Annotated in this window: 45 protein-coding genes (1 of these 45 running past the window's edge); 12 read left to right on the top strand and 33 right to left on the bottom strand. The window is 60.6% G+C overall.

Annotated features, from left to right (window positions below; all coding sequences use genetic code 11):
- Positions 1 to 554 precede the first annotated feature (554 nt).
- Positions 555 to 1,997 carry a serine hydrolase domain-containing protein gene (locus ACZ9HU_RS18560; RefSeq protein ID WP_476107168.1) on the top strand — a complete coding sequence of 481 codons (1,443 nt, stop codon included), beginning with the start codon at positions 555 to 557 and terminating at the stop codon, positions 1,995 to 1,997.
- Here the strand turns inward: ACZ9HU_RS18560 and ada are convergent.
- From ada to ACZ9HU_RS18580, 4 genes are all read right to left on the bottom strand, one after another.
- Positions 1,964 to 3,085, bottom strand: a complete 1,122-nt coding sequence (gene ada / locus ACZ9HU_RS18565) for a bifunctional DNA-binding transcriptional regulator/O6-methylguanine-DNA methyltransferase Ada (RefSeq protein WP_476107170.1) — start codon at positions 3,083 to 3,085, stop codon at positions 1,964 to 1,966. The two genes, ACZ9HU_RS18560 and ada, sit on opposite strands and share 34 nt — an antisense overlap.
- A 115-nt stretch (positions 3,086 to 3,200) precedes the next feature.
- Positions 3,201 to 4,607, bottom strand: coding sequence for a carboxylesterase/lipase family protein (locus ACZ9HU_RS18570; protein ID WP_476107171.1), 1,407 nt, complete (start codon positions 4,605 to 4,607; stop codon positions 3,201 to 3,203).
- A 169-nt stretch (positions 4,608 to 4,776) separates the two neighbouring features.
- Positions 4,777 to 6,057 (bottom strand): sensor histidine kinase, encoded by a 1,281-nt coding sequence (locus ACZ9HU_RS18575; RefSeq protein ID WP_476107172.1) that lies wholly within the window; start codon positions 6,055 to 6,057, stop codon positions 4,777 to 4,779.
- The gene (locus tag ACZ9HU_RS18580; RefSeq protein ID WP_476107173.1) at positions 6,054 to 6,749 is read right to left on the bottom strand and encodes a response regulator transcription factor; all 696 of its coding nucleotides are present in this window, start codon (positions 6,747 to 6,749) and stop codon (positions 6,054 to 6,056) included. The genes ACZ9HU_RS18575 and ACZ9HU_RS18580 overlap by 4 nt, the downstream gene beginning before the upstream one ends.
- 116 nt (positions 6,750 to 6,865) lie before the next feature.
- Here ACZ9HU_RS18580 and ACZ9HU_RS18585 point away from each other — a divergent pair, with 116 nt between their 5' ends.
- Genes ACZ9HU_RS18585 through ACZ9HU_RS18595 form a run of 3 tightly spaced genes read left to right on the top strand, consistent with a single transcriptional unit; the run spans position 6,866 to position 12,508 of the window.
- Positions 6,866 to 8,302 (top strand): efflux transporter outer membrane subunit, encoded by a 1,437-nt coding sequence (locus ACZ9HU_RS18585; protein ID WP_476107174.1) that lies wholly within the window; start codon positions 6,866 to 6,868, stop codon positions 8,300 to 8,302.
- Positions 8,299 to 9,378: an efflux RND transporter periplasmic adaptor subunit gene (locus ACZ9HU_RS18590; protein WP_476107176.1), complete on the top strand. Its 1,080-nt coding sequence runs from the start codon at positions 8,299 to 8,301 to the stop codon at positions 9,376 to 9,378. Before ACZ9HU_RS18585 ends, ACZ9HU_RS18590 begins: the two co-directional genes overlap by 4 nt.
- Positions 9,379 to 9,382: 4 nt before the next feature.
- On the top strand, positions 9,383 to 12,508 hold the full coding sequence (locus ACZ9HU_RS18595) for an efflux RND transporter permease subunit (protein WP_476107178.1): 3,126 nt from the start codon (positions 9,383 to 9,385) through the stop codon (positions 12,506 to 12,508).
- Between the two features lie 75 nt (positions 12,509 to 12,583).
- On the opposite strand, the gene ACZ9HU_RS18600 is transcribed toward ACZ9HU_RS18595, so the two are convergent.
- The 8 genes from ACZ9HU_RS18600 to ACZ9HU_RS18635 all read right to left on the bottom strand — a co-directional run bounded on the left by ACZ9HU_RS18600 (position 12,584) and on the right by ACZ9HU_RS18635 (position 23,101).
- The gene (locus ACZ9HU_RS18600) at positions 12,584 to 13,534 is read right to left on the bottom strand and encodes a nucleoside hydrolase (RefSeq protein WP_476107180.1); all 951 of its coding nucleotides are present in this window, start codon (positions 13,532 to 13,534) and stop codon (positions 12,584 to 12,586) included.
- 252 nt (positions 13,535 to 13,786) lie between these two features.
- A complete protein-coding gene (locus ACZ9HU_RS18605) occupies positions 13,787 to 15,004 on the bottom strand; it encodes a phosphatidylinositol-specific phospholipase C1-like protein (RefSeq protein ID WP_476107182.1) in 1,218 nt (405 codons plus the stop codon).
- Between the two features lie 145 nt (positions 15,005 to 15,149).
- On the bottom strand, positions 15,150 to 16,367 hold the full coding sequence (locus ACZ9HU_RS18610) for a Ca2+-dependent phosphoinositide-specific phospholipase C (protein WP_476107183.1): 1,218 nt from the start codon (positions 16,365 to 16,367) through the stop codon (positions 15,150 to 15,152).
- Positions 16,368 to 16,393: 26 nt separating this feature from the next.
- Positions 16,394 to 18,802, bottom strand: a complete 2,409-nt coding sequence (locus tag ACZ9HU_RS18615; protein ID WP_476107184.1) for a TonB-dependent receptor — start codon at positions 18,800 to 18,802, stop codon at positions 16,394 to 16,396.
- 72 nt (positions 18,803 to 18,874) lie between these two features.
- Positions 18,875 to 20,215 (bottom strand): MFS transporter, encoded by a 1,341-nt coding sequence (locus tag ACZ9HU_RS18620; protein WP_476107185.1) that lies wholly within the window; start codon positions 20,213 to 20,215, stop codon positions 18,875 to 18,877.
- Between the two features lie 18 nt (positions 20,216 to 20,233).
- A complete protein-coding gene (locus ACZ9HU_RS18625) occupies positions 20,234 to 21,424 on the bottom strand; it encodes a TetR/AcrR family transcriptional regulator (protein ID WP_476107186.1) in 1,191 nt (396 codons plus the stop codon).
- Positions 21,425 to 21,502: 78 nt separating this feature from the next.
- Complete coding sequence (locus ACZ9HU_RS18630; RefSeq protein ID WP_476107271.1) at positions 21,503 to 22,708, bottom strand: SGNH/GDSL hydrolase family protein; 1,206 nt, start codon at positions 22,706 to 22,708, stop codon at positions 21,503 to 21,505.
- Positions 22,709 to 22,819: 111 nt separating this feature from the next.
- The gene (locus tag ACZ9HU_RS18635) at positions 22,820 to 23,101 is read right to left on the bottom strand and encodes a hypothetical protein (protein ID WP_476107280.1); all 282 of its coding nucleotides are present in this window, start codon (positions 23,099 to 23,101) and stop codon (positions 22,820 to 22,822) included.
- On the opposite strand from ACZ9HU_RS18635, the gene ACZ9HU_RS18640 reads away from it, so the two are divergent.
- On the top strand, positions 23,087 to 23,377 hold the full coding sequence (locus ACZ9HU_RS18640) for a substrate-binding domain-containing protein (RefSeq protein WP_476107187.1): 291 nt from the start codon (positions 23,087 to 23,089) through the stop codon (positions 23,375 to 23,377). The genes ACZ9HU_RS18635 and ACZ9HU_RS18640 overlap by 15 nt on opposite strands.
- On the opposite strand, the gene ACZ9HU_RS18645 is transcribed toward ACZ9HU_RS18640, so the two are convergent.
- From ACZ9HU_RS18645 to ACZ9HU_RS18675, 7 genes are all read right to left on the bottom strand, one after another.
- Positions 23,333 to 24,658: an NAD(P)/FAD-dependent oxidoreductase gene (locus ACZ9HU_RS18645; RefSeq protein ID WP_476107188.1), complete on the bottom strand. Its 1,326-nt coding sequence runs from the start codon at positions 24,656 to 24,658 to the stop codon at positions 23,333 to 23,335. The genes ACZ9HU_RS18640 and ACZ9HU_RS18645 overlap by 45 nt on opposite strands.
- A 27-nt stretch (positions 24,659 to 24,685) precedes the next feature.
- The gene (locus tag ACZ9HU_RS18650) at positions 24,686 to 26,149 is read right to left on the bottom strand and encodes an aldehyde dehydrogenase family protein (protein ID WP_476107189.1); all 1,464 of its coding nucleotides are present in this window, start codon (positions 26,147 to 26,149) and stop codon (positions 24,686 to 24,688) included.
- Positions 26,146 to 26,307 carry a hypothetical protein gene (locus tag ACZ9HU_RS18655; protein WP_476107190.1) on the bottom strand — a complete coding sequence of 54 codons (162 nt, stop codon included), beginning with the start codon at positions 26,305 to 26,307 and terminating at the stop codon, positions 26,146 to 26,148. The genes ACZ9HU_RS18650 and ACZ9HU_RS18655 overlap by 4 nt, the downstream gene beginning before the upstream one ends.
- Complete coding sequence (locus ACZ9HU_RS18660; protein WP_476107191.1) at positions 26,300 to 27,160, bottom strand: GNAT family N-acetyltransferase; 861 nt, start codon at positions 27,158 to 27,160, stop codon at positions 26,300 to 26,302. Before ACZ9HU_RS18660 ends, ACZ9HU_RS18655 begins: the two co-directional genes overlap by 8 nt.
- 46 nt (positions 27,161 to 27,206) lie before the next feature.
- Positions 27,207 to 28,409, bottom strand: coding sequence for an acetyltransferase domain-containing protein (locus ACZ9HU_RS18665; RefSeq protein WP_476107192.1), 1,203 nt, complete (start codon positions 28,407 to 28,409; stop codon positions 27,207 to 27,209).
- Between the two features lie 349 nt (positions 28,410 to 28,758).
- Entirely contained in the window at positions 28,759 to 29,454 is a 696-nt protein-coding gene (locus ACZ9HU_RS18670) for a cupin domain-containing protein (RefSeq protein ID WP_476107193.1), read from the bottom strand.
- 35 nt (positions 29,455 to 29,489) lie between these two features.
- The gene (locus ACZ9HU_RS18675; RefSeq protein WP_476107194.1) at positions 29,490 to 30,158 is read right to left on the bottom strand and encodes a haloacid dehalogenase type II; all 669 of its coding nucleotides are present in this window, start codon (positions 30,156 to 30,158) and stop codon (positions 29,490 to 29,492) included.
- A gap of 212 nt (positions 30,159 to 30,370) precedes the next feature.
- Here ACZ9HU_RS18675 and ACZ9HU_RS18680 point away from each other — a divergent pair, with 212 nt between their 5' ends.
- On the top strand, positions 30,371 to 31,228 hold the full coding sequence (locus ACZ9HU_RS18680) for a GNAT family N-acetyltransferase (protein WP_476107196.1): 858 nt from the start codon (positions 30,371 to 30,373) through the stop codon (positions 31,226 to 31,228).
- Between the two features lie 40 nt (positions 31,229 to 31,268).
- Here the strand turns inward: ACZ9HU_RS18680 and ACZ9HU_RS18685 are convergent, their stop codons facing one another.
- From ACZ9HU_RS18685 to ACZ9HU_RS18695, 3 genes are read right to left on the bottom strand one after another with little or no spacing between them, the layout of a single operon-like run.
- Positions 31,269 to 31,901 carry a 2-dehydro-3-deoxy-6-phosphogalactonate aldolase gene (locus ACZ9HU_RS18685; RefSeq protein WP_476107197.1) on the bottom strand — a complete coding sequence of 211 codons (633 nt, stop codon included), beginning with the start codon at positions 31,899 to 31,901 and terminating at the stop codon, positions 31,269 to 31,271.
- Entirely contained in the window at positions 31,898 to 32,767 is an 870-nt protein-coding gene (locus ACZ9HU_RS18690) for a 2-dehydro-3-deoxygalactonokinase (protein WP_476107198.1), read from the bottom strand. Before ACZ9HU_RS18690 ends, ACZ9HU_RS18685 begins: the two co-directional genes overlap by 4 nt.
- A gap of 1 nt (position 32,768) precedes the next feature.
- A complete protein-coding gene (locus ACZ9HU_RS18695) occupies positions 32,769 to 34,346 on the bottom strand; it encodes a sodium/sugar symporter (RefSeq protein ID WP_476107199.1) in 1,578 nt (525 codons plus the stop codon).
- Positions 34,347 to 34,432: 86 nt separating this feature from the next.
- Here ACZ9HU_RS18695 and ACZ9HU_RS18700 point away from each other — a divergent pair, with 86 nt between their 5' ends.
- Positions 34,433 to 35,155: a FadR/GntR family transcriptional regulator gene (locus tag ACZ9HU_RS18700; RefSeq protein WP_476107202.1), complete on the top strand. Its 723-nt coding sequence runs from the start codon at positions 34,433 to 34,435 to the stop codon at positions 35,153 to 35,155.
- A gap of 9 nt (positions 35,156 to 35,164) precedes the next feature.
- Here the strand turns inward: ACZ9HU_RS18700 and ACZ9HU_RS18705 are convergent, their stop codons facing one another.
- Both ACZ9HU_RS18705 and ACZ9HU_RS18710 read right to left on the bottom strand, forming a co-directional pair.
- Entirely contained in the window at positions 35,165 to 36,022 is an 858-nt protein-coding gene (locus ACZ9HU_RS18705) for an SMP-30/gluconolactonase/LRE family protein (protein ID WP_476107204.1), read from the bottom strand.
- 13 nt (positions 36,023 to 36,035) lie between these two features.
- Complete coding sequence (locus tag ACZ9HU_RS18710) at positions 36,036 to 37,832, bottom strand: IlvD/Edd family dehydratase (RefSeq protein WP_476107206.1); 1,797 nt, start codon at positions 37,830 to 37,832, stop codon at positions 36,036 to 36,038.
- A 117-nt stretch (positions 37,833 to 37,949) separates the two neighbouring features.
- Between ACZ9HU_RS18710 and ACZ9HU_RS18715 the strand changes: the two genes are divergently transcribed.
- Genes ACZ9HU_RS18715 through ACZ9HU_RS18725 form a run of 3 tightly spaced genes read left to right on the top strand, consistent with a single transcriptional unit; the run spans position 37,950 to position 42,468 of the window.
- A complete protein-coding gene (locus ACZ9HU_RS18715; protein ID WP_476107208.1) occupies positions 37,950 to 38,873 on the top strand; it encodes a Gfo/Idh/MocA family protein in 924 nt (307 codons plus the stop codon).
- A gap of 4 nt (positions 38,874 to 38,877) precedes the next feature.
- Positions 38,878 to 41,373 carry a beta-galactosidase GalA gene (gene galA / locus ACZ9HU_RS18720; RefSeq protein WP_476107209.1) on the top strand — a complete coding sequence of 832 codons (2,496 nt, stop codon included), beginning with the start codon at positions 38,878 to 38,880 and terminating at the stop codon, positions 41,371 to 41,373.
- Between the two features lie 12 nt (positions 41,374 to 41,385).
- Entirely contained in the window at positions 41,386 to 42,468 is a 1,083-nt protein-coding gene (locus tag ACZ9HU_RS18725; RefSeq protein ID WP_476107211.1) for a glycoside hydrolase family 53 protein, read from the top strand.
- Between the two features lie 108 nt (positions 42,469 to 42,576).
- Here the strand turns inward: ACZ9HU_RS18725 and ACZ9HU_RS18730 are convergent, their stop codons facing one another.
- From ACZ9HU_RS18730 to alr, 4 genes are all read right to left on the bottom strand, one after another.
- Complete coding sequence (locus ACZ9HU_RS18730; RefSeq protein WP_476107213.1) at positions 42,577 to 45,165, bottom strand: TonB-dependent receptor; 2,589 nt, start codon at positions 45,163 to 45,165, stop codon at positions 42,577 to 42,579.
- Positions 45,166 to 45,465: 300 nt separating this feature from the next.
- Positions 45,466 to 45,810, bottom strand: a complete 345-nt coding sequence (locus tag ACZ9HU_RS18735; protein WP_476107214.1) for a RidA family protein — start codon at positions 45,808 to 45,810, stop codon at positions 45,466 to 45,468.
- Between the two features lie 13 nt (positions 45,811 to 45,823).
- Positions 45,824 to 47,074 (bottom strand): D-amino acid dehydrogenase, encoded by a 1,251-nt coding sequence (locus ACZ9HU_RS18740; protein ID WP_476107215.1) that lies wholly within the window; start codon positions 47,072 to 47,074, stop codon positions 45,824 to 45,826.
- Positions 47,071 to 48,183, bottom strand: coding sequence for an alanine racemase (gene alr, locus ACZ9HU_RS18745; protein ID WP_476107217.1), 1,113 nt, complete (start codon positions 48,181 to 48,183; stop codon positions 47,071 to 47,073). The genes ACZ9HU_RS18740 and alr overlap by 4 nt, the downstream gene beginning before the upstream one ends.
- Before the next feature lie 127 nt (positions 48,184 to 48,310).
- On the opposite strand from alr, the gene ACZ9HU_RS18750 reads away from it, so the two are divergent.
- Complete coding sequence (locus ACZ9HU_RS18750) at positions 48,311 to 48,787, top strand: Lrp/AsnC family transcriptional regulator (RefSeq protein WP_476107219.1); 477 nt, start codon at positions 48,311 to 48,313, stop codon at positions 48,785 to 48,787.
- A gap of 28 nt (positions 48,788 to 48,815) precedes the next feature.
- Here ACZ9HU_RS18750 and ACZ9HU_RS18755 read toward each other — a convergent pair whose 3' ends face one another.
- The 5 genes from ACZ9HU_RS18755 to ACZ9HU_RS18775 all read right to left on the bottom strand — a co-directional run bounded on the left by ACZ9HU_RS18755 (position 48,816) and on the right by ACZ9HU_RS18775 (position 56,069).
- Complete coding sequence (locus ACZ9HU_RS18755) at positions 48,816 to 49,931, bottom strand: MFS transporter (protein WP_476107273.1); 1,116 nt, start codon at positions 49,929 to 49,931, stop codon at positions 48,816 to 48,818.
- Positions 49,932 to 50,254: 323 nt separating this feature from the next.
- On the bottom strand, positions 50,255 to 51,988 hold the full coding sequence (locus ACZ9HU_RS18760; protein WP_476107222.1) for a putative bifunctional diguanylate cyclase/phosphodiesterase: 1,734 nt from the start codon (positions 51,986 to 51,988) through the stop codon (positions 50,255 to 50,257).
- A gap of 140 nt (positions 51,989 to 52,128) precedes the next feature.
- On the bottom strand, positions 52,129 to 53,067 hold the full coding sequence (locus ACZ9HU_RS18765; RefSeq protein ID WP_476107225.1) for a magnesium transporter CorA family protein: 939 nt from the start codon (positions 53,065 to 53,067) through the stop codon (positions 52,129 to 52,131).
- A gap of 97 nt (positions 53,068 to 53,164) precedes the next feature.
- Positions 53,165 to 54,661, bottom strand: a complete 1,497-nt coding sequence (locus ACZ9HU_RS18770) for an alginate export family protein (protein ID WP_476107226.1) — start codon at positions 54,659 to 54,661, stop codon at positions 53,165 to 53,167.
- Positions 54,662 to 54,716: 55 nt separating this feature from the next.
- Positions 54,717 to 56,069 carry a dicarboxylate/amino acid:cation symporter gene (locus tag ACZ9HU_RS18775; RefSeq protein ID WP_476107229.1) on the bottom strand — a complete coding sequence of 451 codons (1,353 nt, stop codon included), beginning with the start codon at positions 56,067 to 56,069 and terminating at the stop codon, positions 54,717 to 54,719.
- Between the two features lie 241 nt (positions 56,070 to 56,310).
- Between ACZ9HU_RS18775 and ACZ9HU_RS18780 the strand changes: the two genes are divergently transcribed.
- A protein-coding gene (locus ACZ9HU_RS18780) for a sensor histidine kinase (protein WP_476107230.1) crosses the window boundary here: on the top strand, positions 56,311 to 57,671 show its 5' portion. It continues 349 nt past the right edge of the window; 1,361 of the gene's 1,710 nt are visible here — the first part of the coding sequence; the start codon lies at positions 56,311 to 56,313; its stop codon lies beyond the right edge, outside the window.

Here is a 57,671-nt window from a genome sequence, read left to right on the forward strand (position 1 = left end):
GGGCCGCCGCGGCGCGTGCCGCAATGCCCGCCATATCGCCTGCCTGCATCGCCACCGCCGAGGAGGCAACATCGCCCGTCATCGGGTTCAATCGTTGGAAATTCATATCTATTTCCCTGCATCGTTAGGTTCTGATTGTTGGCAAGGACCTATCTTGAGGGCCTGCCCACATCCAAAATTCCGGCGCAGAATTGGCGAATTTTTAAACACCTGTCCATCGAAAAAGAATAATATTCCGTCAGGTGGAACGGTACGAGGCGCGTAGCAAGGCTATACCCTGATTTTGACTGGCTTTGAGCACTATTGCTCTATGGTAAAAGGTGTTTAGCGGGGGCGAGTTGATCTTGGCCGACGTGCAATTTGCCGGTAATCGTTATTATGTAAATTGGCCAAGCGCTCAGCCACGGCAATTCCATCCAACTTGGCCACAGCGTAAAATGGCTGCGTTGACAGCCCATCTGGCGCGACCTAGCCTTTACTCAAAGCAATTATCCAAAGGGTTGGCCATGTCATTTCGCGCTTTTGCGGCTGGTTTCTGTTTGCTCCTGCGCGCAATGCCGGCTCAGGCTGCAACGCCCGACGCCGTCGCCTTGACCGAGGTCGACAAAATATTTGCCGATTGGCGCTTGTCGGCCCACGTTCCGGGATTGGTCTATGGCATCGTGGCGGATGGCAAGCTGGTCCATCTCAAATCCATGGGCGTCCAGGATACCGCCACCAACGCACCGGTTACCCCCGACAGTCTGTTCCGCATCGCCTCTATGTCCAAGGCTTTCACGGCGCTGGCCATTCTCAAGCTGCGCGATGAAGGCAAATTGTCGCTCGATACGCCCGCCGAACGCTATATCCCGCAACTGAAGGCATGGCGCTATCCCACCAGCGACAGCCCCCGGATAACGGTCCGCAACCTTTTGACCCACACTGCCGGTTTTGTGGAAGACAACCCATGGGGCGACCGCCAACAGGTGATGAGCGAGGCTGAATTTGACAAATTGCTGACCGCGGGCGTGGCCTTTGCGCGGCCTCCGGGCATGGCGATGGAATATTCCAATCTGGGCTATGCGCTGCTGGGCCGCATCATCACCAATATTTCCGGCAAGGCCTATCAGGACTATATTCGCGGCCAGATTATGCAACCTCTGGGCATGAATTCAACCACCTATGACATCTTCACCTCGCCGCAGGGACGTCGCGCGCTGGGCTATCGGTGGCAGGACAATCAGTGGGTTAAAGAACCCGACATGAAGGATGGCGTCTTTGGTGCAATGGGCGGGGTGGAAACCAGCGCCAATGATTATGCCCAATGGGTGACGTTCCTTTTGTCGGCATGGCCGCCGCGCGATGGCGTCGAAAGCGGCCCGGTTCGCCGCGCGACGGTGCGTGAAATCGCCACGGGGAACAATTTCGCCACCGGCGCTATGCGCGCCGCATCGGTGGGCGGATCGGCCTGTCGTCAGGCGGTGGCCTATGCGATGGCGTGGCGGGCGATCGACGATTGCGATCTGGGCACGATCCTGACGCATACAGGCGGCTATCCCGGCTATGGTTCGGTGGTGGCCCTGTTGCCCAACAGCGGCATCGGCATCTTTGCCTTTGCAAGCCGCACCTATGGCGCGCCCAGCCTGCCCGCGAACCGTGCGTTGATGGCGCTGCAAAAGGCGGGCGTTGTTAAGAATGTCAGCGTAACGTTGAATGCCGATCTTGCCTCGGCCTATGAAGCGGCCAAGGCGGTTTGGCGCACGGGCGACATTAACGCGGCCCCCTTGGCCAACAATATGTTGCTGGACCGCGACGCGGAACGTTGGCGCAAACAGGTCGAAGGGCTGAAGGCTGAAGTTGGCGCCTGCGCCGCGACCGAGGCATTGCAACCCATTTCCGCCATGGAAGGCCGCTTTGCGTGGACTTGTGAACATGGCCGCGTGGCGGGCCGCGTGCAAAGATCGCCCAAGGCGACCGTCGAAATTCAGGCGTTGAATTTCTCCGCCGCCGAACCGTGATTATCGCGACCCTGCGCCTCTCGCAGGAGCAAGGCCCGTTTGCGATCCACGCCCCAGCGATAGCCCGACAGCGTGCCATCATGGCGGATCACACGGTGGCATGGTATGGCGATGGCGATGGGATTGGCCGCACATGCCCCCGCCACCGCCCGCGTTGCATTGGGCGAACCGATGTTTTGCGCCACCTGCGCATAGGTCATGGTCTGGCCGGCGGGAATTTCGCGCAAGGCCTGCCATACCCTTTGTTGAAAGGCGGTGCCGCGGACGTCGAGGGGTAGATCCAGCCCCAGTCCCGGCGCCTCAACAAAACCCACGACTTTGGCCACCAACGCCTCATAGCCCGCGTCCGCCCCGACCAGTTCGGCTTTGGGAAAGCGATCCTGCAAATCGCGGACCAACGTGTCGGGATCATCGCCCATCAGGATGGCGGCCACGCCCTTCCCGCTCGATGCGATCAATAGGGCGCCCAGCGAGCATTGCGCCACGGCGAAATGCAGCACTTCATTGGCGCCCCCGGTCTTGAACCGCCCTGGCGTCATGCCCAGAATGGCCGATGATTGTGCATAAAACCGCCCATGTGAATTAAAACCGGCCTCATAAAGGGCGCTGGTGACGGTGGTGGCATGGGGCAAGGCATCGCGCAAACGGCGGTCCCGATGCGCTTGTGCATAGGCTTTGGGCGACAGGCCGGTATGCGCCTTGAACAGACGATGGAAATGACCTGGGCTCAACTCCACCGCTTGGGCCAGCGCGTCGAGCGATAGCGGTGCCGGGGCCTGCTCGATCAAACGACAGGCCTGTTCGACCAAAGCGGCATTTTGTGCATCCTGCGACAACCCTTCCGGATTGCACCTTTTACAGGGGCGGCATCCGGTCGCGCGCGCACTTTCCAACGTGTCATGCAGCGTCACATTGACGGGGTTGGCTGCGCGCGACGGACAGGACGGACGGCAATAAATGCCCGTTGTCGCCACCGAATACCACAAATGCCCATCGGCGCTTTTGTCCCGCGCAAGGATTTGCAGCCAGCGTGGATCATCGACAGTATCGGGGGCCTGATCGGCTTTATGGCTTTCAACTTTCGTCATGACGCCATGTTATCAGCACGCCTTTGGTGCCGCTCTCTGTTTCTTGCGATCAAATCCGAAATGGGCGGCGACCCTTTGCGCGTGAGCCACCGCCCATTGAACGGACCCCGTAGGTTTACTTGGCCGCGTCCAGTTCGGCGCCCCACGGATCCTTTTGCGGCTCGGCCTTGCCATTGGCGGCAAAGTCCATGATCTGATCGCTTGGCCGGGCATATTGCGGCCATTGCGGCAACCCGCCGCCATTGGGCGTGCCGGTCTTGGCAAAGTTCAGGATATAGCGGCTGATGGTCGCGCCCATTTCATTGTCGCGCGGCGTGGTGGCTCCTTCATATTTGAGCTTCTGTGTGTTGAAAAAGAAAGGAATATCTGTGGCATGGCCCGCGCCCGGCTTGCCGATGGAATCCGCGACATAGGAAAAGCGATATTCCCACACCGGCACACCCTGATCGGCCAAAGCGCCCGCCAGTTGACGCGCGCCCGCGACCATATAGCCGGTCTTGCCGCCAATATCCGCACTGGTTGCCCCGATCATCACAGGAACATGGGCGAACTGGCCTGCGGCAATCGCCTTGGCCGGTTCAACGGCCACTTTGCCATCGGGGAACGGGCTGGAAAATGTGCGCGGCCCCGGCGTGAACAGTTTCATCATGTTGAGCCCATCGGTCACCGTTTCGGCCGACAGGGCGCGCAATTTGGCCAGAGCCTGCGGGTCATCCGCCACCACGCCCTTGGAGGCGGCAAATTCCGCGCCGGTCTTTTCCGCCGTTTGCAACGTGGCGGGCATCAGGCTGGTGCCATTGCCGCCCGACATCACCACCGCCCGCGCAAACAGCCCCTTGGCCATGGGCGAGGTCAGCATCGTGTTGACCGACATGCCCCCCGCGCTTTCGCCGATCAGCGTGACATTGGCCGGATCACCACCGAATTTGGCGACATTGCGCTTGACCCAATTGAGCGCGGCCACCTGATCCATGAAACCGTAATTGCCCAAAAGGCCCTTGTCCGCATCCGCCTTGGTCAGCGCAGGGTGGGCAAAGGTTCCGAAGCGCCCTACGCGATAGTTGAAGCTGACGAAAACCACGCCTTCACGGGCCAGATTGGCCCCCGAATAGGTCGGCGGCGAGGCCCCGCCATTCACGAAACCCCCGCCATAAATCCACACGATCACGGGGAGTTTTGCCCCAACCGCCGCCGGGCGCCAGACGTTGGCATAAAGGCAGTCTTCGGCCGGCGGCGTGCCAAGCGGTGCGGCATCGCTGGGAAAAGGCACCTGCATGCAATCATGCCCATAGGCGACGGCATCGCGCACGCCCTTCCACACCTGGGCCGGTTGCGGCGCGCGCCAACGCAGCGCACCCACCGGCGCGGCGGCAAAGGGGATGCCCTTCCAACTGGCCACGCCATCGGCAACCACTCCGCGCAGCGCGCCGGTTTCAATCGTGACGGTGGCGGGCGTATCGGCGGCCATGGCCGGGATGGACAAGACGGATGCGCTTAAAGCCAGCAATTTCAGAAATTTCATTTAGGCAGCCCCTTTCCGGATCATTCTTATTATCAAAAACTTTTAGCCATCGAACGGTGATTGACCATTTCAACAACAGCCATGACAGCGGTGACAGATACATGCTGAACTGCCGAAAAATTGTCAAAGATTTTGAAGGGGTCTCTGCCCCTACCCCCTTCCAACGGGGTTAAGCCGATGCCTCTTCCCACCGGGCCGGTAAGCTGATGCAGACAGACAACCCGCCCTGCACCCGGTTGCGCGCTGAAATAAGCCCTTCATGAAGGATCACCGCCCGCTGCGCGATAGCAAGGCCCAGGCCAAAGCCGCCCGTCTCTCCTTCGCCGCGATGGAAAGGTTCGAACAAGCGTTCGGCCCGGTCGGGTGCGATGCCGGGCCCTTCATCCTCGATCTTGACCACGATATGTTCGGCGTCTTCGCTCAGATTCACCACAATCGTGCTGCCTTTGGGTGAAAAGCGTAAAGCGTTGCGCAGGACGTTTTCAAAGGCGCGGCGCAACAATTCGGCATCACCCGCGACATCGGCATGGAACCCCTCCGGCATCGAAGCCCCGCTGGTAAAAGCAATGCGAACCTCCTTCGCCTCGCTTTCAAACCGAACGTCCGACAAAATATCCTCGATCAGCGCACGGACATGGACGAAATGCTCTGGTCTTCCTTGGGCATTTTCCAGCCGGGAAAGCGTCAGCAGACTGGTGGCCATGGCGTCAAGCCGCCGCGCCTCCAATTCGATGCGATCAAGCGCCAAGACCGCGCCGTCCGGCTTTTGCCGCGCCAACGCAATCGCCAATTGCAACCGGGCCAAAGGCGAGCGCAATTCATGCGACATGTCATCAATCAATTGCCCGCGCGACAGCACCAATTGCTCGACCTTTTCGGCCATGCCGTCAAAATCATGCGCCAGATCGGCAATCTCGTCGCGCCGCCGCCCCATCCGTGACGCAAGCCGCACCCCCATGTCACCCTTGGCGAACCGATCCAGACCCTCTCTTAACGCCCGGATCGGCAGGGATAAGTAAAGGCCCAAAATGGCAGCAAAAATAAGACCGGACAAAATCCCGCTGACATAGAAAACCCCAGGGGGAGTTATGCGTGTATCCACAAAATTGCGGGGCAAGCGGTAGAATATCCGCCACCGACGCCCATCCGGTGCCGTCGCCTCCGCCGCAGTGGCGCGTGCCTCGGCGGGCGCGGGGGTGCCTACCGGCCGAATCATCAATGTGGGCATCGGCCCTTGGGTCAGCGTGGCCGGGATAGCCTCTGGCCCGATCCGCGAGATGATCACACCCGCCATTTGTTCCAAACGCGGCGCGGCGTAACGTTCCAGATTGTTGGCCCAATAGGGGTGGTTGCGCTCAAGAACGATGAACAGCGCCCACAAACCAGCCAATTGTGCGAAAAACACCAGACAAAAGGCGGTGAAAATCTTCCAGAACAAACGCCCCTTCACGACGCCAGCTCCAACCGCCATCCGATCCCGCGCAAGGTCGCGATGCGCAGGCGTTCGTGACTGACCCGCTCCAGCTTTTGCCGCAGGTTCGAGATATGGACATCGACCGAACGGTCATAGGATTCGCGCCGCCGCCCCAATAGGCGCAATGATAATTCATCCTTGGTCGACACCCTCTCCCCCGACCGCAGCAGGATTTCCAGCAAGTTGAATTCCGTGGCCGTCAATTCCAACGGCACGCCATCCCATCCGGCCCATCGCCGCGCCGCATCCAGCGTCAGAACACCCAGCCGCAAATGATCCCCGCTGGCCGCACGGCGCGCAGGGCGCCGCAGGACCGCCCGCAAACGCGCCACCAGTTCGGGCGGGAAATAGGGCTTGGCCACATAATCGTCCGCGCCCAGCTCCAGCCCGATCACCCGCTCGGTATCATTGCTTTTGGCCGTTAACATGATGACGGGAACGTCGCTGGTCGCCCGGATATTGCGCAACAGGTCGATGCCATTGCCGCCGGGCAGCATCACGTCCAGAATGATCGCGTCATATTGCCCGGACAGCGCCACCTCGCGCCCCTCGGCAATGGTATGAACCGCGCGGCAGGCAAAGCCCTCTCCCTCCAGATACTCGGCCAGCATTTGGGTAAGGGCGGCGTCATCATCGACCAGCAGGATGTTGAAGGCGGGCGTTTCCATGACGCCTTGTGACGTTTTGTAAGGCGATTGTCCCGCCCGATTTACACAATCCTTACACTTCACTTGCGAAGTCCTGACCCCCAAGCCCGCGCCGCGCTGGCATAAGCCGATCCATCATGCGACGCATTCCATCTTCCTTAACGCTGCCCGCCCTGCTGATGTTGGGTGCCTGCGCCACGCCTTCGGTGTCCCGGCCCGATCTCACGCTGCCCGCGCAATTTTCGACGCCGCAAAAGGCAGAGGCGAGCGCTGATCGCCTTGACCGCTGGTGGCTGATCTTTGCCGACCCGCAATTGACCGCGATGGAGGAGGAGGCCCTCTCCCACGCCCCCGATGCGCGCTCGGCGCTCGCCGTGCTGGACGAGGCGCGCGCGACCCGGTCCAAGGCCCTGCTGACCTATGACGTGCAAGGCAATGCGTCGGGATCGATCACGCGGGGCCAGACACGGATCGACGGCAACAACGCGTTCCAGATGACGCCCACCGGCGCCACCACCACCACCGCAGGCAGTTTTTCTCCCTCATGGGAACTGGACCTGTTCGGGCGGCGTGATGCGGCCCGGCAAGCGGCCGACGCCGATTTGACCGCCGCCACCTTTACCTATCACGCCGCGCTGCAAAGCCTGACGGCACAGGTGGCGACCAACCTGTTTCAGGCGCGCGGCCTTGCCCTCCAACTGGCCGAGGCGCGGGACAATCTGCGCGTCGCGCGCGAATTGGCCGATATTGGTCAACGTAAAGCCAAGGCGGGTATCGGATCTCTGGTCGATGCCGACAGTCTGATCGCGGACCGGGCCACGGCGCAGGCCAATGTTCTGCAACTCGAAGCGCAACTGGCCGTATCGCGGCAAACTTTGCTGGTTCTGCTGGGCCGCGCGGGTGCGGCGCCCGAAACGCTGGCGGTCGATGGCGCTCTTGGCACACCGCCCGAAGTGCCGGCCGTCACGCCCGCGACGCTGCTGGTCCGCCGCCCCGATGTGGTGCAGGCCGAGGCAAGATTGCGTTCGGCCATGGGGACGCTGCGGCTCAATTCGCTGGCCTTGCTGCCGAAATTCAATCTTCAGACCACCACCAGCATTAACTCCATTTCCGGGCCAGCAGGTTACACGACCACATTGTGGTCGATTGCCTCGGGCCTGACGATGCCGATTTTCGACCGCGCGCGCCTGCTGGGCGACAGACGGGCACAGCGCGCCCGCGCCGAACAGGCCGTCATCGCCTATGAAAAAACCGTCCAGACCGGCTTTGGCGAGGCGCAGAACCAATTGGCGACCTATGCCGCCGACCGTGCCCGCCTTTCCCTGCTGATCGAGGCGGAGGCGCGCGCGCATCACGCCTTTGATGGCCAGAATGCGGGCTATCGCGCCGGGGTCGTCGATCTGACCGCGCTGCTGACGGCGGAGCGGACATGGCGCAACAGCCGGACCTCGCTTTCGGCCCTGCGCGCGACGACGCTGGGCGACGCGGTCAATGTTTTCAAAGCGCTGGGTGGGGGATGGACCCCGCTCGACCCGAATAATCCTGTGACTTCTTTTCCGGATCAAAACCCATGAATAGCCGTCCCCTCGTCCTTGTCGCGCTGATGGCCATGCCCTTGGCGCTGGCCGCCTGCAGCAAATCGGAAGCGCCGCCGCCGGGCGCGGACACGCCCCGCGCCGTGCCCTTTGCCATGGTGACCCGCCAGCCTTTGAGCGCGGGCATCAATGTCAACGGCCGCCTTGTCGCCCGCGAAGAAGCCGCCGTTTCCAGCCAGCTTTCGGGCTATCTGGTCGCGCGGGTTCTGGTGGATCAGGACGCTCTGGTGCGTGCGGGACAACCGTTGGCCGAACTGGACGCCACGCTTTTGCGGGCCGACATTGCGCAAAGCCGCGCCGCATTGGCACAATCGCGGGTGGCCGCGGACAAGGCCGATCAGGAATCCTCACGCGTGACATCGCTGGACCATACCGGCGTCCTTTCGGACGAAGCCATCGCGCAGCGCCGCCTTGCCGCCCGCACGGCCCATGCGCAGGTGGATCAATCACAGGCGCAACTTTCGGCCCAACTGGTCAAGCAAGCGCTGATGGTGGTACGCGCACCCGTCGCGGGGCGCATCCTGTCGCGCAGCGTCCGACCCGGCGATGTCGCTTCGCCGTCCAGCGTCATGTTCACGATGGCACGCGACGACCGCGCCGAGCTGGACGCGGAAATTCCCGAAGAATTGCTGAGCGGCATCCATGCGGGCGACCATGCGCGGGTACGTTTGGCGTCGGGTCGCTGGGTCGATGGCACGGTGCGCCTTGTCGCGGCGCAGGTGGATGCCCAAACCCGCCTTGGCCGCGCGCGCATCCTCTTGCCCTTGGATCGCGAAATTCGCCCCGGCGGCTATGCCCGCGCCGAATTGGCCGGAAAGCCTGTGCCGGTGCTGGCGGTTCCCGAAGCGGCGGTTTCCTATGACGGCAATGGCGCTTCGGTGACGGTGATCGACGCGGGCGACAAGGTGCGCCGCGTGGCGGTGAAAACCGGCGCGCGCGCCAATGGCATGATCGAATTGACCCAAGGCCCGGCGGCGGGCGCCCGCGTGCTGACCGGATCGCAGGACTTTGTGCTGGACGGCGAAAAGGTTCAGCCCGTCCAGAAGGGGCGCTGATTCCATGAAGATTTCCGCATGGGCCATCCGCCACCCCATTCCCGTGGCCGTCATCATGATCGCGCTGACCCTGGCGGGCATTGCGTCCTATATGATGTTGCCGGTCAAACGCTTTCCCAACGTCGAATTTCCCGCGGTCACGGTGTCCGTCACCCAAAACGGCGCCGCGCCCAGCGAGATGGAGCAGCAGATCACGCGGCCTATCGAAGACGCGCTGACCGGCATTGCGGGGCTGCGTCATACGACATCGACCGTCCGGCTGGGCTCATCCTCCACCACCGCCGAATTTGAAATCGGCAGCGACATGCAAAAGGCGGTCGAAGATGTGCGCACCGCCGTCGAACGCACCCGCCCCGTCCTGCCCCAAGGCATTGATGCGCCCAGCGTTCAGCGATTGGATATGTCCTCCGCCCCGATCCTGACCTATGCGGTCAGCGCGCCGGGGATGAGCGCGGTGGATCTGTCGTGGTTTGTCGATGACACGATCGCCCGCGCGCTACAGGCACAGCGCGGCGTGGCACAGGTCAAGCGTATCGGCGGTGTCTCGCGTGAAATCAATGTCACGCTCGACCCGGACCGGATGGCGGCCCATGGCCTCACCGCTTCCTCGATCAGCACCGCTTTGGCCCAGTTCCACCGCGATGACAGCGGCGGCCGCGCCGAAGCGGGCGGGCGTGAGCAGACGATCCGCGTGCTGGGTTCATCGGCAACGGTTGATCGCCTGCGCGAATTGACCATTCCGATCAGCGCGACCCAATATGTCCGCCTTGGCGATCTGGCCACGGTCACCAACAGCCATGCCGAAGAGCGCGGTTTTGCCCGCCTTGACGGCCATCCCGCCATCGCGTTTCAGGTCAGCAAAACGACCGCCGCCAGCGACGTTTCGGTCGAGGACAATGTTGACCGCGCGATTGCCAAGCTGACCGCAGAGCGCAAAGACATTGTCATCACCAAGGTCGTTTCGACCGTGGCCGACACGCGCGCCTCTTATCAGGCGACGGTGCATGTTCTGATCGAAGGCATGGTTCTGGCGGCGCTGGTGGTGTTCCTGTTCCTGCGTGACTGGCGCGCGACGGTGATTGCGGCGCTGGCCATGCCTTTGTCGTTGGTGCCCACCTTTGGCGCGATGATCCTGTTCGGGTTCAGCCTGAATATCATCACACTGCTGGGGCTGACATTGGTGATCGGCATTCTGGTCGATGACGCCATTGTAGAAATCGAAAATATCCAGAAACGCATTGAGGGTGGGGCAACGCCCTATCGCGCCTCGCTGATCGGGGCCGATGCGATTGGTCTGGCGGTGGTGGCAACCACGGCGACGATCATCGTGGTCTTTGCCCCCGTTTCCTTCATGGGCGGGCAATCGGGCCAGTTTTTCCGTGAATTTGGTTTGACGGTGGCCGTCGCGGTGTTCTTCTCGCTGTTGGTCGCGCGTTTTGTCACGCCCTTGATGGCGGCCTACTTCCTCAAACCCAGCACCCACAGCGAACCGCCCCATCGCCTGCGTGGAATCTATCCCAAGGTGCTGGATTGGTCATTGGCCAATCCCAAATCGACGGTGGGCATTGGCATCGGGGTTTTTGTCGGCGCATTGCTGATTGCCGCCACAATCCCCATCGGTTTTCAGCCGACCAGCGATCAGGGCTATTTCTATCTTTCGATGCAGGGCACGTCGGGTTCGAACCATGACACGATGGACCGCGCGGTGCGGGATGTGACCGCGCGCCTGCGCAAACTGCCCGATGTCGAGCGCGTCTTTGCCCAGGTCGGTTCGACCAGCACCAGCGGGCCGGGCGGCGGCAGCAGCGGATCGGATCTTCAGACCGGGACGTTGACGGTCGTTCTGCGCCATGATCGTTCCATGACCACCGATGCATTTCAGCGATCAATCACCGGTCTGTTGCGACAGGTGCCCGAAGTGCGGCTGAACAATCAGGGCGGCTTTGGCGCGGCGGGGGTCGAGGTGGTTCTTGCCGGGCGCGACGGGGATGCTCTGGCGCGCGCTCAGGCGGCTCTCCTGCGCGAAATGCGGGGGATGAAGACGGTTCTGGACCCGCGTCCCGCGCCGCCGCCCTCGGCGCCTGAACTGATCATTCGCCCCCTGCCCGACGCGGCGGCGCGGCTTAATGTTTCGTCGCAGGCAATTGCGCAAGTGGCCCGGATTGCCACGATCGGCGATATTGACGCCAATGTGGCCAAATTCTCGACCCAACAGCAACGCCTGTCGATCCGGGTGCGTTTGCCCCATGATGCACGGGTCGATCTGGATCAGATCGGTAACCTTCAGGTCGCCACGCTGGACGGCAAGATGACGCCTTTGCGCACGGTGGCCGAATTGTCCATCGCGTCCGGTCCCGGCCAAATCCAGCGCTATGATCGCGAACGCCGGGTTTCGGTTCAGGCGGACCTGAACGGCACAACGATCGGTCAGGCTCTGAATGAAGTGGGGACCCTGCCGGCGATGAAACACCTGCCCGCGGGCGTGCATGAGGCCAAGACCGGCGACAGCGAGGCCATGGCCGATCTGTTCGGCGGCATTGTCGGGGCGATGGCTTCGGGCATCCTGATGATCTATTTCGTGCTGGTGATGCTGTTCCACAGCTTCTTCAAGCCCATCACCATTCTTTCGGCTCTGCCTTTGACCATGCTGGGCGCATTTGTGGCGTTGAAAGTGACCGGGATTCCCATCACCCTGCCGGTGTTGATCGGTATGTTGATGCTGCTTGGTCTGGCGGCGAAAAATTCGATCCTTCTGGTTGAATTCGCCATTGAGGACGAACGCGCAGGCCAGCCTCAGCGCGAGGCCATCATGAACGCCTGTCGCGAACGCGCACGTCCCATCGTGATGACCACCGTGGCCATGGCCGCGGGCATGCTGCCCACCGCGCTTGGCATCGGCGAGGGCTCGACGTTCCGCCAACCCATGGCCATTGCCGTGATCGGCGGTTTGATCAGCTCGACCATGTTGTCGCTGGTCATGGTTCCGGTGTTTTATGAATTGATCGACACGCTGGAAATGCGGCTTCGCCCGCGTCTGGCCAAATTGATCACGCCGCGCGCGCCGGGCGATGATGACCCCATCGATCCCGAACAGGTGACGGTGGCAAGCAAAACGCCCGATCTGGCCTAAATGGGCATAATAAATCCCCCTGCTGTTGCATCGGCAGGGGGATTTTTACGGAAAAATACTGAATTAAACGAAATATCAGATTCGACCTTTCGCATGCAGACGGATACGCGCCTGCATATCGTGAAACGTCAATCCGGTATCGATCTGGGTATAGACACGCATGAGCCGGCCCCCTTTACGCGGCGCATAATTGCCATCAGCCAGCAGGCGCGGTGTCGCCATCAACACGTGACGGCAAGACGTCGTATCGGGCTGCAACGGCGGCAGGAGTGTCGTCAATGTGACCAGAGGACTGTCCCCCAAAACATAGGCATCGGACAGCGCGGGCTGGCGAAGGCCTGGAATATGGGCGATCATTTCAGCCATCGCCTCCACCCGACCTTTCAGATAGGCCCCAAGCGGGCCCGTCGCGGCCAGTTCTTCCATCTCGGCCATCGAGAACAACATTTGGCTATAGGTCGATGATGGTACCTGCCAAATCTCGATATCGGATTCGTTGAAGATGATCTGGGCCGCCAAAGGGTCGATTGAAAAATTGAACTCTGGCTTGTCGGCTCCGGCCCCCGGATTGCGAAGATCCTGGGGCGACTTACCGCCGATCCAGATCAGCTTGATCCGCTTGCCAATCCTTGGCTCACGCAACCATGCCAGCGCCAGTTCCGTCAGCCCTGCGCCAGCGGCATAAATCAGCGGTTCTGTCGTATCGTCGCGCATGGCTTCGTGGATGATCGCATCGGTGGCCTTGCTCGGCCTCCACACCTGGCGCGATGTGATCGGCGTTTCTGAACCGGCGACCGGGTGATGGACCTTGTCCAGCCCCATGACCTTCAAGAGTTCCAGCGCACGATCGGCCGAATCCTGTGCTTCGTGCCCGTTCGAGAAGCCGGCGGGCAGATGCGAACCAATGATCAACGGAATGGAAACCGAGCGCGACAGAACGTGATGCGCCAATTGGAACAGGCCATCAGGGTCACCGGCGAAATCATTGTCCAGAATAACACGCCCAAGCAAGGGCTGTTTGCCCATCGCTGTTGTGCCCACAAGGCACCCGGCACCCATAATCGCCGCAGATTTTACGAATGCCCGACGGTTGATGGCCAATGGCACAATGCTCTCTCCCATAATTGTTTTCGAGTGGGGGCGTATACAGGAAAGGCCTATTCGATAAAATACTGAAATTTCTCATCACCATAGGTTTAGGCTGGCATCATCCTGAAACCTTGCGGTGATGGTCAGGCGGCCATTAAATGGAAATAATGGAGAGCCTCGCCGCCCTATTTACTTTGTAATAGTGGTCGGCATTCCGTCCGTTGCGCGACGATCGGGCCAGACTATCGGTGCCGCCTGCGCTTTGCGCCAATCGCTGTTGTCCACATATTCGACAGCCATGTTGCCGCACCGATCCCCCATACGGATAGGGTTGCACATGCTGGCCGCGCGCGAGGGTAATGAAACGGTATAGCCACCGGCAAAGCGCGGGTCGGCCCAGAGATAGTCGGTCGAAACAGCCTGCGCGCCGGAATGAAGCGCGATGTCACGGTGGGCAAGGTCATTGCCACGTGCCTGCCAAGTGCCTTCATCGGCGCGGGTGCGGACAAGGAAACCGGCGCGAACATCGCGTGCAATGCGTTCGCCATCCTCAACCGGGCGGTTGAGCGTCAGATAAGCGGCGGCGGGTGATTGCTCGTCGATGTTGATGAACATCACGCGCCCTTCCAAGGAAACGCGCGCGCCGCGATAGATCGCCACCTTTTCCGGCGTTTCATCCAGCGCAAAAAGGATCCGCCCCCGCGCCGCCTGCAATTTTGGCCAATTGTTGTGCAGGACCGCATCACGCAACGTGGGATAGCGCCCCTGAACATCATCAGGGGTCAGCAATTGCGAAGCGGTAAAAACCGACCGCACTTCGCCGTCGAGTGCGTCAAAAGCGGCCTCATCAAAAGACAGCAACGGGACGCCACCGGGGGCCGCCTTGCCATCCTTGGCATTGATCAGGATGGTGATGGGCGCATGTCGCGGATGCGCCCGCGACCAATCGCGCACAATGCCAAGGCAAAGCTTGAAGGTCACGCAACTGGACCGGAAATCGACATCGGGCACGTGCAACACCTTGAAACCGGGGCGTTCCATTGCCTTGCCCCACGCCGGGTCGAGTGTTGTCTGCGTCCTTGCCGGGATGAGGGGCCGACTGTAACGCCCCCCTTGCGGGTCATAGACGACATCAATTTCGATCTGACGCGCACCGGCATTCAACTGCGCGGTCAAATCCTTGTGGGCATAGTCGAGTTCCTGCGCCACCTTGGGGTTCATCGCATGGATCAATCGGTAATCAGCAGGCGGGATGGCACGCTTGTAACTGTTATGCGTGCCCACCGTCATCAGATCATTCACCCGCAAATTTTCGTCCATCCAGCGGGTTGCACAATGCTTGCCAGCGTGGCTGACATCGGGCGCGTTTAGATGACAGCCCCCGCCGCGTGCAGCTTCTCGCCCCATAGCCGTCCCCGACAACATCAGGGGCAGAAGAAGCAAGATTGCAGCCATGGGGCGACGCATAGGGTGTCCTTGGAGAAAGGAGATTGAAAAGAAAGCGAGGTCATCCGCGCATGTTACCGCCCGGATAGGCCCGAAATGCTGGCCATTAATGACAGGTCTTGGGCGCATTGACCGGATTGCAACGCATCGCGCCGCCGCCCGGTAATTGCACAAGGTAATCCGTGCCATAGGCATTGCCCGATTTATAGAAATCGGTCGAAACGATCTGCGCCCCGCTGGCCAAAGCCTGCCGGGCACGGCTGGGATCATTGACCTTGGCTTCCCATGTTTCGATATCGGCGCGGGCACGCACCAGATAGCCCTGCTTGACCAGTTCGGGAATTTCGCGCGCCCGCACCGTGGCATTGTCCATCAACAGAAAGGCGGCGTAATCCTGCCCCGGTCTGGATTCCAGAAAGGCCGCGCGTCCTTCCAGATTTGGGTGGCCATGCAGATAACCCGACAGGCCATCGGTATCCAACGCCGTCAACAACAGAAACACAAATTTGCCCCGCGCCTCTTTCAGCTTTGGCCAATGGCCTGCCTTCACCCCGGCCTCCAGCGTGGGATAGGTGCCTCGCACCAAATCGGGCGTGATAATCCGGTCGCGCCCAATCGTCTTGAACAGATCGGCGTCCATTTCATCAAACGCCTCTTTGGTAAATGACAGCGGCGGCTTCGATCCGGGGAAGATCGGCACCTGATCGCTCTTGGCCTCCAGCAGGATGAAGACAGGTTCGTGATCGGGATGCGCATCAGACCATCGGCGCAATTCGGCAAGGCATGCCGTGAAAAGGTTGCAACTGGAACGCACGTCAAAATCGACGATATGCATGACCTTCAGGCCCGGTTGGTCCAACCCGGCCTTGTCATGCGGCAATAGCTGAGCCTGCGCGATGCCCTTGGCCGCGGCCGCTTCATAGGCCGCAGGGTGCAGAAACCGCCCGCCCTCCGGATCACGATTGAGATCGAGTTCAAGGCTGCGCATCCCGGCATTCAGTTGATCGGTCAATGTGCCATAGCGATAGTTGAGCGCCTCGGTCATGCTGACTTCGTTCGGATGATATTCCTTGTAATGCGCGCGCGCCGCCGGCGTCATCTTGAGCGCCATTTGCGACATGCGCGGGCCAATGATGCCATCGGCCATGGCCATGATCTGTGGATCGACCCCTTGTGAATAGGAATTATGTGTGCCCAGAACCTGAATCTGATTGATTTTCAGATCATCCTTGGACTGCGGATTGGCATGCGCCACGATGGCGGCGATGGAAAGTGCCATGGACAGTGCCATGGCCGCGCCGCCGCGCAAAAGCTTGTTCTTCATCGCTTTATCCTTTGCGCTTTTGGGCTTTAGAACTTCACCTGGGCAAAGGCGCCCACCGTGCGATAAGCATCGGGCGAAGTGTAATGCAGCAGGCCCAAGGCGCCGTAGATCTGCCAACCTGTCGAAAAATACTGATTGAACAGATTGCGGGCATAGATACCGACCTCCACCCGATCATTGGCGCGGGCCAGCGTGATGCGCCCGTTTACCAGCCCATATCCGGGCACATAGGAATAGCTGGCGTTGGGTGTCTTTGTGCCATCCGCATTGGTCACGGCAGGGGCCGTAATGTCGCCCAGAATGGCGCCCGTCACCGTTTGCAGATCCGACCGATAGACATATTCCAGGTGGGCTTTCAGATCGGTCTTGTCATTGATCGGCGCGTTGTAATCGGCGGCAATCGTCGACATCCAGCGCGGCGCATTGGTCAAACGCGTGCCGGTGTAATTGGCGTTGCTGCTGGCCACGTAACTGGTGAATTTGGCATCCGTGAACGTCACCGCGCCGGACAGCGACAGGCTGTGCGTCGGCTTGAAGGCGACCTGCGCCTCAATGCCCCGGCTGCGCAGGCCCGGCGCATTGCCGATGGCCGATGCAAGGATAAAGCCGCCTACGCCTGTTGAAACCGGGGTCAGGATCGTCGCCTGAAAATTGGTGTATTTCGATGAAAAGACGTCGAAATTGACGCGCAGGCGGTGGTTGAAAAATTCGCCCTTTTCACCAATTTCCCAACTGCTGACCGATTCCGGGTTATAGGGATCGTATTTGTTACCCACAAACGCCACCCCGCCCGGCTTATACCCGGTGGAATAGGTGGCATAAAGCATAACGTCCTTGTTCAACTGAAACGTGGGCGCGATGCGATAGGTAAATCGGGTCGATGATTTGACGCCATAGCGATAATCGGCGGTCGGTGCGGTGCCCGTCGCGGTAAAGGTGATCGCCCGGCCCAGAATGGGGACGGGATCAATGGTGGGATAGCTGATCGTCTGATCGTTGCGATCATAATTATACCGCCCGCCCAGCGTCAGGCTGAAACGCGGCGTGGGGTTGAACTTGACCTGACCAAAGGCGGCCAGCGTTTCGTTATGGGCGTTGAATTGCACCGCATTGCCCAGCAATTTGCCCGTCACCGGATCATTGGCGCCGGTATTGGCGTAAAGATTGCTGATCACCTGACCATTGACGATCAACGGACTGGTGCCCAACGGCCCCCATTGCACCTGCGTCTGATTGGCGTGCAGGCGGTTATAGAAGCCCCCCACCAGATATTCGACGAAACCGCCGGCGGGCGATGCCAAGTGAACTTCCTCGCTGAATTTGTCCGTTTTCAACCGGCCCGAATTATACGAGATATAGGAATAGACATCATTGGGCAGCAAGTCGGCCGGGGTGTCATTGTTATACTTTGTCTCGCGATAGGCGGTGATTGATGTCAGCGTATGGTCGCCAAGCTTATAGGCGACATGCAGCGATCCGCCCTTGTTCACCGTCACGATCGAGCCGAGGAAACCATCGGCAGTATCGACATTACGCGGCCCTGGCGTCACGCCCAGCGCGATCTGGGCCGCCGTAACGGCTGCGCTGGGGGCAAAGCTGGTTCCGGCCGGGCCGCCGACGGCGGTGCGCACCGACGTATCATAATGATGGGTATATTCCCCCGCCAAAATGACTTCGAGATCATCGCTCGGTTGCCACAGCAATTTGCCCCGTACGCCATATTCATCGACCCGGCCCAGATTGCGGTTGAGCGTGACATAACGCCCCTTGCCATCCTGGCCGACGTCAAAGGCGCTGATGCGGAGCGCTGCCGTCTGGCCCAAAGGCACATTGATCGTACCATTCACGGTTCGGTCATTGCGCTCGCCATAGCTGGCGTAAACTTTGCCGGAAAAGTCGTTGAGCTTGGGCTTGACCGTCGTGATCGAAATCACGCCGGAGGTTGAATTCTTGCCAAACAGCGTGCCCTGCGGCCCCATCAGCACATCGACCCGCTCAATATCGACCAGTCCGGTGATGCCAAGGTCGCGCTGGGCGTCCATCACGACATCATCGACCACGACATTCACCGATTTCGCATTGGAAAAGTCGAAGGATGTCGACCCCACGCCGCGGATCTGAAAGGCTGCGCCCTGCGTCGGGTCATAGGTCAGGCCCGGCGTCGTATATTGCAGGTTGGTCAGCGATTGGTATCCGCTGTTCTGCAACGCGTCCCCGCTGAGCGAAATGATCGAGATGGGGACGTTCTGCATCTTTTCCTTGCGGCGCTCGGCCGTGACAAGGATCTGATCCAGCACAGGCTGGCCATCAGCACCCGTGGATGCAGAAGCGGGCGCGACTTCAGCGGCACGGGCAATCATGGGCAGACCCGCCAAGGCGGTGGCGGCAAGAAGTACGGCAGGCGCGACAAGGCCGTAGCGGCGGACATTGGTCATGATTCGAAACCCCAAGTTGACTTGAAGCCCGATTATGCGGCGCACATGACAATTCAGAGACGAATGTGCAGTTTAAATTCTGCTTATAGTCGTATAAAAAATACGATTGTTCAGCTTAAAACCTAATCCCGCGTGACCACCCTCCCTGCGACTGAAATGCCCCAAAACGAACGCACACGCCAAGGCCGCCACCATCAGGATCGTCGACAAAGCGCATGTCAACCACACCATAGCGCCCGACACCGACAAGGCCGCCAAATGGAACAAAAGTCCCGTCCCGATCATCGCCCCGATATTAAAAGGAAGATGGAATCCGGCGTAAAAAGCCGCCGCCGGCGCATCGCCATCACGCTCTCGATCACGGTCAAGCCTTTGCCCTAACAGCACACGCAGCAGCATGAAATCGACCGCCATCGTTCCCCCGCTGCCCAAAGCCCAAGCCATAAAGGGCCACACCCGCCCCTGTGGCAACAAAGGCAAAGCCAGCCCCAGCGCCAGATTGGCAGCAAAGACCGCAGTCAGCATCCGCAGTGGCGAAAATTTGTGCAGCAATCGGGGCGCCACACCGGTGGCGGCCATGGCCGCCACCGCCTGCATGACAATACCGGGTGTTCCCCAATCGGGCAGAGCGAGGCGATAGCGGGCGATGAAGAGAAAGCTGCTGCCGATCACAGCCATATGTGCGCCCACCATCAAAAACAGGCCCGCCAGTGATGCATCAGCCGGTGACGCCACACAGACCCGAAAGGGTTTGAGCATCACGGCCCAGTTCATGGGTTCCCTTGCACAGGAACCGCCCCGCTCCGGCACTCGCCAGATCAACAGGCCATGGACAAGAGGCGCCCCAACCATCGTCAGAACAAGCAGGGCATAGAAATCATTGCCTATTTTTGCACCATGACGGCTCCACAACAGGACGAAACCGAAAAGGATGGAACCGGCCATCCCCGCCTGTGCCCTTGCGCCAAAGATCCGGCCCCGCGCGACGATGCCGCTGGCCCGTTCCAACGCCCATGCGCCATGGGCCAGATTGGAAAGCACCCAACCGCTGGCCAAAGGCAACAGCCCCGTCATCCACAGCACAACCGAATGTCCTTGCGACGGCCCCAGTAACAGGATCAACCCGCCGACCCATTGCAGCAATGTCCCCGCCACGATCCAAAATCCGCGCCTGCGCCGGGGATCGGGCGAAAGGTCGCAAACCATGCCGAACAACACCTCGACCAGAATGATCCAGCCTGCCATGATGGTAAGGACCATCCCGCCGCGCCCCATCCCCAAACCCGCCCCATCAACCAGCAGAATGGGAAGATACGTCTTTCGGGCCAGTTCATAGCCGGAAAACACAAAACTGGGCAGCGACAGCGCCAGCATTTCGAGCCGGTCAGGCACGGCGTCCTGTTTCAGGCGCACAGGGCGCCGCCTTGCCGACTAACGGCAAACCTCGGCCAGTCGCGAAAAGGCCGCCAGCAACACTTTATGTTCATCCCGTCCACGCGCCATGGCCACCATGCGCATCCCGAACAAGGCAATCGATGCCACCTGCGACGTGCAACGATCCGCCGTGCGCCCTTTGGGCAGGCCCATTTCCCACAGCACCGTGGTGACAATATTTTCGCCCCGCCGACGCCGCATGTCGAGCGCATGATGCGCCAGCCCCGGATGGCGCGCGGCCGCAATGGCGATGATCGAGGTCGCCCTGACCAGATCTTGCGAGAAGTCATAATTGGCATGGAACGGTTGCGGCTGACCAAAGTTTTCGGCCAGATTATGCCGGAAATTCGTGACAACCGCGTGAAGCGCAGCCACCATCAATTCATCCCGCGTCCCAAAGTGATAGACGACCGTCGATGCCGGCGTCCCGGCCGCCGAGGCCGCCGAGCGATGGGTCAATGCCTCCAGACCTTGAGTGACAATCAGGCGACCCGCCGCCGATGCGATGGCACCGCGTTTGCTGCGGTCCGGCGTGTCGGGATAGGTTTGCGCAGGCTCGAGCGCGGCAATCCATTGTTCAAGGTCACGCCCCCGCCCCACCTCTTCATCAGGTTGGGGATAGATGCCGCCGGTAAATCGGTGAAGGCAAAGTGCGCGCACCATGCGATAGGCTGGATTGGCGTGGGCGAACAGAGAGAAGCCAGCCTCATCAAGAATATAGCCCAAAGACGCATCGGCCTGACGTGGATCGTCGAACAGGAGTTCGGCCCAAAATCCGCCCACCTGGTCAAGCCACGCATCCAGGATTTCGGGGCAATCGTGCTGACGTCCCGCCTCCTGCACCATATCGATCAGCAGGCAAGCGAGCGGGCGTTGCCCGACCACCCAATCGTCCAGAATAGTTTCCGCCAACAAAGCCCGCATGGACGGTCCGATTGGGACCATGCCCTTCACACGGTGCAACCACTCGGCGCGGAATTGATTATCCCGCTCCATCGCGCTGACCATGACCTGCGCCAAAAGCTGCTCCTTGGTCCCCATGGTTTGGGTCAGGGCATTGAGGCTCATCCCGACCTTTTCCGCCAAGGGGCGCAGGGTCAGTTCACTCAGCCCCTTTTCCGCGATCAGTTCAAGGGCCGCTGCGATGATCGGCTGGGCGGCATTCGCTTTGTCGTCGGCAAGGATCATCGGCTTCCCTGTTTATGCGGGAAAGCCTCCTCTAAGGCGTGAATGTGACAATGTCATCTTGCACATGACCTGTTGGCCCTATTTGAACAAAGACAGCGCAATGGCTTGCCCCATGGCACGATAGCCCGCGGGGCCGGGGTGCAAATGGTCACCCTTGTCATAGGCTGGCAACAGACGCTCTGGATGCGCAGGATCGCGGGTGATTGCGTCAAAATCGATAATCCCGTCAAAATTACCCTTGCCCCGGATCCATGCATTGACTTCCTGCCTGTCTGCCTCGTTCCGGGCGTCGGGGTGGTAATAGTCCGAACCCGTAAAGGGCATGATCGTAGCCCCAATGACTTTCACGCCGCGCGCATGGGCCCGCGTAATGATCTGGCGATAGGCGCCGATCATGCGCGCCACCAGACGATCGTGCTGCGCATCCGAAACCGGCGCGTCACGCGTCAAAGTGCCCAGATCATTGATGCCTTCCAGCACGATGATGTGGCTCAGTCCCGGCTGTCCCAGAACATCCCGTTCAAACCGCGCCAAGGCATTTGGCCCCAAGCCATCGTTAAGCAGTCGATTGCCGCCGATCCCCTGATTGATCACAGCGGTGTTGCGATAGCTGGGACTGGCCTGAAGCCGGGCGGAAAGGATGTCGGTCCAACGGTTATTGGCATTGGTCGTGGTGCCATGGCCATCGGTGATGGAATCGCCCAAGGCCACGATCACCCGAGCAGGGGCGCAACGCTCGACCTCCACCCCCGACAATTGAAACCAGTGATCGGTCATTGTCGCCCCCGGCATGTCGACGGCGTCGCGTTGATCGCCTGCCAGCAAATAGCTGGTCGCGCGTGATCCGGGATGGCTGGTCTGGGTGGCGGGCTCTGCGCCATAGGCAATGGACACCCCCAGATCGCCAAGCGCCGCAACCGGCAGATCAATCGGATCCGACCAATAGTCCGCACCCGCCGGAATAGTCACATCATCGCGCCCATCGAAGCGCACCGGGCGAACCGTCGCGGGGTTAATGGCCGCATGGGCCGGATCGCGCGCCAGAGCGACGCTGACACCCTTTAATGTCAATGGTTGGGCGTTTGCCAAATTGGAAAGGCGCAGGCGGATGCGGCGGCCATCGATGGATGCGCGCAAGATCTCGCGCAGGGTCTTGTCCGCAAAACTGCCCGTCGGGAGCGCATTGTTGGCATCAGGCTGAAACTGTGCCGAACCCCATGCGGCCACCCATTGCGCCTTGCATGTCGGGGCCGTTTTGGCTTGCGCCCCCTGATAGAAGGTCATGCTGGCCAGTGCTGCCGTCAACAACCATTTCATCTTGAACCCTCATCCCTTGCCGCAATGCGAAAGGGCCAGTCATGTGACCGGCCCTTCCATTCCTTTCCCCTATCGGGATCAGAAGCTACCCCGCAGACCGAACAGGATCTGACGACCCGGCCAGTAGATGGAATAGGTGGCATTATCATAGCCGAACGTCGTGCGGATGGGCTGATTGGTGATGTTCAGCACGTCGAGCGTCGCCTTCACCTTGCCATCGAACAGCGGCAGGGCATAGTTGGCCGACAGGTCAAGCTGACCGCGCGATACCGACTTAAGCGGAACGGCAATGTTGTTTTGCGGGCTGTTGGCGGCAATGGCCGCGTCGCCATCGCGATGGCCCATATGCGACGGCTGCATGTTCCGGGCGATTTAAGTGTATGTGGATGCGACGATACACCGTTGGCAACGACGATCTGGCCCGAATTGACCACGATCCGCCTGCCCATTCGGCAAATGGCAATGGGCGGCATCGACATGTTGGTTGAGGCAATTCGCGGGCGCAAGAAAACCCAAAAAATCACCCACAAATTGTTCGACCATCGTTTCATACGCCGCCAATGTGTTTTCCACTTCACACCCGCTCTTGATTTAGAATTCGGCCACGTCGATTTCCCCGCCCTTGGCAAAGCGTGACAGGCGATAGGGGCGGGGATCGACAATCGGATCGGCGCCGGTGGCGATATCGGCGATCAAATGGCCGGCGCCCGGCCCGATGCCAAAACCATGGCCGCTAAAGCCTGCGGCCAGAACAAGACCCGGAATCTGTGGGATCTCGCTGATCACCGGCACACCATCGGGCGTGCTGTCGACAAAGCCCGCCCATGAACCCACCGCCGGGGCATTGCCCAAAGAGGGGATCAGGGCCGATGCCTCCTTGCGGGCGCGGTTCAACATGCTTTTGTCCGCTTTGGGATCAAGGATGCGCATGGCCTCCATAGGCGTGGGTTCATCCAACCGCCAGCGCGAGAGCCCCTCATGCCCGGCCATCAGGCCTTCAAGGCCGCCCGGAGAAAGATTGCGCCAGCGCCGCATGAACATGGGCAAAAATTCGGGTGCAAAGCGCAGAAACTGGAGCGTGGGGTCAACACGCGCCCGGCCGCTGACCGTCAGTGTATGGCACCCTTCCCCGCGCTGGGTGATGGCCACCGATTTGCTGAAGAACGCTTTTGGAACCTCCAGCCCGGCGGTTGACACGGCCAGAATGGATTGGCGGACACTCGCCTGCGGAAATCGGATGCCCATTTGGTACATAAAGGACGAGGCCCATGCGCCGCCCGCCATAATGACGATCTTTGTCCGGATCGTGCCCTTTTCGGTCACCACCGCGCTGATCGCGCCGCCGCTGGTTTCGATGCCGCGCGCGGCGCATCCCTGATGAACCGTGCCGCCCAAAGCCATCACCGCCTTGGCCGCCGCCGGCGCGGCCAGTGTCGGATTGGCGATGCCATCGGTGGGCGACCAGACGCCGCCTTTCCACCTTTGCCCGGTAAAGCGCCCGCGACTGCTGGCTTCGTCGCTGTTCAGCATATAGGTTTCAACGCCCACGGTCTTGGCAAATTGGCCCCATTTGGCCCAGGTTTCCAATTCCTGATCATTGTTGCTGACATAAAACAGGCCGCAACGGGTAAAGCCGGTTTCCTCGCCCGTGTCCGCGCCAAATTGTTCCCAAAGGCCAAGGCTTTTGGTGGAAATAGGCAATTCGCGCGCATCGCGGTTCTGTTGACGGCACCAGCCCCAGTTGCGGCTGGATTGTTCGCCCCCCACCACGCCCTTTTCGACCAAAGCGACCTTTAGCCCGCGTTTGGCCAGATAATAGGCGGCAAAGCTGCCCACGATGCCCGCGCCGATGACCACGGCATCGGCCTCCAAAGGCAATTCGGATGTGGATTCGATAAAACGCAGTGGCGCGGGCATCTTACAGTTACTCCGTAATCCGAAAGGTCAGGCAAAGCCAAGGATGGCCTTGGTTTCAAGATATTCCTCGAAACCAAATTCGCCATATTCGCGGCCATTGCCCGATTGGCGATAGCCGCCAAAGGGGGCATGAGGGTCCCAAGCGGGCTGATTGAGGTGGATCTGTCCGGTGCGGATGCGCAAAGCCGCCGCGCGGCCCGCCTCGACATCCCCGCTTTGCACATGGCCGCCAAGGCCAAAGCGGGTATCATTGGCAATAGCAATGCCTTCGTCCAGATCATCATAGGCAAGGATGCAGAGCACCGGCCCGAAGATTTCTTCCTGCGCGACCTTCATCGACGTCGCCACATCGGTGAAAATGGTGGGGCGGACAAAGAAGCCGCGCTCCAATCCCTGGGCCAAGCCGTCAGGCTGTCCCAATCCGCCGCACAGCAATTTGGCCCCTTCGGCAATGCCTTCACCAATCATCGCCTGAACGCGGGCATATTGGGCGGCATTGGCAATCGGGCCCATGACGGTGGCTTCATCGGCCGGATCGCCCACCACGATGGCGTCAACCGTTGCCTTGGCGATGGCCTCGATCTGGGCCAGATTGGCGCGCGGCACGATCATCCGGGTTGGCGCGCTGCACGATTGGCCGACATTGCGCATCGCGGCCAAAACGCCCAGCGGCACAACCCGTTCAAAATCGGCATCGGCCAGCATCAAATTGGGCGATTTTCCGCCCAATTCCTGCGTCACCCGCTTGATCGTCGGTGCCGCGGCCTGTGCCACCAGAATGCCCGCGCGGTTCGATCCGGTGATCGAGATCATGTCAATGTCGGGATGTTCTGCCATCCCGGCGCCGATTTCCGGCCCCGTTCCGTTGACAAGGTTGAAGACGCCGGGCGGCGTTCCGGCATCATGCAGGATCTGGGTCAGCATGATCGCGCTGAGCGGCGACAATTCGCTGGGTTTGAGCACAATGGTACAGCCCGCCGTCAGCGCCGGGGCGACCTTGGCGGTGATCTGATAAAGCGGCCAGTTCCAGGGCGTAATCAGCCCGCAAACGCCGATAGGCTCGCGCACAATGGCGGTGCGGCCCTTCATACGGATGAAGGAATAATCGCGCAGCACCTCAATCGCTGTCTGAACATGGGCCAGAGCAAAGGGAACATGGGCGGCGCGGGCGTGGCTGATGGCCGCGCCCATTTCCTGCGACAGGGTTTGCGCCAGCTCCTCGGCGCGTTCCACCATCAGGGCGTGGATGCGTTCCAGCAAAGCCAACCGTTGGGCCACAGGCGTTGCCGCAAAGCCGGGGAATGCCGCCCGTGCGGCGACAACTGCGCGATCCAGATCCGACCGATCGCCCGCCACCACATAGGAAAAGGCGTCGCCCGTGGCCGGATTGACGACGGGCAATCGCTCGCTGCCCGACTGTTTTTGCCATTGGCCGTCGATATAGGCGCAATCGCGCGGGTCCAGACCGGATTGGGTCATTTCAGTCATCATTCCACCCCATCCAAATTACCAATCGCCCATACGCGGCCAGCCATGGCCGGAACATGGATCTGTTCGGGGCTATTCAACCTCGCGGATTGATCGGGGGGCAAGGTTTCGGTCATCTGGAATATTCCCACAAGAAAACGCATCGTCAGAACCTCAGCCAAGCGATTGGTTCGAAAGGGCAAACAGTCGCAAGGAGGCGCCTTGTTCCGGAGGCAGACCAAACGCCATGCACGTCACCGGCCCGACATCGGGCAGGCCGATGGATTCAAGCCAAGGCGACAATCCGCTGCTGCTGGTCACATCAATCCGGACGAATGCGCCCACATGATCCCCGGCCAAGGCGGCGAATAGCGCGCGAGCGTCGGTTTCTTCACGCCCGATAATGGGGCCAACCACCATTCCGCGGCCCCAGCGCCGAACGCAACCATAGCCGCAGATTGCGCCATTCCGTTCGATCACCTTGACCGTGCCCAGCGCGAACAAGGCATCAAGCAGAGCAGCCCGGACCATGCCGGTGGCCGCCTTGTCCAAGCCATGGATCACAGGCAAATCGGTTTGAGCCATGGCGCGGATCACGCCATCGGTTGCCACCACCGGCGCGTTGGTCAAAACGGCCTGATGCTGGTGCACCCTGCCGCCCGAAACAGAAAAGCCCTTGCCTTCATACAGCGCGCGCCCTTCCTCGGTCGAATTGAGGATCACCCTTCGCCCCGCCGTCTGTTCCAGAAGCGCGTCCATCAACATGCCGCCAATCCCCCTGCGCTGGGCAAAGGGGGCCACGATGATCATGCCCGCGGCGGCGAAATCATCGCCATAGGGCCACCAGATCGCCGTCCCCGCCAATTGACCGTCCAGTTCCGCGGCAAGGCCAACCCCCAGCGAAAGGGCAAAGGCCCAATCCTCGAACCGATACGGCCAATTCAGCGCCTGCGAGAGAGCCAGCGCCTGCGGCAAATGGTCGGCCGTCAGCGGCTTGATCGCCAAGTTCTGTTGATCTCTGGTCACGGCGTTCATCGACGGGTTCCTTTCGGGGCAAGGCGGCGGCCTGCCCCAATGCGAGTCAGAAATATTTGAGCCAGGCGATGTCGCGGCGACGTTTCTTGAGGCGCGAGAACCATACTGTGGGAATATAGAGCGGCACGATCATGGCCACATACCACACCAGCACCCAGCCATAGCTGTCCACACCATAGGTGCCATCATGATCGGCGCCCCAGATGGCCAGCGCCGAGTGATAGAGGATACGCAGAACGCTCAGGTGCAGCAGATAGAAGAACATCGGCGCCCCGCCAAAGACGGCCAGCATATCGATGATCCGCATCCCTTGCATCCGCTCAAACAGCGCCAGCAGCAACGCGCCAATACCCAGCGTAGGCAGCAAAAAGAGCAGCGAAGGCGGATATTTGGTCATCGAAATAAAGCTGAGGAAAGTGCGCAGTGGGCTGCCTTCGACCACCGACCACGGCTTGTCGCCATAGACGTTGAGCAGGCGCAAGGCGACAAAGGCCACCAGCAGGAAAGAGCCGAGCAGCAGCAGTCGACGCTGGCGCGTTTCGGGCGCGACATGGCCCAAAAACCACGGCCCGATACCATAGCCCAGACAGATCACGCCGACCCACGCCAGAATGGGATAGGTCGTCTTGACAATCAGACCGCCAGGCAATGTGAACATCGCGCGCTGGTGGATCTCAGCCCACAGCGGCAGCAGCGCATCACCCGCTTCAAAACGGATCGGGTCCAGCAGGTTATGACCGCATACAATCACCAGACCAATCGCCAGAATGGCCTTGTGCGGCAAGCGGATCAGCCCCGCCAGCACAATCATGCACACGCCAATGCACCAGATCACCTGAAGCCAGAGCGTGGGCGCGGTAATGCCCCAATACAGCGGCGAGAGGAAAAACACCTCAATCGCCATCAACAACAGGCCGCGCTTGAGCAGGAAGGATGTCGTTTCGGCCCGCGTATGCTTGCTGCTGAACAGGAACACGCCAAGGCCGGTCAGCGCGACAAAATTGGGCGCGCAAAGGCTGGCGGCAAATCGCGCGAAACCCAGCGCCGGAATGATCGTGCGTGCGTCCACTGGATCGGCAACCGGATAATAGACGAACCACGTCTCGCGCAGGTGGTCCAGCAACATCAGGATCATCACGAAGCCACGCAGGGCATCGATATTTTGCAATCGAAACCCGCTCGCCGCCTTAACCTTGGCGGTGACACCTGAACTGATGCTACTGGTTTGAACCGAGGCTGTCGCGCCCATGGGATGCTCCGTTCCTGCCGATTGAATATCGGTGTTGTTATTAAAGCGATCTGTGATGGCAGCATCTTTCAAATCGCGCGCTTTGGCCAATGCGCTATGCGGAACCTTGGCCGATCGCGGCAACATATGCCGCCATGCCTGTGAACATGGATTGTCGCGGATAAGACAAAAATTTGCCCGGATATGGGGCCAAATGGCCTATTTCCAGCCCGTCTATCAACAGGCCAGATGCCTTTTCCACCAGCAATCGCGGCATGGAGAACATTCGAATTCGGCACAGTATGCCGGAAGATTTATGCCAAAACAAAGGCGGCGCGGGACAATCACACGCCGCCCCTTTTCCGATAGATCACGCGACTGGACGCTGGGTTGCGTAAATTTTCTTTACATATTCCTCGCTGATCCACGCACAGCCATCGCCGCGCACAAACAGGCATACATCACCCGCGTGGAACGTCACCTTGCCATGGGCGTCGGCAAAGCTGACTGCGCCTTCAAGCAGATACATCAGCTCGACCTGCTTATAGGGCACCTGAATGCGGTGATAGGGGGTGGAGTCCCAGATACCGCACACAAACTCCTTATTGGCCGACCAGTAATCGCTGTGGTTGCGGCAAGAGGGCACAGGACCAATCAGGTTTTGTGCCGGAGGCGGGCTGGACGGTTCAAGCGGGGCGGTCTGATCCACCATTACCGGGAACCGAACCGTCCCGACCTCCGCCGTGGGCGCGGCATAGATAATGGCCAGCATGTCCTCGGACGCCCGCCAAACAAACCCCGTGCCCAGCGGCAGGACGCAGGCGGTCGCCGGATCGAGAACCAGCGTTCCGGCGACGCTTTCGATCTCCAGACGGCCCGAAAGCAGCAGAACGCATTCATCACTGGCCAAGGCCTCAACCTTGCCCTCGCCGCGCAGCGCAATGGCGGCCACATGCGCCGCATCATCGGCAAAGGCAGGCGCGGCACGCCCGGCGAACCAGTCACTCGAAGGCGTGGTGCCGGCAGCATAGGCCCGAATATCGATGACCGCTCCAACCTTGTTCATTTCATCCACTCCAATGCTCTTCATGTCCACGCCGCTCACAGGCCCACCAGCCCGGGCAGACCGCCGATGTCGGAAATTTCATTGACTTCGTAATAGCTGTTCATCGGTTCGTGGCCGCGATTGACGAAGGCCTTCATCCTGATGCCCAGATCATAGGCCGTCATCAGGTCATAACGAAAGCTGGACGAGACATGCAGCACGTCCTGCGGTCCGCAGCCCAGCTTGTCGAACATCATTTCAAAACCCTTGGCGCGCGGCTTGTACGACTGGGCTTCCTCGGCGGTATAGGCGGCATAGAAAGGCGCTTCGAGGCGTTCTACGCTATAGGGGATCAGGTCGATCATCGAATTGGACAGGATCACCAAAGGGATTTCCGGGGCGATCTTTTTCAACGGCTCGACCACATCGGGATGCGGGTTCCACGTGGGGATGGCGGCATAGAGCGCGGCGCCATCGCTGTCGCGATATTCCACCTTGTTGCGCTTGCACGCGCGCTGCAATGCTTCGGCCACCACCTCGGCATAGGGACGCCATGCGCCCAGCACACCATCCAGCCGGTAAAAGGAAAAGTCCCGGCAGAATTGTTCCAACGCCTCGCCCGACAGACGATCCGCATAGACCTGACGGGCAACCGGGGCCATCTCGAAATTGATCAGCGTGCCGTAACAGTCAAAAGTGATGAATTTGGGCTTGAGGTGGGCCATGAACGCCATCCTTGGGTTGATTCCTCGATGTGGGCTTCAGGCTAACGCAGTCAGACGGCATGAAATTGCAGATTGGCCGATACATCCGACGAATTTGACCGCCCTTTGTCCCAATCGCGGCATCGAATGCCAGAAAATCGGATATAGATCGCAACGACCGGACATTGCCGAAATACCGGCACATTATGCCGCCCGATGACAGGAGAATTTTGATGGCCACCTTGCCGGACAACCGACTCAAGCTTCGCGCGATGGAGCCGTCGGATGTGGCCGCCATTCACGCCATGTCGCAGGGTGAACAATGGCCCCACCGCAAGCAGGACATCACCGCCATGCTCAATCTTGGACAGGGCGTTGTCGCGGAAATGGGCGGCGAAATTATGGGTTCGGCCATGTGGTGGATCTATGGCGAAAAGGTCGCGACATTGGGCATGTTGCTGGTCGATCGCCGGTTTCGCGGCAATGGCATCGGGCGGTTGATCATGGAATCCGTGCTGGATCAGATCGGTGACCGCTCCATCCTTTCCATCGCATCGGACAGCGGCCTGTCTTTGCTGCGCAAACTGGGCTTTCGCGGCGTGTCGGAAATTCGCCAGCATCAGGGCACTGCCTTTACCGCGCCGCTGGTGCCGCTGAAACCGGGCGAACGTATCCGCCCGATGGGGGCCAATGACGTCACGGACGTATCGGCGCTGGTAGAGGCGGCAACCGGCCTCGTCCGGCCCAAGATGATGAAAGCCCTGCTGGGCAAGGGGCACGGCATTGTTCTGGTGCATGACGAGGAAATAATCGGCTTTGCCATCTTTCGCCGATTTGGCCGCGGCTATGTCGTCGGCCCGGTCATTGCGCCCGATATCGTCCGGGCCAAGGCGCTGATTTCACAATGGCTGGGTTCGCGCAGCGGCGAATTCATCCGTCTCGACATGATGGGCGAATGCGGCCTGCATGACTGGCTGGAACAATTGGGCCTCATCCACATCAACAGCTTTGTCGTGATGGTCCGGGGCGAGGAGCCTGTCCCCAGCCAACTGGGCCAATCCTTTGCCATCGTCAGCCAGGCGCTGTTCTGAAAAGTAAGGGCGCAGGCTCCCCCCGCGCCCTGCTTATTGCTTATGCCTTGGCCGCCGCCACAAAGGCGCGGGCGCGCTGGCCGACTTCGCCCGCGTCAAGGCCGGCCTTGTAAAGCGCCGAGCCAAGACCAGCGCCCTGCGCCCCGGCGGCCATCCATTCGCCCAGATTGTCCGGCGTCACGCCGCCCACCGCCAGCATCGGCAAATCCTTGGGCAACACCGCACGCTGCGCCTTGAGATAGGCCGGGCTTGCCCCTTCGGCCGGGAACAGCTTGAGGCCGGTGGCGCCCGCGTCAAGGGCGGCAAAGGCTTCGCTGGGCGTATAAAAACCGGGCAGCGAGATCATGCCCGCCGCCGCGCTGGCACGGATGACGTCAAGGTTTACATTCGGCGAGATGATCAGGCTGCCCCCGGCGTTGCGGACATTGGCGACGTCGGCGGTGGTCAAAACCGTACCCGCCCCGACCAGAACCTCCGGCCCGTAACGGCGCGCCAGCTTTTCGATCGACACCAGCGGATCGGGCGAATTCAATGGCACCTCGATCATCGAGAAACCCGCCTCTATGATCGCATCGCCAATGGCCTCCACCTCGTCCGGGCGTACCCCGCGCAGGATCGCCACCAAAGGGCAAATGGCAAGGGCGGCGTTCAGGGTTTCAACGGGATTACTCATGCTTGGCTCGCTTTCCATAGGCGCAGGATTCCGGCTACAAAGGCCGCGTGGCTATCGACAAGAACAGGTGCGCCGCCGGCAATCTCCACGGCGCGGGAATATAGGCGGCCCAGATGCGGATCGGCAAGGATATGCACCGCCTGCCCCGGTGTCAGACCTTCGCCGCCCACGTCATGGCCGATCATCAGGCCCGATGCAAAGGAGGCGCTGTCCTGCACGCTACGCCCGCCCAACAGCGCGGCGGCACGCACGCGGAACAGATGCGTCGTCAACCGGCCGTTCAACCCATCGCGAACCCCGGCGCAAAACGCGTCATTATCGCTGACATCTCCGCCCAGAAATTCGGACAACAGGCTTTGGCCCTTGAGCAGGGCAAAGATTTCGCCCGTCATGGCCGTGGCGAAAGAGGCGACCTTGCCGCCCTCCATCCGCGCCCATTTGCAATGGGTGCCCGGTTGGCACAGCAATGCATCATCCGGCGCAAGACCGGCAGCGACCGCGCCCAGCAATTGGACCTCTTCGCCGCGCATGACGTCACCCGCCGGATCACACAGGCCCGGCACGATGGCGGTGCGGCACGGTTCAACCCAATGAAACGCCTGCGCCAGATCGGCAAGACCCGCAGGACATGGCAGATAGGGCACATTCACCCACCCCCGCGCCGAACCCACCATGCCCGCCAGCAACACCGGCAAATCACCCAGCTTGGTCCGGATCGCCGCGATTTCATCGGCAAACCCGCCCGGCGGTACGGCCAACAGGCCCATCCCGTCACGCTCGGTCTGCAGCACCTGTCCTTCTGCGTCGATCAGATATGCGCGGCGGTTGGTCGTACCCCAATCCACCGCGATCATGTCACCCGTCATATCACCACCACACCGTGTAAAGCGCCACAAGGATCACCGCCACCAACGCCGAAGCAATGGCAAAGCCGCGCGACGTGGCAAAGGATACGCCCTCCATGATGCCCTTACCCTGCCGGACCGGGGCTTTGCCCAAGAGCGAGACGAGAACCGTGAGCGCCAGAGAGGCAAAGAACACCATCGCCATGCGATGCATGAAGGGGATCTCGGTCAAGGCCGCAACCCCGCCAAAGCGGAAGATCGCGGAAAGCACCACGCTGGCCAAAGCGCCCGAAAGCGCGCCCGCCTCGGTTGCGCGGGGCCAGAACAGGCCGGTCAGGAAGATCACCGTAATGCCCGGCGTGACGAAACCGGAAAACTCCTGAATATACTGAAACGCCTGATCCATGCCGCCCAGCAAGGGTCGCGCCGCGACAATACCGATGACCGTGGCGACACAGGCCGTGATCCGCCCTACGCGGACCAGTTGCGTCTCGCTGGCGCCGGGGTGGAATTTGCGGGCATAGAGATCAAGCGTGAAGATCGTCGCGATGGAATTGATCTTGCTGGCGGTGGACGCGATGATCGCCGCCGTCAGCGCGGCAAAGACCAGTCCCAGCAGACCATTGGGCAACAGATGCATCATCGCCGGATAGGCCTGATCAGGCTTTTCCAGATTGGGCGCCAGCAGCACCGCGGCAATACCGGGCAGCACGATGATGACCGGCATCAACAGCTTGAGAAAAGCGGCAAACACGATCCCGCGCTGCGCCTCGCCCAAAGATTTAGCGGCCAGCGTGCGCTGGATGATATATTGGTTGAACCCCCAATAGGACAGGTTGGCGATCCACAATCCGCCGATCAAAACGCCCAGACCCGGCAGGTCCTTGTAATGCGGGCTGTCGGGCGAAAGGATCATGTGGAAGTGATCCGGCACCGCCGACACCAGCCGCGCAAAGCCATGAGCCACGCCCGCGCCTTCGCCCAATTGCCCCAATGCAATGCCCGAAACCACAAGGCCGCCCATCACCAGCAATGCGACCTGCACGATGTCGGTCAATGCCACCGCCTTCAGACCACCTCGGATCTGATAGGCCAGCGCAAACACGCCCAAACCGGCCAGCGCCATATCCTGATCGACGCCCGCCACCTGCCGCACGGCAATCGAGCCAAGCCACAGGATCGAGGTCAGGTTTACAAAGACATAGAGCACCAGCCAGAAAACCGCCATCACCGTGCGGATCGTCGGGCCAAAGCGGGCCTCGAGAAATTCCGGCATGGTGGTGATGTTGTTCTTCAGGAACACAGGCAGGAAGAACTTGCCCACGATCAGCAGCGTGAGCGCGGCCATCCATTCATAAGAGGAGATCGCGAGGCCGATGGCATAGCCCGATCCGGCCATGCCCACGATCTGTTCGGCCGAAATATTGGCCGCGATCAAGGACGCGCCAATGGCCCACCAAGGCAAAGCCCGTGAGGCCAGAAAATAGCCCGCGCTGTCCTCCTGCGCATCGCCTTTGCGGCGGCTGACCCATTGGGCAAGGCCGAAGATGAAGATCGCATAGGCCACGACCATGGCCGTATCGATGGTTGAGAGCGTCATAGGATGGTCTTTCCTCCCAAATCCCTTGCCAAAGGGCGATTATGTCTATTTATATGATAAAAACATGCGCCAGAGGGGGCCACGCAATGACCGACAATGACGACGTATCCGGCGGCCTTGGGCGTAATCTGACCTATGGGCTGCTCGATCTTCTGGGGCGTCAAATCGTGACGGGCGTCTTTGAAAACAAAGCTTTCCCGACCGAAGCCGAGCTTTCCATCCAACATGGCGTCAGCCGTTCCGTCACGCGTGAGGCGGTCAAGATGCTCACCGCCAAGGGCCTGCTGACCGCGCGGCCGAGACAAGGCACCAGCATTCAGCCTGTCGCCAGCTGGAACCTGTTTGACGCGGATGTGCTGCGCTGGCTGCTCGAACGCAAATTTTCCATCGAACTGCTTTCGCAATTCAACCAGTTGCGCGCGGCCATCGAACCGGCGGCGGCGGCTTTGGCGGCTGGCTCTGCCGATGAACGCGGGATCGCGTTGATCGAAGCCGGTTTTGCCCGAATGGAGGCCGCCGAAAGGGGCGATGATGACGTTCTGGACGCCGATATCACCTTTCACCTGGCCATCCTGCGCGCCAGCGGCAACCCCTTCTTTGCCCAATTCCGCGACGTCGTGGCGACCGCCCTGCGCACGTCGATCCGCATGACCAACCGCATCGTTGGCCGCACAGCCGATCTGGCCGCGCATGGCGCGGTGCGCGACGCGATTGTCGCGCGCGATCCCGTTGCGGCCCAGAATGCCATGCGTGCCATCATCGGCGACGTCATGGATCTGATCGCCCGTCACAGCCATGCCGCGGAATAGGCCCATCGCCTAAGCGCCGAACCGGCGGGGCGGCAGGCCGTAAACCCCGGCCTCCACCTCGAACACCGCACCCGCCAACGGTTCCTCGACACCATCGCTGGCGCTGGTCAGGAACAGGCGGCTGTAATCGGCGCCCGCGAAACAGGGCCGCGTGATCTGGCTGGCGGGCAGGTTGATCCAGCGTTCGCGCCCGCCATCAGGGTCAAACCGGCTGACGCAACCCGCTCCCCAATGGGCAATCCAGATGCCGCCCTGCGCGTCCACCGTCATGCCATCAGGCGAACCCCATTCTTCGGGAAATTCAAGGAAGACCTCGCGCGGACCAAGGCTGCCATCGTCATGCAGGGCAAAGCGATAGACCAACCCCTTGGCGCTGTCCGTGTGATAGAGCGTGGCGCCATCCGGGCTGATGGCGGGGCCATTGGCGATGCGATAGGGCGCATCCATCCTATGCCACGACAGGTCCGGGTCGAGCCGGTAAAGCCCCCCCTCATCGCGGCTGCCGTCCATGCTCATCGTGCCCGCCCAGATGCGGCCTTGGGCATCGGCGCAGGCATCATTCATCCGGTTGAAGGGCAAATCCGGCTCGGGCGCGGCGATGGGTTCAAGCGCGAAGGGATCAAGGCTGAGATGATGGAACCCCGATTTCAGCCCCGCGACAAAGCCCCCGCCCGCGCTGCGCTCGATCAGCCAGCCCGTCATTTCGGGCATCGCCCATTCGCGATATTGCCCATCGGCCAGCCCGAAACGGTTCACCCGCTGGCCAATGATATCCACCCAATAGAGCGCATCCTCGCGCGCGACATAGGTGATCCCCTCACCCAGAATGTCACGGCGCGCCCGCTCGATGATCGTCCAATCACCCATGACACCTGCCTCCTTAGTGGCTGTCGCGGGGCAGACCCTTGGTCTGGGCGATGCGCTGATATTTGACCGCACTTTCGATCACCGCGCCGCCAGCGAATTGCCCCGTCTCGCGCCTGGCGATTTCGTGCCATGGCGTCTGGCTTTCCGGTCCGGAGAAGGGATTTGCGGCGTTTTCGGCGCGGCGGCGGTCCAGTTCCTCGTCGCTCACCAGCACATTGACGCTGCGGTTTTTCAAATCGATGCGCACGATATCACCCGTGCGCAGCAGCGCCAGACCGCCGCCCGCCGCCGCTTCCGGCGAAGCATTCAGGATGGAAGGCGAACCGCTGGTGCCCGACTGTCGCCCGTCGCCGATGCAAGGCAAGGCATCGATCCCGGCGCGGATCAGGGCGGCGGGAGGACGCATATTGACCACCTCGGCCCCGCCCGGATAGCCCACCGGCCCCGCGCCACGGATCACCAGAATCGAGCGATCCGTGATGCCGAGCGCGGGATCGTCGATACGCGCATGATAATCCTCCGGCCCGTCAAACACCACGACATTGCCCTCAAAGGCTTCCATATCATCCGGGTTGGCCAGATAGCGCGCACGGAAAGTGTCAGAAATCACGCTCTTCTTCATCACCGCCGCATCGAACAGATTGCCGGACAGCACGGTCAGCCCGGCAGCAGGCTTCAAAGGCGCGGAGAGCGGACGGATCACATCCTCATCCTCGATCACCGCATCGGCAATGTTTTGTGCCACCGTGCGGCCATTGACGGTCAGCGCCTCGCCATCCAATAGACCGGCGCGAAAGAGTTCGCCCATCACAGCGGGAACGCCGCCCGCGCGATAATAGTCCTCGCCCAGATATTCGCCCGCCGGTTGCAGATTGACCAGCAGCGGAATGTCGGCCCCATGGCTTTCCCAATCGGCCAGCGAGAGTTCAACGCCAATATGGCGCGCAATGGCGTTCAGGTGGATCGGCGCATTGGTGGACCCGCCGATGGCCGAATTGACACGGATGGCGTTGAGGAAGGCCGAGCGGGTCAGAACATCGGAAGGCTTGCGGTCGGCGCGCACCATTTCCACGATCTGACGCCCGGTGTGATAGGCGCTTTCCGCGCGATCACGATGTGGCGCAGGGATCGCCGCATTGCCCGGCAGGCTCATGCCCAAAGCTTCGGTCAGGCTGTTCATCGTGGTGGCCGTGCCCATCGTGTTGCAAAAACCGGTGCTGGGCGCCGACGAGGCCACCAGTTTGATGAAGCCCTTATAGTCGATCTCGCCCGCCGCCAGCATCTGGCGCGCTTTCCATACGATGGTGCCGCTGCCGGTGCGCTCGCCCTTGAAATTGCCGTTCAGCATCGGGCCGACCGACAGAGCGATGGCCGGAATATTCACCGTCGCCGCCGCCATCAGGCACGCCGGCGTCGTCTTGTCGCAACCAATGGTCAGCACCACGCCGTCGAGCGGATAGCCGAACAATGTCTCGACAAGGCTGAGATAGGCCAGATTGCGGTCCAGCCCCGCCGTGGGCCGCTTGCCGGTTTCCTGAATGGGGTGGCAGGGAAATTCGATGGGAATGCCGCCCGCCTCGCGGATGCCGTCGCGTACGCGTTCGGCCAGTACAATGTGGTGGCGGTTGCAGGGGGACAGGTCGCTGCCGGTCTGGGCAATGCCGATGATGGGGCGGTTGGACTGCAACTCCTCCATCGACAGGCCATAGTTGAGATAGCGTTCGAGATAGAGCGCCGTCATGTCGGGCGAAGCCGGATTGTCAAACCATGCGCGGCTGCGCAGGGTGGGCTTCTGATTTTGCTCGGACATGGCTCTATCTGTCTCCTTTTCACCGGCGCGTCCCGTGCGATTCCCTCGCCGCGCCAGCTGGGTGTTGACGTCTATAAGCATATATATCATACAAAAGTAAAGCGCGAGGATGCATAGATGAATAATTCACTGATTCGATTGGGTTTGGTTGGGCTGGGCAAAATCGCCCGCGATCAACACCTGCCCGCGATAGCCGCCAACCCGCGCTTTACCCTGACGGCGACAGCCGATCCGATGGGTGGTTTGGACGGGATTGCCTCCTATGCCAGCCTAGACGCCATGCTGGAGGCACGCCTTGCGCTGGACGCCATCGTCCTTTGCACGCCGCCAGGGGTTCGGGCCGGACTGGCGCACAAGGCGTTGCAGGGTGGGTTGCATGTGATGCTGGAAAAACCACCCGCCGCCGCGCTGTCACAAGTCGATGCCCTTGTCGCCGCCGGACAAGGACGCAGTATGCTGGCCACATGGCACAGCCGCGAAAGCGTAGCGGTCGATGCGGCAAAGGCGTGGCTCGCAACGCGGCGGGTGCTGTCCGCGCGCATTGACTGGCGCGAAGACGTGCGCGTGTGGCACCCCGGTCAGGACTGGCTGCTGGACGCGGGCGGCTTTGGCGTTTTCGACACAGCCATCAACGCTTTCTCGATCCTGACGCATATCATGCCCGAAGCCTTGACGCTGGAAAGCGCCGAACTTGGCATTCCCGCCAACCGTCAGGCGCCGATGACATCCACCATGGTCATGCGCCACGGCGGGGCCGAAGTGGCGTGCAACCTGTCCATCCTGCACCCCGGCCCGCCGCAATGGGATATCGCCATCGACACGGACGGCGGAAATTTGCGCCTGACGCAGGGCGGGCACCGGATGGAAATTGACGGCATCCTGCAAGACATCGCGCCTGATGCCGAATACCCCCGGCTCTATGCCCGCTTTGCCAGCCTTATCGATGCAGGCCTCAGCGATGTTGATGCCCGCCCCCTGACGCTGGTGGCCGATGCGATGATGCTGGGCCGCCACCATTCCCTCCCGTCTTTCGAGTTCTGAAACCATGGAAAACAGCCTCCCCCCGGTTGATCGTCGCCGAGTTCTGGCCGCGTCTTTGATGGCCGCTTCGGGCCTTGCCTGCACGGATCAGGTTTTGGCCAAGGCGGCGGCTAAAACTCTGACGCCCCCGCCCGCGCCTTCTCCCCGGCGCGAGGTGGTGCTGGGCGATGGCTGGCGCTTTCATCTGGGCCATGCGTCCGATCCGGCACGCGATTTCGGCTTTGGCAATTGGGGCCGCACCTATGCCAAGCCGGGCTTTGACGTGGCCGAAACGGTCAAGCCCGATTTCAATGACAGCGGTTGGGAACAGGTGCGCGTCCCCCACGATTGGGCCAGCGCCCTGCCCTATGCCCCGCCCGCAACGATGGAGAAGGGGCGCGAGGATTTTATCGCGGGCCACGGTTTCCGCGCCATCGGCCGCGATTTTCCGCAAAACAGCGTCGGCTGGTATCGTCGCACCCTGCCGGTGGGCGCCGCCGACAAGGGTCGCGCGGTCTGGCTGGAATTTGACGGCGTGTTCCGCAATGCGGTGGTGATCGTCAACGGCTATATCGCGCATGAGAATGCCAGCGGCTATGCCCCGTTCCGCGTCGATATCGCCGATTTCCTCAATTATGACGGCAAGCCAAACCTGTTGGTCGTGCGCGTCGATGCCAGCCTTGGCGAAGGATGGTTTTACGAAGGCGCTGGGATCTATCGCCATGTCCGGCTGGTTTCGGCAGCGCCATGCCATATCCCGCAATGGGGCGTTTGCGTGCGGGCCGAACCGCGCGGGCAAGGCGCATCCATTCAGGTTTCCACCGATGTCGTTAATCCGGGCGAGTCGGTTCAGCTTCGCTATCGGGTGATGGCTCCCGATGGTGGCGAGGTGGCGGCGGGGGATGGCCCCGTCGTCGCCGTTGCGGGCAAGGCAATGGTCGAGCAGGCCATCAACATTGGCAGCGCCCGTCTGTGGTCAGTCAAAGACCCTGCGCTTTATCGCCTGATCAGCGAGGTCGTGGTTGGGGGCGAGGTCGTGGATCGGGTCGAAACCCGCTTTGGCGTGCGGACTTTGCGTTTCGACGGGCGGACGGGGTTCTTCCTCAATGGCGCGCCGGTCAAATTGCTGGGCGTGTGCAACCATCAGGACCACGCGGGTGTCGGCACGGCGATCCCCGATGCGCTGCACCGCTGGCGCGTGGCCCAGATGCAGGACATGGGCGTCAACGCATGGCGCAGTGCACATAATCCGCCTTCGCAGGCCCTGCTCGATATTTGTGACGAGGCTGGGATGATGATGGTGGCCGAAACGCGCCTGAACAACACCAGCCCCGAGGCGCTGGACGAGTTGGAGCGGATGATCCTGTCGAGCCGCAACCATCCCTCGATCATCCTGTGGTCGGTGGGCAATGAGGAAGGGCATCAGGGCACCCCGCGCGGGCGCAATATTTCGGCGCGGCTGGCGGCGCGGTGCAAGGAACTGGACCCCACGCGCCAGACGACGCAGGCCATGGACAATGGCTGGTATGAGGATGGCGCTGCGCGTGCGGTCGATGTCGTGGGCTTCAACTATCGCACCGACAAGATCGCTGCTTTTAAGGCCAAATATCCCGACACGCCCGTAATCGGCACCGAAACCGCCAGCACCGTGGCCACGCGCGGCGAATATGCCAATGATACTGCGCGCCATATCGTGCGCGCCTATGACACCGAAGCGCCTTGGTGGGCCAGCACCGGCGAGGCATGGTGGAGCATCGCAGCCAAGGATCCGGGCATTGCAGGCGGTTTTATCTGGACCGGCTTTGACTATCGCGGAGAGCCGACCCCCTATGCGGCATGGCCCTCGGTCAGTTCCTATTTTGGGGTCGCCGACATTTGCGGGTTCCCCAAGGACAATTACTATTACTATCGCGCATGGTGGCGGTCCGAATTGCCGCAGGTACATCTGTTGCCCCACTGGAACTGGGCGGGGCGCGAGGGCCAGCCTATCGAGGTCTGGGCGCATGGCAATTGCGTGCAGGTCGAATTGCGGCTGAACGGGCGCAGCCTTGGCCGCAAGGATATGCCGCGCAACAGTCATCTGGTGTGGCAGGTGAATTATGCGCCCGGAACGTTGGAGGCCATCGGATATGACAAGGCCGGACGCATCGCCGCGCGCGACCGGCGGGTGACGGCGGGCGCGCCCGCAACCTTGCGCCTTTCCGCCAGCGCCACTCGCATCAAGGCCGATGGCAAGGATATGGCCATTATCCGGGCCGAAGTGTTCGACCTTGCGGGCAATCCTGTACCAACGGCTGCTGTGCCGCTCCGCTTTGCCCTGACTGGGCCGGGCCGGGTGCTGGGCACCGGCAATGGCGACCCCACCGACACCACCCCCGACCACAGCCTTGAGCGGCGCAGCTTTAACGGGCTGGCGCAGGTGTTGGTTCAGGCCGATGGGACGGCGGGGCAAATCACCCTTTCGGCCCAAGGCGAAGGGCTGGCCCCGGCCCACATCGACCTGTTTGCCCATACGATCTGAAAGCATTGAACCATGGCACTTGGACTTCTTGCCGCCGCGCTTCTGGCAACGGCCGCCTCGCCCGCTGCGCCCAAACTCTATCTGGGCGGCGACCTTTCCTTTACCAATGAAATGGAGGATTGCGGTGCGGTCTTTCGCGAGGGCGGCAAGGTGGTCGATCCCTTTGTCGTGATGAAGGCGCATGGCGGCAACATCATGCGCGTGCGCATCTGGAACGCGCCGGGCTGGACCAAATACAGTACCTATGAAGACGTGCTCAAAACCATCCGCCGCGCCCATGCGGCGGGGCTGGAGGTCCTGCTGGACTTCCACTATTCCGACGATTGGGCCGATGGTGAAAAACAGATCGCGCCGGCGGAATGGGCCAAACTGTCCACCGACGATCAGGTGAAAGCGCTGCATGACTACACGCGCGACATCCTCGACCGATTGGCCAAGGAAGGACAATTGCCGGCCTTTGTTCAGGTCGGCAATGAAACCAACCCGGAAATGCTGGGCGGGACCAAGGATGGCAAGATCAATTGGGAACGCAATGCCCGCCTGATCAACGCGGGCGTTGCCGCCGTGCGCGAGGCGGCCAAGGCCCATGCTCATCCGATGAAGGTGATGCTGCATATTGCCCAGCCAGAAAATGTACTTGGCTGGTTCGACGATGCGACCGTGGCCGGGGTGATGGATTATGACATCATCGGCATCAGCTATTATTCCAAATGGTCGAAATACGATCTGGCCGGTCTGGGCAAGGTGATCGCGGCGGCGCACAAGCGTTATGGCGCAGACGTGTGGGTGGTGGAAACGGCCTATCCTTTCACCAATGATTATGGCGACACCACGCCCAACCTGCTGGGTTCGGATTCGGCCCTGCCCGGATATCCCGTCACCCGCGAAGGTCAGGCCCGCTATATGGAGGATCTGACCAAGCTGGTCGTGGCCAATGGCGGCAATGGCGTGGTTTATTGGGCGCCCGACCGCGTTTCGACGGGGTGCAAGACACGCTGGGGCGTGGGGTCGGATTGGGAAAATGCCGCATGGTTCGACATCAAGAAGCATGAGGCCTTGCCGGTCATGCGGTTCATGGAAATGACGCGGAAATAAGGTCATCCGCCCAAACCGAAAAGGGCCGCGAGGAGCAATCCCCGCGGCCCTTTTGCTGTGAGAGAGGTTGGAAAACCCGCCGGTTTCTATCCCGGCGGCCTTTCGTCATCAGAACTTGACCGTCACGTCGGCCAGATAGCTGGGGCCATACTTTTCATAACGGGCGATCTGGTTCGGATCGTTGGCGAAATAGAAACGGGCCGCCTGATTGGTCAGGTTGTTGGCCTGAACACGCACAGAGATCGCCTTGGTGATCGCATAGGACACGCTGGCACCCACGATCGTTTCGCTTTCCATCCGGGTCAGGCGCGACGCGTCCCAGCCAAAGATCACGGTCTGCGGGCTGTGATGCTTGATGCCGATTCGCGCGTCCACGCCATGGCCCGAATACCACAGGTCGAACTGGCTGGTGAACTTGGCCAGACCGACGGCAGGCAGCGGATTATAGGTCGGCGTCATTTCCTTCAAGTTCGAATCCACCAACGCAACATTGGTATAGATCCCGAAATTCGACAGCGCCGGCACAAACCAGAAAGGCGTTGAAAGCGAAGCTTCGGCACCCGTGATATAGCCGCCCTTGCCATTGGCCGGACCGGTGATCAGATAGCCCAAGCCATTGATCGTGGTCGAATATTGCGTGTAACCGATGTTGCTGTCGACATTCTTGTAATAGCCCGCCAGCGCGATCACCGCATCCTTGTGGAAGTAATATTCAAGGCTGAGGTCACCCTGCGTCGCCATAAAGGGCTTGAGATTGGGATTGCCCGCGCTGCCCGTGTTTTGTGAAGGCGGATAATAGGACAGGTTCTGGCTGGCGCGCAATTCGTCGAGCGGCGGGCGGCTGAGCACCCGCGCAACGCCCGCGCGCAGCTTGAGCTTGTCCATCAGGTCAAAGTTGAGGTTCAGACTGGGCAGAACGCGGAAATAGTGGCTGGGCGCATAGACCGACTTGTAATCGGTGACATTGGCCGTGCCGTTCCACGAAGTCGTGCCCGAATAGGCGGTCGAACCCGTGGTGACATCCACCATGCGCACGCCGATATTGCCGTAATAGGGCACCGCGCCCAGATCGCCCGCCAATTCGGCCATCACATAGGCTTCGAAATCATCCTCGCGCACGCGCCAGTACTGGCCCTTGTCCTGCGTCGCATTGGCCAGATTGAGCGAGGAGATCGCATCATAATTGGCATAAAGGATGTTGGGGAAGCTGAAACCGCCGCCATTGATGTTGAAGGACGAGAAGTTCGGCGTGCCGGTCAGCGTCAGCGCTCCACCGGTCAGCGAGTTGAAGCTCTTGATGCGGTTGGAATAACGCAGGCCTGCATTCAGCGCGGTGATGACCCCGCCATGCAGCTTGTAATTGAAATCGACCGACATCGCACCCAGCGCGTCCACCAGCCTTTGCGGACCAGTCAGGCCCGTACCGGCATAGGATTGCGCCGAAGGATCGGTGACATTGGTAGCCGTCGAAATCGAAGGCGCCACGCCAGCGGCGGTGTTGAACGTCACGCTCTGGGGCCAGACGTTCCATTCCTGCGCGGCCCAGGTGTTGTTGCGGCGCGCCTGCGAATAGGACGCGTCGAACTTTACCGTCATGTCATCGGCGCGGTAACGGGCGTTGATGCCCGTCGCCAACAGGTTCTTGTCCTCGGTATATTTGGCGATCACATTGGTGACGGTGGTGCCCCAATTGTTGACCGTGGCGCCCACAATGCTGTTGCCCGCCAGCGTGAAATTGCCCGCGCTATAGGTCGAATCCGGCAAAGTGCCGCCCCAGTCGCCCCAACCGCCATACCATTGCTGGAACTGGTTTTCATTAATCTTTACATTGGAATAGAGGAAATCGGCGTTCACATCCCAGTGATCGTCAGGCTTCCACTGCAAGCCCGCGCTGGTGCTCCAACGCTCCTCGGCCAGAGCCTTGACCTCGGCCTGGGCGCCCCACGGGGCGTTGATCGACCGGCCATTATAGGTCGGCGGGCTGTTGCCCGCATCGGCATTGTTATAGCCCCAGCCCTGGAACGAGGAATAGCCGTTTTTCTGCTTCTGATACGTCCCGCCCAGCGACAGGCCCAGCGTATCGCTCAGGCGCGTCACATATTGCAGGCTGCCGCGCGAGCCGACATTGTTGTAATTGGGGATGCGGAAACCCGGATCGTTCATCTGCGCACCAGCGCGCAAAGTCAGACGCGGGCCGGAATAATCGAGCGGGCGGATCGTGCGAATATCAATCGTGGCGGCCACACCGCCCGCGATCAGATCGGCACCCTGCGATTTATAGACGGTGACGCCCGAAACCGCTTCGGAAGGATAGATTTCCCAGCGCACATTGCGGTCGGGTTCCGACGATGCCACTTCGCGCCCGTTGACCAGACCCAGCACCAGGCGGGGGCCAAGGCCGCGCACCGAAGCCTGGCTGGCATTACCACGGTCACGCGTGGCGCTGACGCCCGGCAAGCGGGCCAGAGCATCGGCAATGGTCACGTCGGGCAGAACGCCAATGTCCTTGGCCGAAATCGTCTCGGTCACCACGGACGAGGCGCGCTTGGCCGAAATGGCGTCGCGCAGCGAGGCGCGCAGGCCGGTAACGACAATGTCCGAAGCAGCCGGCGCTTCATCCGCCGCGAATGCCGGGCTTGCGCCCACAACCAATGCCAGAGCGCTCACCATGGTGGCGCCATATGTTTTGCGAATCACGAATACCCTCCCTTGCGGCTTGGCGTCAGTTTTATCAAATCTCATTTATCTGATAAATACGGTCGTACTGATACCGATGTCAAGAAGGCGCATATTTTTAACCCTGCAAAGTGCGGGGCTGTTGCGAAAATCAGACACATGCGTGGGGGTAAAGGAGGAGAACGGTTGCGCTAGAGGGCTTCAACCGCACCGCGCGGATGGCATCAAGCCTCGCTAGAGCGCACACCAACCTGCGTCACCGCAATCGGTGACGATAATCGGGGCAGTCCCATGTTCAATATGACACTGCCCCCAAAATGTTTAAGCCTTGGCGGCGGTAATGATGATTTCCACCTTATAATCCGGCGTGGCCAGACGCGATTCACCCGTCGCGCGCGCGGGCGGCGCAATATCGGCGACCCACGCATCCCACACCGCATTCATTTCGGCGAAGTCATCCATATCGGCCAACCAGATCTGCGCCATCAGCATATGCTCTTTCGAACTGCCCGCCGCGGCCAGAAGGCGTTCGATTTCGGCCAGTACCGCCTTGGTCTGCTCGGTGACGGTTTCGCCTTCCTCGCACTGACCGGCCAGATAGATGGTGTCACCGTGGATCACGGCCTGGCTCATGCGCTTGCCGGGTTCGATACGGGTAATGGTCATGGGGTGTCCTTGTTCAATAACGCGAAAGCGCAAGATCGGCGGTTTCAATCGCCGGGCGCCGCTGGCTGATGATATCGGTGATGACATGGGCCGAACCACAGGCCATCGTCCAGCCCAATGTGCCATGGCCGGTGTTCAGGAACAGATTGCCAATGCGCGTGGGGCCGATGATCGGCGTGCTGTCGGGCGTCATCGGGCGCAGACCGGACCAGAAGGTCGCCGCCGAAAAATCGCCCGCGCCGGGGAACAGCGTGCCCGCCGAATGTTCCAGCGTATCACGGCGCGCCTGCGGCAGATCGGTGCTGAAGCCGGAAATTTCCGCCATGCCGCCAATGCGGATCCGGTCGCCAAGGCGGGTAATCGCCACCTTGAAACTCTCATCCAGCAAGGTGGAAACCGGGGCCAGAGCTTCCTTGACGATAGGAACCGTCAGCGAATAGCCCTTCACCGGATAGACCGGAACATTCAGCCCCAAAGGCTTGACCAGATGCGGCGAAAAGCTGCCCATGGCCACCAGATAGGCGTCGGCGGTGACCGGGCCGTGGTCTGTGTCGACGCGGACGATCCGCCCGCCTTCCTCAACCACGCGGGCGATGGTGGTGTTGCTCATGAACTCCACGCCCGCCGCCTTTGCCATGTCGGCCAATGCGTTGGTGAACTTGAAACAATCGCCCGTTTCGTCATGCGGCAGGCGCAAGCCCCCCGCAATCGGCGCCGTAGCCGAGGCAAGGCCGGGTTCGGCCGCGATACAACCGGCCTTGTCCAGAACTTCGAAAGGCACACCATCGGCTTTGAGCACCGCCACATCCTTGGCGATGCCCTCCAACTGACTTTCCTCGCGGAACAATTGGAGCGTGCCCTGCATCCGTTCGTCATAGGAAATGCCGGTTTGCGCGCGCAATTCGATCAGGCAGTCGCGGCTGAATTCCGCCAGACGCACCATCCGACTCTTGTTGATGGCGTAATCGCGCGCGTTGCAATTACCCAGCATGGCCAGCATCCACTTGACCATCGCCATATCCGCACGTGGACGCAGGATCAGCGGTGCATGTTTCATCGCCAGCCACTTGATCGCCTTCATCGGAATGCCCGGCGCGGCCCATGGCGAGGCATAGCCCGGCGAAATCTCGCCCGCGTTGGCGAAACTGGTTTCCAGAGCGGGTCCTGCCTGGCGGTCGATCACGACAACATCATGGCCCGCCTGACGCAGATACCATGCCGAGGTAACCCCGATGACGCCGCTGCCAAGGACTGCAATTTTCATGAGGACAGGCTTTCGTTGAGAGCCGGAACGTCGACATAGGTCCGTTCATAACGGCGGCTCAGTTGGGTCAGGATTTCATAGGAAATGGTGTCGGCATCATGGGCGACATCATCAATCGTCTGATGCGGGCCGATCAGTTCGACCGGCGCACCGGGATAAAGCAGCTCGGCCGGAACATCGGTCACATCCAGCGTGATGCTGTCCATCGACACGCGGCCGATGATGGGCGCGCGATGGCCGCCAATATAGGCCGCCCCGCGATTGCTGAGCGAACGGGGCCAGCCATCGGCATAACCGACAGGAATGGTGGCGATGCGCGTTTCACGGGCCGCGTGAAAGGTCATGCCATAGCCGACCCCCGCCCCGACCGGAACGGTGCGCAATTGGGCAATCGCGGTTTCCAGCGCCACGACGGGGCGCATGGGATTCGCGCCCGCGCTGGGCGTGCCACCATATAGCGCGATACCGCCACGCACGAGGTCAAAATGGCTGCGCGGCAAAAAGCACCCGCCGCTATTGTCCAGAGCGCGGGGCAGATTGGGGAAGACTTCTGCGATAGCTTGGAAACGTGCGGCCTGCTGCACATTGGCGACATGATCGGGTTCGTCGGCACAGGCCAGATGGCTGATCAAAAAGCGCAGGTCGATATGCGCGGCGATGGCCTGGTCTGCGACAAAGGCGTCGATTTCCCACCCTTCCATGCCCATGCGCGACATGCCGGTGTCAACCTGAAGGATGGCGGACAGGCGGCGTGAAAGCGCTTTGGCTTGTGCCACCCAACGCCGAGCCTGATCGAGCGAGTTGAGGACGGGGATCGCGCCCATGGCCGCGCAATCCGCTTCCTGTCCGGGCAACAGGCCGTTCAGGACATAGACCGGAGCACGCCCGTTCAACGTCGGAATCAGCGCCTTGGCCTCGCACAGCAGCGCTACGAACAAATGCTCGCAACCCTGTGCCAACAAGACCTGCGCCACCTGCGCCGCGCCCAGCCCATAGCCGTCGGCCTTGACCACCCCGCCCACTTTGGCGGGCGCGACCTGTTGGCACAAAAGGCGGTAATTCGCCGCCAGAGCGCCCCAATCGACAGTCAGTTTCGCGCCTGCGCACATATGCGGCTCCACACCCGTTTGATAAGTGTATGCTATCGCATCATATGTCGAATTTACTGCCGATCATTCGCCGATTATGCTAACAAAATGCCAATAACGATCGATATGACGACGGATCTGGTCAATTATGTCATTCATTCTGGACAATGTCGACCGCGCCATCCTGCGCATTTTGCGCAAGGACGCGCGCAAGCCCAATTCCGAAATCGCCCAGACGGTGGGCCTGTCCGCGTCGGCATGCCTGCGTCGCATCCGATTGATGGAAAGCAATGGGGTCATTCAGGGCTATACGATCATCACCGGGCACGAAGGCGACGGCGATCAGGCGGTCGATGTCGTGGTACAGGTCACGCTGGACCGCCAGACCGAGGACTATCTGATGCGGTTTGAAAACGCGGTGCGTCAATGCCCGGAAGTGCGCGAATGTTTTCTGATGACGGGCGATGTCGATTATTGGTTGCGCATCCGCACCGAAAATGTGGCCGCCTATGAAGCGATCCATGGCGAGGTACTCTCGCGCCTGCCCGGTGTCCGGCGCATCAGTTCCAGCTTTTCCATGCGCGACGCCATGCGCCCTCGCCGGTCAAAGTCGGGCAGAAGGTAGGGCGCGCAAGGTCATCGCGCGTCCATCCCTATACCACGCGCGCCATGCGCACCGCCACGGCCCAGATTGCCAGACCGCCCAGCGCCAGCCCCGCCCCGACAAATCCCGTCGAGGCCCAGCCATAGCCCGCCGCAATCGCCATGCCGCCCATCCATGGGCCAAGCGCGTTGGCGGTATTGAAGGCCGAATGGTTGAGCGCGGCGGCCAGCGTCTGCGCATCGCCCGCCACGTCCATCAGGCGCGTTTGCAGCACAGACCCCAGCGATCCGCCAATCCCGATGGCAAAAACCACCAGCGCGATGGACCACACATGCCCCACCGCAAAGGGATAGATCGCAAGCCAAATCGCGCTCCACACCAACAGGCCACCGGCCGTCGGCATCAAGGCGCGGTCGGCAAAACGCGGCGCGATCAGATTGCCCAACGTCATGCCCACACCAAAAATCGCGAAAACCACCGGAATGGCCGCATGCGATGCATGGGTCACCTCGATCAGGGTCGAGGCGACATAGGTGTAAACGCAAAACATGCCGCCAAAGCCGATCGCGCCAATCGCCAGCGTGATCCAAACCTGTCCGCGCCTCAAGGCGCCCAACTCACGCAGAGGACTGGCGCCGGCAGCAGGGCGATCACGCGGGGCGAATTGCGCCACCATCGCCGCACAGAGCAGCGCCAGCACCGCCACCACGCCAAAACCCCAGCGCCAATTGACCGATTGGCCCAGAATGCTGGCCGTGGGCACACCGATAATTGTCGCCACGGTCAGGCCGAGCATGACATAACCCACCGCCTGCGTCCGTTTTTCCGGGGGCACCAGCGATGCCGCCATCAACGAGGCAACCCCGAAATAGGCCCCATGCGGCAGACCCGAAAGAAAACGGAATACCAACATCCAGTGATAGTCCGGCGCCAAAGCGCTGAGCCCGTTGAACAGGCCGAACAGGCCCATCAAAATCAACAGCAAAGTCCGCCGCGCCAGACCCGCGCCCAGCACCGCCAGCAAGGGCGCACCCACCACCACGCCCAGCGCATAGGCGCTGATGACATGGCCGGCGGTGGGCGCATCGACATGCAATCCATCGGCCATATAGGGCAGCAGGCTCATCGTCGCGAATTCGGTCGTACCGATCGCAAAACCACCCATCGCCAGCGCCAGATGCACCAGAGAGACGGGCGTTGCGCCCGACACATCCTCTGCGCGGGCAAGCGAAAGGGTGGCGGGGTCCAGCGCGGGTGCGCTCATGAAGGGATGCCTTTCGAGAAGTGGGGGACGCTTACCGCAACGCGGTAAAGGCAAGGCCCATTGATAGGCCGATTTTCATCATTTGTCAGGCCCCAAAATGCTGCATCGCAGCATTTGCAGTCCTATGCATGACGCCCAGCGTGTATCCGCAATCCCCTCCACCACGGTATCATCGCGGCCCGACGCCCCTTTCGCACAAACGAGGCCGCATCAAATGACGTGATCTACTGAAACCCAATATCGAAGTGGGGCACCTTTTCCGATTCCATGGCGGCGGAAAACAAAAAGCCCTGCACGTAATCGCATTTCAATTCGCGCAGGACATTCTCCTGCTCGACCGTTTCAACCCCTTCGGCAATGGCTGTCTTGCCCAATTGATGGGACAAACGGATGATCCCTTCCACCACCGCGCGGTCAGCGGCATTGTCAACGATGGAACGGATGAAGCTCTTATCAATCTTGACAAAATCGACCGGCAGGTCGAGCAGATGGCGCAGCGAGGCAAAACCGGTTCCGAAATCGTCAAAAGCAATGCCGACACCACAATTGTGCAGCGTTTCGATGGCATCGCGCACATTATTGCCGCGATGTCCGATCACGATGCGTTCGGTGATTTCGACGCAAATTTCCCCTGCATCAACAACGCCACATCGCATGGCCTGAACGATCCGATCAACATAGGTGGAGTTGTGAAAGTCACCAATCGATGAATTGATCGCCACCGAATAGTGCCTGTTCTGCAAACTCTTCCAGTGATTGAGATCACGCAACACCATCTCCAGCACCTGCGCATCAGCGGCGGCGGCCAGCGCGTGATCATCAAGCGCATCGGCAAAATCGGCTGGCCCCAACAGGCCGCGATCGGGATGCTGCCATCGCAACAGGGCCTCGTATTTCACCACCTGGCGCGTGGCCATTGCCACAACGGGTTGATAGAAAACGCGCAGTTCCCCACGCTCGATCGCCTTGGAAAATTGCGACAGCAATTCCACCCGCCGGTCAATGTCGGCCCGCATGTCGGAACAGAAATATTTGGCCTTGCCGCGCCCCGTTTCCTTGGCGGCATAAAGGGCAATGTCGGCATGACGCAGCAATTCAGCCGCCGTACTGCCCTCCTCGGCAATGCGCGCCACGCCCAGCGAGACCGAGACCTTGCGATGATCGCCCTCCAGCCAGACAGGCGTGGCAAGCGCTTCGTATAGCCGGGCAATGCGGGCCTCTTTATCCGCAACCGTCGGGCAATCACGAAAGATCAGCGCGAATTCATCGCCGCCCAGCCGCGCAATCACATCGTCAGGCAACATGGCCCGGCGCAAGCGACGCGCAATTTCAACCAGCAGATCATCACCGGCGGCATGGCCAAGGCTGTCATTGATATCCTTGAAATGGTCGACATCCATCAAACCGACCACAATATCATTGGCCCGCGCCGCGGTACTGAACTGGTTGAGGCTGCGCATGAAACTGAGCCGGTTGGGCAGGCCGGTCAGCGAGTCGACATTGGCCAGTTGCCACAGTTTATCTTCGGCATCCTTTTGCAAGGTGATGTCGAAACGAATGGCGGTGAACCGATCAATCTGCCCATTCCCATCGCGATGGGGTACGATGGTTGTATCGACCCAGTAAAGCTTGCCCGACTTTGCCCGATTACAAATCTCTCCATGCCACACCCGGCCGGCGTGGATGGCGCGATAAAGATCCTGGAAAAATTGGCGGTCATGCACCCCGGAACGCAGAAGACGGTGATTGGCGCCCAGCAACTCGTCCTTGCTATATCCACTTAATTCGCAAAATTTGTCATTAACCGAAATGATCCGGCCGGTGGGATCAGTAACTGCGACAATCGCCGCTTGATCAAGGGCTTCCTGATAGACGGATATCCAATCCGACGGTAAAGGAGAGGACGCATCATTTGCGCCCTGCTGATCCAGAAATACCGACGCATTGATAGGCTTCATGATGCAAATCCATATTGGTCAATGTGACCGTAATGGAATTTGGTTTTTCTCTGGTGCTTGACTACATCTGTTTTGACGCCGATCCATTGAGAAGGATTTCTTCACCATATAGAAAAGGGCAAGCTGTTCAGACGGCCTACCTAAATCCACTTACGCCATTTGAACCACAGATAGGGGATGAGCGTCGTCACCAGACACAGGGCCAAGGCCATCGGATAACCCCACGCCCATGACAATTCGGGCATGTTGTGAAAATTCATGCCGTAAATCCCGACAACCAGAACCGGCGGTATCCCCACAACCGAGGCCACGGTCAAAACCTTGACCACATCATTTTGCTCGATGCTGATCAAACTGTTGGCCGCATCCTGCAGAAACTGGGTTCGGGTGGTCAGACTGGTTTCAAATTCATCGAGCGAGGCGATGTCATGGACCACCGATTGCAGGCGGTTAAGCAGCGCATCATCGAGATGATCCTTGCATCGATCGGTCATAAAGGATGCCATGCGGCCAATGCTCAGGAACATGTAGCGCACACGCGACGCCCGGTCATAGGCCCGGCCCAGCTTGATGATTGAGTGGCGCAGAATGGCAGTTTCGCGGCTGACGCCCCGCGCGTCCAAATCCGTATAGAATATCGTGCGCGACACCGAGGCGATTATGTCCGATACATATTCCAATTGATCGGCGGCGCGGTCCACCAATTCCTCCAGCACGCGGACCAGCACTCCGGCAGGGGTCGGCTCCGGGTGGGATTTCAACGCTTCGGCCACGGTGTCGAAGGCGTTGATATGCGCGAAATGCGTGGTGACCAGAACATCGCGGGTCAGGATGAAACCGGCCGGCGCCATCGTCCATCGCTCGCCATCGGAACGGACCATCAAGGGCGCGCTCATATTTAACATATGGTCTTCGACGCGCAATCGGCTCGAACTCTCGATCTCTTGCAAAGCCTCCAGAGTAGGCACGTGAAGCCCATATTGGTCATGGATTTCGCGGCATTCGGCGGCATCTGGTTCGCAAAGATCGATCCAGACACCGCCAACACCTTCGACCGCTTCGCTCATGACTGTTTTCATCGTGGGCCTTCACTTTGGCATTGCGTTGAAAAGACAACGTTCCAAGTGCCGCAAGGCTCCACGCGTCGCAACAATCATGTCGTGATCATCGGATCATTCAGAAGCGGAAACTGATCCAGCCGGCAAAGAAATCGGAACTTTTGTAGCCCGCATTGTTGAGCGCGGGCCCGGCGTGCAGATGTTCATAGCGCCCCGTCACCGAAACATGGGGCGAAACGGTCAAGACGGCCTGAGCGCGGGCGGTTTCCGCGATCTTGCGCCCGGCCACATTTTGCGTACCGGAAAAGGCGGTCCCATTGGCGCGATAGACCGCGTCATTCAAAGTTTCACGCCAAGAAAATTGATATTCCAGCGACACGCGTATGTTGGACGCTGGCTCGAAACTGACATTGGGTGCGATGGCGATCAGATTGGTCGGCGTCGCATAGAGTTGATAGCTGTAATAGATATTGTTGCCAAAAGGCGCGAGCGCATTACGCAACTTGCCCGTGCCATAGGCCCCGCCGCCGGTGGCATAGTCGGCGTGAAAACCCACGCGCGGCGCGGTGCGATCCTTGCCCAGCCGATAGGATTGGGCCATCAACACCTGAAGCGCGGAAATCTCGCGGTTATTGTACTGCCCGCCCTGAAAATTGACCGTCCAGTCCAGATTGACCGGCCCGGCATCGCCCCACAGGTGGATGCCGTAAAACTCGCGCACTTCATGGGCCGTTGTCGTGCCCCAAACCGCCGCCGTATTGCGCAAGCGCCAATAGAAAGGATCGAGATAGAGCTTTGATCCGCCCAACCAGTCATTGGGAACGCGCAAGCCCCCCGAAATGCCCGAAAAGCGGCGCGTATCCTTGTTCAGATCATCGCCCGTGCCTTGCTGTGCGGGGCGCGTAGGGGTGAAATCAAAGGCGTCGATCCGCATATGGCGCGCCTTTGCCCAGACACGAAAACCGTTATAGGACAAAAAGATCGTGTTATTGTCGCGCGGTACCAGCAACAGGTTCGGCCCGTCGGCATAGGTCTGGCGGCCATAGCGCACGCCCAGTTTCACCCCGGCGACCTTGGCCGTCGCATCGACAAAGGATTGCTGAACAATCGCGGTATTATCGAGATAGCCCGAAGGCGTGCCGATGTTCCGCCCCGAAATCCCCGCATGGGCCAATTCGGCATAGGCCCGGAAATGCGTCCCCACATGCAGGTCGGCCCCGCCCACGATGCGGGCAATATCCTGTCGCTGGGCCTGCGTGTTTTTCAGATCCGGGTTGGTCGTTTCATTCATCCGCAGCCGCATTTCGCCCGACAGCGAGACATAGATGTCACCCGCCGCATCGACCGGAATGAATTTGAGATTGTCGATATATGTCTTGCGCTTGGCCGGATCGCGCAGTTTGCTCCAGTCCTCGACCCAGCGCGATTGGTTATAGCCTGCGCTGGTCACGCCATCGCCTGCGCCATCGGCGGGATAGGCTTCGGACAAAGGCGCAGCCAAAGCCTGACTGGTGCGATTGGGCGGGCCAATGACCTGCGCACCGGCGGGAACGGCCATCAACAGGCCGAGCGAAAGGGCAGCGCCGCCGCCAAGGCGTCGCGAAAAGCTGTTCATGACGGTGGGACTCTCCGATGGGTGGGGACGGTCGATGCCGCCCCCTTATGTTCTGTTATTCTGCGGCCTGAGGAGCTTGCGTGGCGGCGAATTCAACGCCGGAGTTTTCCACACCGCCATTAAGAGCGAGCGCCAGTTGTTGCTGATCCAGCTTGCCTTCCCATCGCGACACGACCACCGTTGCGACAGCATTGCCGATAAAATTGGTCAGGCTGCGGCATTCCGACATGAAACGGTCAATGCCCAAAATCAGCGCCATGCCCGCCACCGGCACCGACGGCACGATGGACAAAGTGGCCGCCAGCGTGATGAAGCCCGCCCCCGTCACGCCCGCTGCGCCCTTGGACGAGAGCATGGCCACCGCCAGCAGCGACAATTGCTGTCCCAGCGTCAGGTCCACATTGCACGCCTGCGCAATGAACAGCGCGGCCAGCGTCATGTAGATATTGGTGCCGTCCAGATTGAACGAATAACCCGTGGGAACCACAAGGCCGACGATCGACTTGGGGCAACCGGCCCGCTCCATCTTTTCGATCAGGCTGGGCAACGCGCTTTCGGACGACGATGTGCCCAGAACGAGCAGCAACTCATCCTTGAGATAGGCCACCAGTTTGAAAATCGAAAAGCCCGCAGCCCAGCCCACAAGGCCCAGCACCACGATCACGAAGAGAGCAGAGGTGAGGTAAAACGTCGCCACCAAGCCCGCCAGATGCACCAGCGCGCCCGTGCCATATTTGCCGATGGTAAAGGCCATGGCCCCGAACGCCCCGAAAGGCGCCGCGCGCATGACAATCGCCACCACCTTGAAAATGGCCAGCGATACTTCTTCCAACGCCGCCATCAAACGCTCGGTTCGATCACCCAACAGTGCAAGGCCAATGCCGAACAGGATCGCCACGAACAGCGTTTGCAGGATGCTGCCTTCAGTCAGCGCGCCGACGAAAGTGTCGGGGATGATTGCCACCAGAAAGCCCGTCACCGTGGTTTCGTGGGCCTTTTCCGCGTAATCTGCCACCTTGCTGCTATCCAGCGTGGATGGATCAATGTTCAGCCCGGTGCCCGGATGGACCACATTGGCCACGATCAGACCGACAAACAACGCCAGCGTCGAAAAGGTCAGGAAATAGGCAAATGCCTTGCCCGCCACTCGCCCCACAGAGGCCAGATCGCGCATGCCCGCAATGCCCGTCGCAATGGTCAGGAAAATGACCGGCGCAATGATCATCTTGACCAGTTTGATGAAAGCATCGCCAATCGGCTTCATCGCTTCGCCCAGATGCGGATAGAAATGTCCGAGCGAAACGCCCGCCGCAATCGCGATCAACACTTGGACATAAAGATGTTTGTACCAGGGGCGGCGCAAGTCGGCAGACGGCGCGGCGGCACGTGCAAGGGCAAAATGGTCCATGGTTGTGGCTTTCAGTCCTTTCCAGCGGGCCGTGGCGAACCTTCTTTGGGTCCGTGGCCTTGGGGAAAGGATATTACCGGCGGGCCTGCGCAAGAATTGATCGGGATGAAGTGGTTATTATTGATAAATATCAATATTTTGATTGCACAGCCCCCAAAAATTTGGGCAAGTTTTAGCACTCACCAAAATCTCAAAAGTGTCAATATTGGCACATCGCGTGCAAGCGGCTAAAAGCCTCGATATGTGGCCCACGAATCATCTCTTGCGCCTGCGTTGGGCCATGGCCAGCCTGCTGGCAGCGCTGCTGATCGCGGCCCTCGCCTATGTCGTGACAGAGCGCCGTGGAATGGCGCAGGAAATGGCCACCGCCCGCACCGATCTGGCCATGCGACAGGCGCTGATCACCAGCGAGATCGCCCGGTTTCGCCTGTTGCCCATCGCGCTGGCCGATGACCGCGATGTGACCTCGGCGTTGGCCGGTAATCTGGGCGCGCGCGATGCGCTCAATCGCAAGCTGGAGGCGTTGGTCACGGCCACCGGCGCGCCAATCATCTATGTCATCGGCCAAGACGGCAAAGCCATCGCCGCCAGCAATTGGCGATCACCGCAGAGTTTTGTCGGCGCCGATTACAGCGCTCGCCGCTATTTCCGCGATGCGTTAAAAATGGGTGGGGCCAGCCATTTTGCGATGGGAACGGTCAGCCATCGCCCCGGCCTCTATATCGCTCAGCGCACCGCACAGGGCGGGGTCGTGGCGATCAAGCTGGAATTCGACCGGATCGAAGCGGCTTGGGCCAAGGGGGATGGCGCCACATTCGTTACCGAAAAAAACGGTATTGTGCTGGTTTCCAGCCGTCCGGAATGGCGTTTTTTCCTGACACGCCCGGTTTCAAAGACCGTTCAAGCCAACTTTGACAATGAAGCGATGCTTTCCCCCCTGCCTCCCCGATTTGTGCCGATCAGCCTTGATGGGACTCGCACGACATGGCTCGGCAACCCCATCGTCATGCTCCGCGCGCCGCTTGCACAGGCGGGATGGTCGATCACCCTGATGCGCCCTGTGGGCCGGGCAATCCTGTTCGCGTGGATCGCCGCCATCATCACAGCGGCGCTCGTGCTGGGCATGGCCATCATCGGATGGATGTGGATGGAACGCGGCCGCGAAAGGGCCGCCCGAACCGAGGAACTGGAACAAGCCGTGGCCGACCGCACCGCCGATCTGCGCCGTGAAATGGACGAACGCGCCGCGCTTGAGGCCCGCGCTGCCGACCTGCGCGAAGGGCTGCGTCAGGCCAACCGGCTGGCCGCGCTGGGCCAGATAACCGCCAGCGTTGCCCATGAAACCGCACAACCAGTGGCCGCGATCCGCACCTATGCCGAAACCAGCCGCATATTGCTGGAACGAGGTGACAATCAAACCTTGGCAAAGAATCTGAGCGCGATTGCCCGACTTGCCGACCGTATCGGGACGGTGACATCGGAATTGCGCGGATTTTCGCGGCGAGGCGCCCCCGACTTGCAACCCGCCCCCGTCAGCGAGGTGATCGAGGGCGCGTTGTTGATCCTGAAGGAACAGTTGAAAGGCATCGCCATCACCCAACC

It is taken from the genome of Novosphingobium sp. Sphag1I (genome assembly GCF_056279125.1).

Coding starts and splice junctions, on each gene's coding strand:
- ACZ9HU_RS18725 (WP_476107211.1), top strand. CDS start 41,386: ATGGCACTTGGACTTCTTGCCGCCGCGCTTCTGGCAACGGCCGCCTCG.
- ACZ9HU_RS18670 (WP_476107193.1), bottom strand. CDS start 29,454: ATGAACAAGGTTGGAGCGGTCATCGATATTCGGGCCTATGCTGCCGGC.
- ACZ9HU_RS18750 (WP_476107219.1), top strand. CDS start 48,311: ATGTCATTCATTCTGGACAATGTCGACCGCGCCATCCTGCGCATTTTG.
- galA (WP_476107209.1), top strand. CDS start 38,878: ATGGAAAACAGCCTCCCCCCGGTTGATCGTCGCCGAGTTCTGGCCGCG.
- ACZ9HU_RS18770 (WP_476107226.1), bottom strand. CDS start 54,661: ATGAACAGCTTTTCGCGACGCCTTGGCGGCGGCGCTGCCCTTTCGCTC.
- ACZ9HU_RS18610 (WP_476107183.1), bottom strand. CDS start 16,367: ATGAAGAACAAGCTTTTGCGCGGCGGCGCGGCCATGGCACTGTCCATG.
- ACZ9HU_RS18645 (WP_476107188.1), bottom strand. CDS start 24,658: ATGCCCGCGCCACTGCGTTTTATCGAATCCACATCCGAATTGCCTTTG.
- ACZ9HU_RS18630 (WP_476107271.1), bottom strand. CDS start 22,708: ATGACCTTCTATCAGGGGGCGCAAGCCAAAACGGCCCCGACATGCAAG.
- ACZ9HU_RS18760 (WP_476107222.1), bottom strand. CDS start 51,988: ATGAAGCCTATCAATGCGTCGGTATTTCTGGATCAGCAGGGCGCAAAT.
- ACZ9HU_RS18680 (WP_476107196.1), top strand. CDS start 30,371: ATGGCCACCTTGCCGGACAACCGACTCAAGCTTCGCGCGATGGAGCCG.
- ada (WP_476107170.1), bottom strand. CDS start 3,085: ATGACGAAAGTTGAAAGCCATAAAGCCGATCAGGCCCCCGATACTGTC.
- ACZ9HU_RS18755 (WP_476107273.1), bottom strand. CDS start 49,931: ATGGGTGGTTTTGCGATCGGTACGACCGAATTCGCGACGATGAGCCTG.
- ACZ9HU_RS18600 (WP_476107180.1), bottom strand. CDS start 13,534: ATGGGCAAACAGCCCTTGCTTGGGCGTGTTATTCTGGACAATGATTTC.
- ACZ9HU_RS18650 (WP_476107189.1), bottom strand. CDS start 26,149: ATGATGACTGAAATGACCCAATCCGGTCTGGACCCGCGCGATTGCGCC.
- ACZ9HU_RS18765 (WP_476107225.1), bottom strand. CDS start 53,067: ATGAAAACAGTCATGAGCGAAGCGGTCGAAGGTGTTGGCGGTGTCTGG.
- ACZ9HU_RS18595 (WP_476107178.1), top strand. CDS start 9,383: ATGAAGATTTCCGCATGGGCCATCCGCCACCCCATTCCCGTGGCCGTC.
- ACZ9HU_RS18700 (WP_476107202.1), top strand. CDS start 34,433: ATGACCGACAATGACGACGTATCCGGCGGCCTTGGGCGTAATCTGACC.
- ACZ9HU_RS18635 (WP_476107280.1), bottom strand. CDS start 23,101: ATGCAGCCGTCGCATATGGGCCATCGCGATGGCGACGCGGCCATTGCC.
- ACZ9HU_RS18675 (WP_476107194.1), bottom strand. CDS start 30,158: ATGGCCCACCTCAAGCCCAAATTCATCACTTTTGACTGTTACGGCACG.
- ACZ9HU_RS18625 (WP_476107186.1), bottom strand. CDS start 21,424: ATGATCCTTGCCGACGACAAAGCGAATGCCGCCCAGCCGATCATCGCA.
- ACZ9HU_RS18715 (WP_476107208.1), top strand. CDS start 37,950: ATGAATAATTCACTGATTCGATTGGGTTTGGTTGGGCTGGGCAAAATC.
- ACZ9HU_RS18775 (WP_476107229.1), bottom strand. CDS start 56,069: ATGGACCATTTTGCCCTTGCACGTGCCGCCGCGCCGTCTGCCGACTTG.
- ACZ9HU_RS18690 (WP_476107198.1), bottom strand. CDS start 32,767: ATGACGGGTGACATGATCGCGGTGGATTGGGGTACGACCAACCGCCGC.
- ACZ9HU_RS18580 (WP_476107173.1), bottom strand. CDS start 6,749: ATGGAAACGCCCGCCTTCAACATCCTGCTGGTCGATGATGACGCCGCC.
- ACZ9HU_RS18665 (WP_476107192.1), bottom strand. CDS start 28,409: ATGGGCGCGACAGCCTCGGTTCAAACCAGTAGCATCAGTTCAGGTGTC.
- ACZ9HU_RS18605 (WP_476107182.1), bottom strand. CDS start 15,004: ATGGGGCGAGAAGCTGCACGCGGCGGGGGCTGTCATCTAAACGCGCCC.
- ACZ9HU_RS18740 (WP_476107215.1), bottom strand. CDS start 47,074: ATGAAAATTGCAGTCCTTGGCAGCGGCGTCATCGGGGTTACCTCGGCA.
- ACZ9HU_RS18560 (WP_476107168.1), top strand. CDS start 555: ATGCCGGCTCAGGCTGCAACGCCCGACGCCGTCGCCTTGACCGAGGTC.
- ACZ9HU_RS18570 (WP_476107171.1), bottom strand. CDS start 4,607: ATGAAATTTCTGAAATTGCTGGCTTTAAGCGCATCCGTCTTGTCCATC.
- ACZ9HU_RS18705 (WP_476107204.1), bottom strand. CDS start 36,022: ATGGGTGATTGGACGATCATCGAGCGGGCGCGCCGTGACATTCTGGGT.
- ACZ9HU_RS18660 (WP_476107191.1), bottom strand. CDS start 27,160: ATGAACGCCGTGACCAGAGATCAACAGAACTTGGCGATCAAGCCGCTG.
- ACZ9HU_RS18735 (WP_476107214.1), bottom strand. CDS start 45,810: ATGACCATTACCCGTATCGAACCCGGCAAGCGCATGAGCCAGGCCGTG.
- alr (WP_476107217.1), bottom strand. CDS start 48,183: ATGTGCGCAGGCGCGAAACTGACTGTCGATTGGGGCGCTCTGGCGGCG.
- ACZ9HU_RS18685 (WP_476107197.1), bottom strand. CDS start 31,901: ATGAGTAATCCCGTTGAAACCCTGAACGCCGCCCTTGCCATTTGCCCT.
- ACZ9HU_RS18710 (WP_476107206.1), bottom strand. CDS start 37,832: ATGTCCGAGCAAAATCAGAAGCCCACCCTGCGCAGCCGCGCATGGTTT.
- ACZ9HU_RS18590 (WP_476107176.1), top strand. CDS start 8,299: ATGAATAGCCGTCCCCTCGTCCTTGTCGCGCTGATGGCCATGCCCTTG.
- ACZ9HU_RS18615 (WP_476107184.1), bottom strand. CDS start 18,802: ATGACCAATGTCCGCCGCTACGGCCTTGTCGCGCCTGCCGTACTTCTT.
- ACZ9HU_RS18695 (WP_476107199.1), bottom strand. CDS start 34,346: ATGACGCTCTCAACCATCGATACGGCCATGGTCGTGGCCTATGCGATC.
- ACZ9HU_RS18585 (WP_476107174.1), top strand. CDS start 6,866: ATGCGACGCATTCCATCTTCCTTAACGCTGCCCGCCCTGCTGATGTTG.
- ACZ9HU_RS18640 (WP_476107187.1), top strand. CDS start 23,087: ATGCGACGGCTGCATGTTCCGGGCGATTTAAGTGTATGTGGATGCGAC.